Genomic DNA, 57,671 nt, shown 5'->3' with positions numbered 1-57,671 from the left:
CGGCGACTGACGCGCGATCTGATTGAGTTTGTCGACATAGTTGGCCTGGGTCACGCAAACAAAGTGCAGAGTGTTGTGCACCGTCGTCGCCGCCAGCGCCTCGCCGGTAGTGAACACCACGATCTTGAACGCGTGGCTGTGACCTTCCAGCAGACTGTCGAGGGTGGTCTGTAGCCTGGCCGCGTCGTTGTCCAGGTCCAGCACCAGAATGCCAAACTGCGGACCACCGTTGTGGGCGGCCAGATAACGCGACGTCGCGGCGACTTCGTCAGCGTCCGGGGTGCGTGCCGCCAGCCACTTGAGCAGGCGACCGGAACGCATGGCACCGAACACCTCGTCATTGCCTTGAGTCGATACCGCGTCCAGACGCTCGGCCCAGGCGAACATGTCACGTGCGTCGTGCGCTTCGCCCATGAGCTCCAACTGTTGCGCCAGGCGCTTGACCACCCGACGGTTGAACGGGCTGCTGTCGTACGCATACCCCAGCCGCTCGACTACGCTTTCGGCGGTGTCGTTGTTGCGGGGCCGCATCAGGTCTTCCTGCTGGGTCCAGATACCTTCGAGCCCCTGAAGCTGAACGCGGCCGGCCGGCATGGCGTGCAGCAGAAACTCGAACTGGCTCAACAGGTCGAAGAACGCCTGATTGTAGAAAGGCATTTCGACGTACTGCAAAAGCCCGAATCGGCGGTCCGGCCCCTTCTGCACATTGGTCCAGCGCGACTCGAAAATCGGCTCCGCCGTCAGCGCCCGACGGGTGCGCAAGCTGTCGGCCATCGCCTCGAAACTGTCCAGTGCCAACTGCCTGGCCTGTTCCGGGTCGAGACCGGTGCGGGTACTCGGCAGCGTCGCCAGTAATTGGGCAAACGCCTCACGATCGGCCACCGATTTGGCATCGCCGAGGGTCAGGGTGCTGTAGATCTCGGTGTTGTGCTCCGACTCCAGGTAATTGACCTCTCGCACCACATAAGGAATCGGCAGAATTCGCGCCTTGGCCATTGCCAGCATGTAGTACGCATGGCCGATTTCCTGCCATTCGAAGATGGTGTCCTCCGGCATGACCGCGTACCAGTCACGCAACAACGCGGTGCGGTGAACGGCATAGAACGGCGGGATGTACTGATGCATGAAATCGATGACACGATCCTGAGCGCGCTCGGACGAATAGTCTTCACAGACCTTCTTGTCCCGACGGTAGTAGCTCACGCTGTTGGCCAGGGCCAGGTACATCAGGCAATAGCCATGGCACATGCCGTAATCGGGGTTCGCTTCCAGGAACGAGACCGAAGCGTCGAGGGCATCATGCACGATGAAGTCATCGTCGGCGGCAAACACCATGTAGGGCGTGGTGACTTGCTGCACGCCGTAGTCGAGCTTGGCCCGAATGCCCCAGTAGCCGTACTGCGGCAGGTGCTGATAGTCGACCCAGGGGTACACGCCATCGATGCCATCGGTGGCCTGGGTCGAAGAGTCCAGCACCAGAATCCTGCAAGGCAAGGCGCTGTAAAACTTCACCGCCCGGCGCGCAAATGCCGGACGGTTGTGGGTAATCAGGACCACCGTCAACAACTCGTTCAGTGGTAATCCGCTTTCAGAACCGTACTTGCCTTGCATATTTTTTCCCCACAACCGGCGTATCGCCCGATGAACTCAACAATGATGTCGTTGCTTAACGAACCCGACGCAGATAGCCGTCCGGCGCCACGGTGATCAGCAGCTTGCTGTGAATCCGTGCATCGATCTCGAAGTCGCGGTTCTCTTCCAGATAGGCCCAGACCGCGGTTTTCGGATTGTCGCCCTTGCCCCAGGGACGATCCGGGAAGGCATCTTGCGGCATGTCTTCAACCACGGTGTCCATCACCACGCAGTAGCTGCCGACCGAAACCAGCGGTGCATACAGGCGCAACTCTTCAAGCACGTGTGCGTGGGTATGGTTGGAGTCCAGAACCACCAGCACTTTCTTGCCGGCAACCCGCGCACGAACTTCATCGACAATGGCCGGATCGATGCTCGAACCCTGGATCATGCTGATCCGTCGCGCCATCGGATGGGCTTCAATGGCTTCGCGATTGTGTTGACGAATGTCGATATCCACACCCAGCACTTCGCCGTGGCCGATCAGCTCCAGCATCGAGGCGTAAAACACCAGGGAGCCGCCATGGGCAATGCCCGTTTCGACGATCACATCAGGGCGCAGATCCCAGATGATTTCCTGCATGGCGACCATGTCCTGAGGGAACTGAATGATCGGCCGGCCCATCCAGCTGAAGTTGTAGGTGTACTTGTGCCTGGCCGTGACACCGACCCAATCCAGCGACTCAGCCTGAAGTTTTTTGTCTTGCTGCAAGCCTTCGATGTTCTGGCTTACTTCTTCACGAAACTGCTCATGAGGATTCATGCAAACACTCCGATACGGGGTTTTTATTAGTTGAAAACCCGGCCGTCCCGATAAGGAACAGTCTGAGTCTTGATAATTCGGGCGGGATTACCCACGACCACCGCGTAGTCAGGGACATCCCTGGTGACCACCGCCCCGGCGCCGACCGTGGCCCAGCGACCGATGCGCAAACGCGGCAGGATGGTGGCGTTGGTGCCGATGAAGGCCCCATCGCCGACCTCGACACAGCCAGCGATAGCGACACCGGGCGCCATGAACACGGAGTGACCGATTCGGCCCTCGTGCCCGATCAGACTGCCGTAACTGATGCTGCTGTTATCGCCCAGGGAGACTTCGGCCTGAATGATCACGCCTTCCTGGAGATAGTTGCCCGTCCCCAATTGCGTCATGGCCAGGTCAATACCCGGGTGCAGAAAGTTGCCCAGTGTTCCGCCGGCTTCGATGATCTGCCGGGTCGTCTCGTAACGGGTTTTGGTATCGCGGGTGATCAGATTCACGAAGCGCGTGTCCGGCCCCTTCAAGTCGGCCACCCGCTCCACCCCGCCGATCACCGCAATGCCGTAAAACAGCGTGCCGTGCTTGGCCGCATCGTTGTCCAGGAAGGCAAATTTCACCGTGGGGCTGGCACGCTGGACTGAACCAATCATGCGCACCGCTTCAGGGTTCGCCGCGCCCAACAAGTAGACGTTCACAGCAGATTCCTTTGCTTGCAGACGGTGCGAATAACATCGATCACCCGCTGCTGATCGGCATCGCTCATGTCGTGATAGCTCGGCAGGTTGATGGCCCGCTCCGATAGCGAAAACGCCATTGGTGTATCCACCGGTTTATCGGCAAACATCGGCAGCGCCGACAACGGCCAGAAAAACACCCGGGCATCGATGTCGGCAGCTTGAAAGGCTTCGATCAACATCTCCCGAGTAACACCGGTACTGGCGTCGAACACCACCGTGGGCATCCAGTAGCCGTTCCTGGAATGATCCGGTTGCGGATTCATGGACAGCACCGGGATATCCAGCAGCCCTTGGGCATAACGATCGAAGATCGCGCGCTTGCGTGCGATCAGCTCATCGACACGTTCGATCTGGGCACACCCGATCGCCGCCTGCAGGTTGCTCATCTTGTATTTGAAGCCGATGAAATCCGGCCAGAACTGGCGCGTGCTGCCATTGACCCGGCCGTGATTGGAGAGCGTAAGCACCCGCTCATACAGCGCCTTGTCCGAGGTCACGAAAATCCCGCCTTCCCCGGTGGTCATGGTCTTGGTGCCATGAAAGGAGAACGCACCGAAGGCCCCCAGCGAGCCGGCCGCTTTTCCACGCCATTGCGAGCCAATGGCTTCGGCGGCATCTTCGACGACGGCAATACCGTGTTCGCGGCCGATATCCAGCAATGCGTCCAGATCGCACAGGTTGCCGTACAGGTGCACCGCCACAATGGCTTTGGTCCGGGGTGTAATGGCTTGCCGGACCTGCTGCGGATCCAGGCACCAGCTGTCCGGCAACACGTCGACAAAGACCGGTGTGGCGCCCAGGTAATCGATGGGCGCCGCCGAGGCGATCCAGTTGGTGTTGGCCAGAATCACTTCATCGCCCGGGCCGATGCCCAGCGCCGCCATCCCCATGTGCAAGGCACCGGTGCAACTGGACGTCGCGATGGCGTACGGCACGCCCATGTGCTGCGCGAAGGATTTCTCGAAACGCGTGATGTATTCGTAGCAACGCTCGCCCCAGCCATGCTGCACGGCATCCAGCACATACTTGGCTTCCAGCTCGCCCACACTGGGCTTGGTGTAATGAATTCGGCTCATCTGAAGCTCAACTCCGGAATGGCAACGACAAAACGAGCGCCCCAGTTGCGCACAACTGCGTATTGCTGGGTGATCTCATCCAGCAGATTCCATGGCAGCACCAGGACGTAATCCGGCTTCTCGATTTCAATCCGTTCGGGAGAAACCACGGGAATGCGACTGCCCGGCAAGAACTTGCCCTGCTTGTGCGGGCTGGCATCCGCCACCCAGGCCAGCAGGTCCGGTTTGACCCCCGCATAGTTGAGCAAGGTGTTGCCTTTGGCCGCGGCGCCGTAGCCGACCACCCGCTTGCCGTCGGCCTTGGCCTGCAACAGGAAGCGCAGCAGTTCGTGCTTGATGCGCTCGGCAGCGGGGGCCAGGGTGGCGTAGTACTCCGGGGTTTTCACGCCCGCTGCCAACTCGCTCTGCAATTGCTGCTGCACCGCTGGTTGCACCTCACGGCGCTGGCCATCGGCGCGCTGCACGAAAACCCGCAGTGAGCCGCCATGGGTCGGCAGTTCACTGACATCGAAGACTTCCAGACCGTTGCGTTCGCACAAACGCTGTACGGCGCTCAGCGACAGATAGGAATAGTGTTCATGGTAAAGAGTGTCGAACTGCTGACCGGCCATCAGCGTCAGCAAGTGAGGAAATTCGAACGTCGCGACGCCGGTCGGCTTGAGCAGGGTTGCAAACCCGCCGAGAAAATCATTGATGTCCGGCACATGGGCCAACACGTTGTTGGCCGCCATCAAATCCGCTGCCCAACCCTCGCCGAGCAACTGCAACGCCGTGTCGCGGCCGAAGAACAGTTCGCGTATTTCCAGCCCCTTCTCCCGCGCAGCTTGCGCCGTGCTGCGGGTCGGCTCGACGCCCAGGCAACGGATACCGCGCTGTGCAACGTACTGCAGCAAGTAACCATCGTTGGCGGCAATTTCCACCACACGACTGTCGGCGCTCAGCCCGAAACGCTCGACCATCTCGGCCACATAGCGCTCGGCATGGGCCAGCCAGGTGCTGGAAAAGGAACTGAAGTATGCATAGTCGGCATCGAACAGACTATCGGCGCTGGTGTAGTCCTGGGTCTGAACCAGCCAGCATGCCTGGCAGACCGCCACTTTCAACGGCACCCACTGCTCGGCCTGCTCCAACTGGTCAGCCCGCAGGTACGCGTTGGACGGTGGCGAGGTGCCCAGATCGATCAACGGCAAAGCCAACGGGATGCCGCAACCTCGGCAGTTCATAGACGCACTCCAGGGAAATGGTCATCGATCCGGGGATGAGCGGCATCCCGGGCCGACAGATTTTTGACAGGGTTGGGCCAGGCAATCGCCAGGCGCGGGTCGAGCACCGACAGGCCACCCTCGTGATCCGGGGCATAATCTGCGCTGTGCAGATAAAGCAGCTCGGCGTCGTCGCTCAGGGTCTGGAAGCCATGGGCGAAGCCGGCCGGAATCAATAGGCTGCGGCCGTCGCCGGCGCACAGATGCTCGGCGTGCCACTGCAGGAAGGTGGCCGAGTCCGGTCGCAGGTCGACCGCAACGTCCCAGACTTCACCGCGCAGACAAGTAATCAGCTTGGCTTCCGGCGCCTGGGCATTCTGATAATGCAAACCACGCACGCTACCGCGCTCACGGGTGCAGGAGTGATTGATCTGACGAATATGGAACGGCTCGCCGAAGGCGCTCAGGCTGCCTTCGCAGAACAGTCGGGCGAAGTGCCCGCGCTGATCTTCATGACGCTTGTGCTGAACACTGAACAAACCGTTGAGAGGCAATGCACTGATCCGGAACTCGCTCACAGCGCCCCCCGGTAAAGGCTCAACTGATCCAGGGTGATGGCACGCATGTCATCGCCATTTTCCCAGGCCAGGTGCCAATCCAGGGTCTGCGTCAGGCACTCTTGCAACGACCAGCGCGGTTGCCACGCCAGCAATTGACGGGCGCGACTGCTGTCCAGGCGCAAGAGACCGGCCTCATGCAAATCACTCGGTTCTATGCGCAAACCCCGCGCTTGCGGCCAGCGCCTGGAGAGCAGCTCAACCACTTCGCCGACGCTGCACATGTCGCCTTCGCCAGGCCCGAAGTTCCAGGCACCGGCGAATTTCGGCCCATGCTCAAAGAGCCCCGCCGCCAGTTGCAGGTAACCTGCCAGGGGTTCCAGAGCATGCTGCCAAGGGCGAACGGCCTGTGGATAACGCAGCGTTACCGGCTCATTCGCCGACCAGGCCTTGAGCACATCGGGGATCAAACGCTCCGGGGCGAAATCGCCGCCACCGAGGACATTCCCGGCGCGCGCGGTGGCCAGGGCCAGGCCGTGTTCGGCATAACGTTCTGTGGGGAAAAACGAGGCAGCGTATGACTGCGCGAGCAACTCGCAACACGCCTTGCTGCTGCTGTAAGGATCATGGCCACCGAGGGCTTCGTCCTCACGATAGGGCCACGGCCACTCCTGATTGGCGTAGACCTTGTCGGTGGTCACCAACACGCAGGCACGTACCCCGCCGACCTGGCGAATCGCTTCCAGCAGGTTGAGCGTGCCCATGACATTGCTCGAGTAGGTCCCGAGCGGGTCGCGGTAGCCTTCACGCACCAGTGGCTGCGCCGCCAGATGCAGGACGATTTCTGGCTGAACCTCGGCGATCAGTTCCAGCAAGGCGGCCAGGTCACGCAAATCACCACGCTGATCGTTGATGCCTTCAGCGACGCGCGCCAGTTCGAACAGGCTCGGCCCGGTGGACGGATCCAGGGCAAAACCGCTGACCTCGGCACCCAGGCTTTGCAGCCATAACGTCAACCAACTGCCTTTGAAACCGGTGTGACCGGTCAACAGCACCCGCTTGCCGTGCCAGAATTGCGGACTCAGTCCCATTGCTTCCACGGGGCCTCCCCGCTTTGCCACAGATGCTCCAGATGGTTCTTGTCACGCAGGGTGTCCATTGGATGCCAGAAACCATCGTGCTGGAACGCATTCAACTGGCCCTGGGCGGCCAGGGTCGTCAACGGCTCGGACTCCCAGACCGTCTCGTCAGCGGTAATCAGCGGCAGCACTTTAGGCGACAAGACAAAGAAGCCACCGTTAATCCAGCCGCCATCACCGCGAGGTTTTTCGGTGAAACCACGAACCAGATCACCGTCACGCTCCAGCGCGCCGTAACGCCCCGGCGGCTGCACCGCCGTGACCGTGGCCAGCTTGCCGTTGCTCAAGTGGAAATCCACCAGCGCGCCGATATTCAGATCCGACACGCCATCGCCGTAGGTAAAACAGAACGCCTTCTCGTCTTCGACGTAACGACGGGCGCGACGCAAACGCCCGCCGGTCATGGTCTCTTCACCGGTGTCGATCAGGGTGACACGCCAAGGCTCGCTGTAGTTCTGGTGAACGTCCATGCGGTTGTTACACATGTCGAAAGTGACGTCAGAGGTGTGCAGGAAGTAGTTGGCGAAGAAGTCCTTGATCGCGTAGCCCTTGTACCCCAGGCAAATCACGAAATCGTGAATTCCGTGTGCGGAGTACTGCTTCATGATGTGCCAGAGAATTGGCTTGCCGCCGATCTCGATCATTGGCTTGGGCTTGAGGTGCGACTCTTCGCTGATCCGCGTACCCAGGCCACCCGCCAGAATAACTGCCTTCATCTTGTCCCCTCTTGTTCGTCACAGGGCTCAGCCAAGCTGTATCAAGCTTTTGCAGGCCTTCTGGATAAAACGCTCAACACCGCTCGATGCCTTTCAGGCAGCGCCGGAAATGCACGATTTATGGCGATATATGGGGGACTTGCAGGAAACGCGCCAGCTCGAACCGCCACCGGCGCCGGCGCAGACTGCAATCTTTTCAAGGGGCTTTGCGACGGTGTGTGAGGCGGGGGTGATCGAGCGGTCAGAATCAAAAGATCGCAGGAGCCTGCGATCTTTTGATGGCGGGCAACTTTAATCGGCCAGCCAGCCATTTTCCCAATACCGTAAATTATCTGCGCGCAGCATGTAATCGCGCAGCACCGCTTCGCGCAGCTCATCACCCATGCGGTAGCTGGCATCCGGGTCGGCCAGGTGCATGCGAATGGCCTGCAGCCATTCATCAGTACTGTTGGTGATGACTCGTGTACACGGCAGATAACCTCGATAGGCTGCGGTGTCGGTACACACCACCGGGTAGCCACAGGCGCCATACTCCAGCAAGCGCAGATTGCTCTTGCAGTCGTTGAAGATATGAAACTCCAGCGGCGCCAGGGCCAGGTCCAGATTCAGACTGGCCAGTTTCGCCGGGTAGACACTGAGGTCGATGACGCCGTGGAATTCGTGCATGTAAGGGCGCAACTCCTCCGGGCACATGCCGAAGAAAACCCAATCCACTTCGCTGGCCAATTCGCGGACGACGTCGGCAATGATTGCCAGATCTCCCGAGTGACTGGTGCCACCGCCCCAACCTACCCGTGGTTTTCTCGAGGTGCGGCGCTGACTGCGCAGATCGCCCCATAGCTCGGTCGCCAGCATGTTCGGTACGACCCGAATGTCATGGTGCATGGACGACAACGCATCGGCCAGAGGCTGGGTCGATACCACCACCCGATCACACAGACCGATGGCGCGCCGGACCAGACGCTCCATCTCGACGTTGTCCGGCATATTGCGAATGTGCGCGTTTTTTTTCGGGGCCTGGATGACATAGTCATCCAGCTCGAAAATCAGTCGGGCGTTGGTGTAGGGTTTCAAATTGGCGATCTCATTGATCGGCCCTTCGCTGTAGCGCCCCTGCAAAACGATAACATCGGGCGATTCGCGCTCGATCTCGATGATCGTAGGCAGGTCATGGTAGATACGCCCGCCCGCCCGGCCCGCCGCCTCCAGCTCAACCAGTGGCTGTATCACCCGATAATGCCCGACGGCCGAGGAGTTGACCGGCAAGCCCATCACCTTCGGTACCTGGCGAATGGAAAACGGGTTCCATCCTGTGCGCAAGCCTGGCTCCAGACTGAAACTGGAGCCCCCCAGCGTATTCAACATCAGGTTAGGGTTGTAAGCCGGATCGCGGGCAACGACGGGCAGCCAGCGCTGGTAGAACCGTTCCTGTTCCTTGCCTCGAAGCGCCTGCTGGGCAACGTCCGGCGCTACTGCAGGTTGGGTTCCGAGAGCCAACTGGGCATACGGCGTCCATACCACCAGATAGCCGCTTTGGCGGACACGCAGACACAGATCCACCTCGCTGAGGGTCGAGGCGAAGTCCTGCTCTTGAAGACCGCCCACACTGTCAAAGACCTGTTTGCGCACCATCAGGCAATCGGCACCGACCGCACTCAAGTCCTGGACCACCTGCAACCGGTGCATGTAGCCGACCGCGTCCAGCGAATCGCCGAAAAATGGCGAACCGGCCGGCCCTTGCAGCCCGAGAATGAGCCCAGCATGCAGAATACGACCGTCCGGGTTGAACAGCTTGGCCCCTACCACACCGACTTCCGGGCGCTGCCCATGGTTGAGCAGCTCATCCAGCCAGTCCGCACGGGTGACCACCACATAAGGGTCGAGCATCAACAAGTATTCGCCCTGTGCCTGCTGCGCCGCGAAGTTGCGAATCGCCGCGACATTACCCTGCTGCGGATACTCCAGCACCCGCAACCTGTCACTGCCCAACTGCGCCATACCGGCCAGCCAGTCAAGCGCCTGCGGGGTTTCACTGCCGTTGTCGATCAGTAACAGCTCGTATTCGCTGTAGGCGGTTTTCTCCAGCAGGCTCTCGACACAGCGTTGCAGCACCGCCAACTGGTCCTTGCAGACAATGATGATCGACACCAGCGGCCGTTCCGCGTGCCGGTAATCGACGCGATTGAGCAGAGTAAAACTGCCTTGGCGAATCTCATGGGCAACCCCCATACGCTGAAGATGCGCCTCCAGCACCTGCGGGTTGAGCTCGATCACCTCGGGCAACGCGAGCCACTGAGACAGGCCAAGCGTCGATTCCAGCAATACCTCGGCGATATGTTCGACGGCCTGAATGCCGTCATCCTCGACCATGCGCCAAAGCACATCGTGCGGTGCCAGCTCGCCATAGCACGAGTTGAAACCGCCCAGCGCCAGGAAGCGCTCGCGCTCAAATGCCAGAGACCGTCCTACATAGGGGTAACTGCGCATGAGGTCCAGATTGAAGTCCGGCTTGAAGACGGGGTCCGCCGATTCACCGTCACGCAAACCACCCTCATCGCCGTAGATGCACAGAGCGCTTGGCGAGGCGCAGATACGCTCGGCCAGCAGCAGCAACGCTGGCTCCAGCAGACGATCTGCGGCACGCACGACATAGAACCAGTCAACCCCGTCCAGTTGTGCCAGCAACTCATTGAGCTGCTGGCACAAATCTTCCTGCAAGGGCAAGGTGAAGACCCGCTCATCGAGCTGCGCTTCGGTACAGGCACTGGACAACACCAGTATCAGTTCCGGCGCATAGAGCTGCCCGGCAAGGCTCTGAAGGGTGATATCCAGACCGGCGCGGCTGGCTTGCTCATCGATGATGATCGGAACAATTTTCGGCTGCCGCGACCAACCGGCCAACGTTTCCGGCAATAGACGCCGCTGAGTATCACTGAGCGTGCGACAGGCCAGCCACTGCGCGTAAAGCTGGGAAAAACTTTCGCTGGCGATGCCAACCCGATATTCCTGGTTGGCCTGCCGCGCGCCCAGGGTTCGACTCAAGGGCAACTCGTCCCAGACCCTCGGCGCCTCATCGGCCCGGGCCAACGGCAGATAACGAACCCAGCCAGCCGCAGGTGCTCCCTCGCCACCACGAACCTTGAGCATTTGCACCAGCCATTGCTTTTCCGTGTCGGCCGCATCTTTCATCGGCTGCTGACGGATCAGCCGTTCCGGATACTGGCGCTCGACACTCAGGACATAGTTCAGCTGCGCCAGATTGCCCCGTCGCAGCAGGCAAATGTACAAGGCAAGATCGAGCGATGCGACAAAGCAATGGCCGGGCTGAGTCAAAGCCGGCAACAACTCCAGCACATCCTCACGGCGAAACAGTGCACTGCTGAACCCACCGAGGAAGTTGACCGGAAAGCTCTCGAAAATCGCCAGCAGGTCATCGCCCTTGAACATCCCGCATACAGGCGAGAGCGTGCTGTTCTCCAGGCGCGACGGCAAGGGGTGATCGTCAGCGTCCCAGAACACCCGCTGAGCGAGCACCAGATTGATATCCGCCTGCTCGATCAGCACTTGCGCCTGGCGCTCGATACAGGCTGGGGACAGTTGATCGTCATCACAGAGAAACTTGATGAACTCGCCTTGCGCCTGCTCCAGACACGCCTGCAGATTGCCGACAAAACCCAGCGTTTGCGGGTTTCGTACATAGCGCACGCGCCCTGCCGCCTCTGCGGTCAACGACTCGACAACCTGCTTGATTTCATCGTTGCGACTGTCATCGCACACAATGATCTCCAGGTTCGCGTAGTGCTGGATCAAGGCGCTGCGCAGGGCCCTGCCGAAAAAGCGTGGATTGAAGGCGGGAATGACAAGGCTGACTAGGGGGACTGGATTCACGGCAGGGCTCTCAAGCGGCGGGGCTCACCCGGTCGGGTGAGCCCCTGAAACCGCTGAAAAAAGGCGGTCGGTATTCGGCGGTTGTTACGATCGGGCGCTTACTCGCCAGCCCCCCCTTAGATCTTGTTGAACAGGCCCAGCTGACTGACTTTGCTGAACGCCAGTTGCGCTGCCTGCAACATGGTTTGCTGCAGGGTCAGGCGAGTCATGACCTCGGCCGTGTCGGAGTCGCGAATCGCCGACTGGCTGGCTTTGTTGGCAAGCACCAGGCTCTCATTCGTTGTCGTTTGATCATCCAGGACCTGGCCGCGTACGCCCACGGAAGTGATTTGCGAACCCACCTGCGCCTGTGCACTGTCCAGGTTACCAATGCCCGAAGCCACCGCTGCTTGCATTTTTTGCAGTGCGACCGGGTTGTTATCGGCCGGCGTATTCAACGCGGTACGCAACTGCCCCAGGGTGTCCAGAACGTTCTGGGTCTGGTGGTTATTGGTCTGGACCACGAATTGATCACCGGCCGCCGGAGTACCGCCGAGGGTGAATGTGACCCCGGCCGCCGTCGCCGTGGCGCCCGCCATGGTGCCCGAGGAAACCGGTTTGCTGCCTGCCGTGATCGGCGAAGCATAAAGATCATAAGCGGTGGCGCTGGTGAACTTGAGGATCGCCCCGCCCGCCGGGAAGGTGCTGTTATAGGCCGCCGAGTTGCTCTGGACAGCGCCAGTGATCACCGCAGTGGAAGGGTTGCCCGGGCTACGCGATGCGTTGATGGTGTCCGCCTGGGTCGACAACTGGAACGTATGGCCGGCAATCACCGCATCCGGGACATCCCCGGACTTCAGATTGATGTTCAAGCTCAGGTCGACACCACGGAAACTGACAGTCTGGTTGGCGCCGTTGCTATTGCTGATCACACCGTTCTGGCTGGCTTCGGCGGTAACATCATTGCCAAGGCTATCGGTGATCTGCAGCTGCGTACTGCTGAGAAAGTTCACGGTGTAGGGCTGACCAGCGGCAAATTTGGAATCGTAAGTCCCGGTGTTGCTGACCTGACCGTTGGACAGCGTCACCCGACCGTCATCCACCGCCGGTGCCGTCATGCTGCTCTGGGTGCGACTGGTGTTGATCGTCTGCTGGAAAGCATCCCAACCCGTGGTGTTGCTGGCGACCGACATGGAATCGCCGATGGCCAGGTTCAACTTGGACTGGTCGCCATTGTAACTGTAGGTGCCGTCGGAGTTTGCCGTGTACGGCGGCGTACTGGTTTTCGAACCGCCGAACAGATAGTTGCCGTTGGCATCCTGACTGTTCATCAGGCCCAACACCTGACTCTGGATTTGCCCCAACTCCTGGGCAGCGGCCTGGCGGTCCGCATCGGTCTGGGTACCGTTATTGGCGCCGAGCGCCAACTCCTTGGCCCGCTGCAAGGCATTGCCAATGGAACTCAGGGCTGTTTCCGACTGGCTGTACGCGCCCTTGAGGCTACTGATGTTGCCGGCGTACTGATCCAGCATCGAACTCTGCTGCCCGAGCTGCAGCAATCGAGCGGCACCTATCGGATCATCGGCGGCCGTGTTGAGCTTGGTCATGCTGCTGGCTTCGGCACTGCTCTTGATCATGTTCGCGTAGGTGCGCTGGTAGTTAGCGGCGGTCGTTTCGTAATACTGGGCGGTAGAAATGCGCATGAATTACGACTCCTTAAAGACTGTTGATCAGCGTGCTGAAGGTTTCCTGCGCAGCCTTGATGATCTGCGAAGAGGCCGTGTAGTACTGCTGGTACTTGACCAGATTGCCGGTTTCTTCGTCCAGATCGACGCCGGACAGGGAGTCGCGGGCACTCTTGGCCTGGGTCAGAATCGCCGTGGTGGCGTCATTGTCAGACTTGCCCTGGGCGGCTTGGGCGCCGACGTTGGAAACCAGTCTGCCGTAGGCATCCGAGAGGCTGATGCCTTTGCTCGCCGAACCGGTGTCGACCGTCTGTTTGCTCTGCAAGCCAACGAGCGCCGTACTGTTGCGGTTGTCCGAGGAGCTTGCGCCAGTCAACGAAATACTGAAGCTTTCACCGGTGGCGGGTGAGCCTGCGACCGTCGTTTGAACCGTGAAGGTCTTCTGCACTGCCGGCACGACCGTGTTGTCCATGATCGGATTGCCGCTACCATCGATCATGTTCACTTGCAGGTTCAGGGTATTGCTTTGACCGGGAACGATAGTGCCCGTGCCCATGCTGGCGCCCTTGGCATCGTAGAGCGTATAGCCCTGGCTACCGGCGCTCGCGGCATTGAACACCAGTTTGACCGGCGTCGAATACGTGAGCCCGGTTTGCAGATCGGTACTGGCCGCGGGATCGTAAATATCCAGGGTGCTGGTCAGTGTTGGCTGGCTGTAGGTACCCTTGTTGTTGGCGCTGGTGACTCCGGTCAGAGGTGCCGCTGCAGCGATTTTCTTCGGATCGGTGAGCACGGTCTGGATATCAGTGGCGCCACTGCGGGTCGGCGTTACCTTGAAGGTATCGCCAGCACTCATGACGCCGCCACTGAGTGTCATGTTGAAGCCGTCGATGACCGGAGGCGGTGTAGTGGTGGTGCTGAAGGTACCCATGTTGGTGCCATCGGAGCGTTTGACGCTGTAGTCCGTGGCAGTGCTGAAGGTCACCTGATAATCGTTGGCGGTCAGTTTGCTGGTGTCTTTGATGGTGACATTCAGGTTTCCGGAACCTGCGCTGTTGCCCGTCTGGGCAATGCTGCGCTGACTGATCAGCGCCGCGCTGTTGATATCGCCGAAGATCGCCGAACCAAAGTCGCCATTCTTGTCGATGCCCTGGGCCTGCTGACTGTTCATCTGATCGGCGACAACCAACGCGACCCGCCCCAACTCGTTCATCGCCGGGTCGAGCACTTCGTTGCGATAACGCAGCAAGCCACCGATCTGGCCGCCGGTCACCACCGACGTGATATCGATGGTGCTCGAACCGCGATTCAACTGGAGCGTCGAACGACTCGGATCGGTCTTGCCCGGCACGGTTTCCAGGGTGTTGGTGGTATTGCCCATCACCAGCGGCTGGCCACTGCCGATGTAGACGTCGTAATTCGTGCCGCGCTCCACCACCTGGGTACCGACCAGCGCGGACAACTGACGGACCGACTCGTTACGCTTGTCGAGCAGGTCGTTCGGCGCACTGGTGCCGCCCGACACTTGAGAGATCTGCTGGTTGTACTGAGCGATCGTGGTTGCCAGTTTGTTCACCTGGGACGACAGGTCCGACAGGTTGGTGTTGATGCCGGTGTTCTGGTCGGTCAACTGTTTGGAAATCGAGTTGAAGCGATCACTCAAGGCCTGGGCATTGGTCAGCACCGACTGACGGGACGCATCATCGGTCGGCGTGCTCGACACACTTTGCAGGGAAGTGAAAAACTTCTGCAGCGCACCGGTGACGCCGGTGTTGCTGTCGGACAGCAGCGTGTCGGTCGGCGTGACCTGCGCCAGGTAGGACGACGAATCGCTGCTGAGCGAGGTCGAAGTGCGCAACTGGGCATCCAGGTAGGCGCTATAGACCCGGCGCACATCCGCCAGGGTCGTGCCAGTGCCGATGAAAACGCTGCCGTACTGATTCGAGGCCTTGCTGCTCTGCACGGTTTGCTGGCGCGAATAACCGGCGGTATCAACGTTGGCAATGTTGTTGCCGGTCGTCGCCAGAGACGATTGGCTCGAAGCCAGACCCGACAAGCCGATATTGAGCAAACTCATGATTCAAACCTTATAAATTCGTGGAAGCGCCCGCCGCAGCGTAGTTCTGGTAGCTCTTCATCTGTTTCGCTATCTGCGAAATCTTGCTTGCGTAATCCGGATCTGTTGCATACCCGGCTTTTTGCAATTCGCGTACAAACTGTTCTGGGTTATCGGCCGACTTCAGCACATCTTGATAGCGATTGTTGCTTTGCAACATGGTCACCAAGTCATGGAAGCTGTCCTGATAAGAGTCATAGGAGCGGAACTCAGCCGTCTCCTTGACCATCTCGCCATTTCTGAATTCGCTGGTAATCGCACGGGCCTGAGCGCCCTGCCAACTGCTGCTGGCCTTGATCCCGAACAGGTTGTGGCTGCTGGTGCCGTCCTGCTGACGCATCACCGATTTACCCCAGCCGGTTTCCAGCGCAGCCTGGGCGACCAGATAGCGCGGATCGACGCCGATCCGGTCAGCCGCCTGCTGCGCCAACGGCATCATGGTCGCGACGAATTCGTCAGGGGAACTGAACGACTGCCTGGCCGGCGCCAAGGGCGGCTGAGCCACAGCACGACCGTAAATCTGCATTCGCCCACGGGGCGCAACGGCACTTTGCGCGGTCAACCGGTCACCCTTGATCACCGCATCCATGGCGGCGGTGGTGCGGCTTGGCACAGCGGTTTTACCGGTGGTATCCGTGGCATTCGCGACCGAAGGAACAATCCCCGCCAGCAAGCGATCGGTCATTTTGCTCGGCAACGACAAACGTCGCTGATTGAGCAACGCCATGTCGTTATGCGCGGCGCCATTGGCGGACTTGTGCGGGTCCACAGCGCGCGATGCCCACAGCGGACGCTGACCATTGAGACGAGTCAATGGGCCATCCACCGCGCTGGTGCCCGCAGCAATGGCGGTAGGCGTCGACACCTTGGCCTCTGGCGTGGCGCCCGGCAACGCTGACTCTGTGGCAGCAGTGGCCGGGTGGGCTTTCGACATTTGCCGCATCAGCACGTCAGCCAGACCGATACCACCACCCTGACGAGACAAGGAAACCGCCAGCTGCTGGTCGTACATTTCCTGGTATTGCTTGGCCGCTGGCGTGTTGAGCGGATTGTCCTTGCCCAGCGCCTCGGTGGCCGAGCGCATGGATTTAAGCATTTCGCCGAGGAACAGCGATTCGAACTCCTGCGCGACTTTGCGCATGTTGCCGTCACTGTTCTTGTCGCCAACCTTGAGCTGGTTAAGCCGGTTGAGGTCGGAGTAAGCCCCCGAGTCGCCAGTGGTGACCAGACCGCTCTTGCGAATATCCATGGCCGCCATCTCAGATCACGATCAGGTCGGCTTGCAAGGCGCCGGCCTGTTTCAAGGCTTCCAGGATTGCCATCAAGTCACCCGGCGCAGCGCCAACCTGATTCACCGCCCGGACGATTTCGTCGAGCGTGGTACCCGGACCAAACTTGAACATCGGCTTGGCTTCTTGCTGGGCACTGACCCGCGAGCGCGGCACGACCGCCGTCTGTCCGTTGGACAGAGGGCCCGGCTGGCTGACGATCGGGTCTTCGGTAATGGTCACGGTCAGGCTGCCATGGGTCACGGCGGCCGGTGACACCTTGACGTTCTGGCCGATCACAATGGTGCCGGTGCGCGAATTGATGATGACCTTGGCCACCGCCTGCCCCGGATCGACTTCGAGGTTTTCCAGGATCGACAGGTAGTCGACGCGCTGACTCGGATCCAGTGGCGCCGTCACCCGAATCGAACCGCCATCGATGGCTTGAGCGACCCCAGGGCCCAGCATGTCGTTGATCTTGTCGACAACGCGCTTGGCGGTGGTGAAGTCTGAACGGTTGAGGTTAAGGGTCAGGCTGTTGCCCTGATTGAAACCGCTCGGCACCGCACGCTCGACGGAGGCACCACCGGGAATCCGGCCGGCCGACGGAACGTTGACGGTGATCTTCGAACCATCGCGACCTTCAGCATCAAAACCACCGACCACCAGATTACCTTGAGCGATGGCGTAGACGTTGCCGTCGATACCCTTGAGCGGTGTCAGCAGCAAGGTACCGCCACGCAGGCTCTTGGAGTTACCGATGGAGGACACGGTGATATCCACCTGCTGTCCCGGCTTGGCAAACGCCGGCAAATCTGCACTGATCGATACCGCTGCGACGTTCTTCAACTGCACGTTGCCCGAGCCTGCCGGCACCTTGATACCGAACTGCGACAGCATGTTGTTGAAGGTCTGCAGGGTGAACGGGGTTTGCGTGGTCTGGTCACCCGTGCCGTTAAGCCCGACAACCAGGCCATAGCCGATCAACTGGTTGGAACGTACGCCCGAAATACTCGCGATGTCCTTCAGCCGCTCGGCATGAGCATCCAGGGAGATCGACAGCAAAACCATGGCCGCCATCAGGTGCTTGAAATTCAACATGGGGCGGGTCATCACCTAGAAAGGGAACAGCGGGCTGAGGAAGAAACGGTCGAACCAGCCTGGCTGACTCGTATCGGCAAACGAACCGGTACCCGAATACGTGATACGCGCATCGGCGATCCGGGTCGAAGACACGGTGTTGTCGGTGGCGATATCGTCAGCTCGTACCAGACCGGCAATCCGCACCAGCTCATCGCCGGTATTGAGGGTCATCCACTTCTCGCCGCGCACGGCGATGATGCCGTTGGGCAAGACTTCAGCGACGGTCACGGTGATCGAACCGGTCAGGCTGTTGCCCTGCCCGGCCTTGCTGTCACCCTTGGTCGCGCGGTCACCGTTGTAGCTGGCGTCCAGACTCAAATCACCACTGCCAAACGGGTTATTGGTGTTGGGCGTACTACCGAACAGCGAGGTCAGGCCGATGCTGGTCTTGCTGGTCTTGGCCAGTTGCGAGTTGGCATTTTTACTGGCCTGGGTTTTCTCGTTCAGGGTGATGGTGATGATGTCACCGACCCGGAACGCCTTGCGGTCACCGTACAGGTTCTGCTCGAAACCGGCCTGATAGATCGAGCCATTGTTTGCCGCAGCAGGCAACGGCGTACGCGGCAACACCGGCGCGTAGTAAGGGTCATTGGGCTTCGGCGTCGGGCCGACACAGCCCGCGAGCACAGCGATCCCACTCAGTGCCAGTACAGAAACAAACCGATTCATGACCTTACCTCGCGGTATTGCAGGCGACCTCAGGCCGCCTCATAGACTTGATTACAGATTCTGCGTTACGTACGTGAGCATCTGGTCGGCAGTGGAGATCACCTTGGAGTTCATCTCGTAAGCACGCTGAGTGGTGATCATGTTGACCATCTCCTCAACGGTGCTGACGTTGGAGGTTTCCAGGGTGTTCTGCAGCGTGGTCCCGAAACCGTTCAGGCCTGGTGTGCCGATTTGCGGCGCGCCGCTGGCAGCGGTTTCGTGGAACATGTTGCTACCAGCCGCTTGCAGACCGGCCGGGTTGATGAAGTCGGCGGTTTGCAAGTTGCCGATCACTTGCGACGCAGCGCTACCGGCGGTCGTAATCGAAACGGTACCGTCCTGGCCTACGGTGAAGGTTTGCGCATTGTTTGGAACGACGATCGCCGGCTCCAGAGCGAAGCCGTTGGCCGTCACGATCTGGCCATTGGAGTCCAGGTGGAAGGTACCGTCACGGGTATAGGCGGTCGTGCCATCCGGTTGCAGGATCTGGAAGAAACCGCGGCCGTTGACGGCCAGATCCAGAGGCTGCTCGGTGGTTTGCAGGCTACCGGCAGTGAAGTTCTTCTGGGTGCCGACAATGCGCACACCGGTACCCACTTGCAGGCCCGATGGCAACGAACTGTCCTGGGTCGACTGGGCACCTGGCTGACGCTTGATCTGGTACAGCAAGTCCTGGAACTCGGCACGGTCACGCTTGAAGCCCGTGGTCGAGACGTTCGCCAGGTTGTTGGAAATAGTCGTGAGGTTGGTGTCCTGGGCGGACAGACCTGTTTTGGCAACCCATAGAGCCGGAAGCATTCGATTCTCCTCGCGCGCCTGTTTTACGGCGCTACGTTCTGATAATTAGCTGATCTGCAAGACCCGAGCCATGGCCTGGTCGTCGTCTTTGGCGGTGTTCATCATCTTGATGTGCAGCTCAAACTGCTTGGACAGAGCCAGCACCGAGGTCATCTCTTCGACGGCATTGACGTTGCTCGACTCAAGGAATCCGGACACCATTTGCACACTGGCATCGGCCACCACTGGCTTGCCGTCCTTGGTATGGATCGAACCATCCAGCCCCTTGGTCATGTTTTTGAGGTCCGGCTTGACCAGCTTGATGCGGTCGACTTCAGCCATTACCCGCGGGCCTTCGCCCATCGCACGGATACTGATGGTGCCGTCCTGACCGACTTCGATTTTCTGCTCTGGCGGCACGGCAATCGGCCCACCATTGCCCAACACCGGCATACCGTTGCCGGCCCGCAGTACGCCCAGGGCGTCCACATTCATGCTTGCGGTGCGCACATAACCTTCGCTGCCATCAGGCGTCTGCACGGCGATCCAGCCATCACCGCTCACCGCCACATCGAGGTCGCGACCGGTTTCCACCATGGCCCCGGCAGTAAAATCGGTTGCCGGACGCTCGGACAAAGCAAACGCCCGCGCCGGAAAGCTGTCGCCAAACACCGGTATCGAACGCGCCTGCTCCAGGTCACGCTGAAAACCGTTGGTGGAGATGTTCGCCAGATTGTTGGCATGCGCCTTTTGCGCCAGTGCATTCTGGCTGGCGCCGGTCATTGCCACGTAAAGGTACTTGTCCACAGTCTTTCCTCTGTCTGCCGGACGTTTGCCGCCCACCGCTGTACTGCTGAGCCATAAGCAATAAGTGCACCAACTTTCTTTTGGTGGCTTGAGGGCAGGCAAACAAAGGACTTGATGGAATCAGAGGGGATTCATGAATTGTGTCAAAGACGAAAAACCGGCGCCGTTATGCCGCTTGCGGCGTATCAGCTGCCGCAGGCGGCGATCTTTTGATCTGATCGTTCCCACGTTCTGCGCGGGAACGCAGCCCGCGACGCTCCGCGTCACAGCTAAAGCGGACGCAGAGCGTCCAATGAGGCATTCCCACGCAGGAGCGTGGGAACGAACTTTTAAAGGTTATGCGCTCGACTCTTGATCGTTCTTTCCCACCCCGTACTCGCGCAATTTGTTGGCGATGGTGGTATGGGAAACCCCAAGTCGCTTGCCCAGTTGCCGACTGCTTGGGTGCTCCGAATACAGCCGCTCCAGCACTGCTTTTTCGAAGCGCCCGACAATCGCATCCAGCCCTCCTTCCAGCGAAAAATCGCCGAGTGGCTGGCGTACGCCGTAGTCCGGCAAGCGGATATGCTCAGCTTTGACCGTCCCGCCATCACACAGCGAAACCGCCTGAAACAACACGTTCTCCAATTGCCGAACGTTGCCCGGCCAGTGGTAATGACTGAGCCGATCCATCGCCGCCGGTGCCAGTTTCGGCAATGAGCAACCGATCTGCCGGCTGGCCTGATCGAGAAAGTGCTCCACCAGCGGTGGCAGACCGTCGAGACATTCCCGCAGCGGCGGAATATGCAGGGACAGCACATTGAGCCGATGGTAAAGATCCTGGCGGAACTCACCACGGGCACACAACTCGGACAGATCGACCTGAGTCGCGCAAATCACCCGCACATCCAGATAGACCTCTTCATCACTGCCGACCCGGCGGAAGCAGCCGTCCTGCAGAAAACGCAGCAGCTTGACCTGCAGGCGCGGGCTCATCTCCCCCACCCCATCAAGAAACAGCGTGCCGCCGGCCGTCAACTCCAATAGACCGAGCTTGCCTTCGGCCCGTGCACCTTCGAAAGCACCCGGGCCATAACCGAACAGCTCGGTCTCGGCCATCGACTCCGGCAACCCGGCGCAATTAAGTGCCATCAGCGGTGACTGCCCACGCGGGCTGGCCAGATGGCAAGCCCGAGCCAACAATTCCTTGCCGGTGCCAGTCTCGCCTTCAATCAGCAAGGGCGCGTCCAGCGGCGCCATGCGGCGCGCTTCGCGGACCACCGCAGCCATGACTTTAGAACTCTGAAAAATGCTGTCGAAGCCACGCAGCTCCTGTTTGCGCACATTGTAGATACGCTCACCGACCCGATCGGCCCGGTGCAGCGTGAGCACGGCGCCGGCCATGGCCTCGCTGTCATCGTGCTCGGATTGCAGCGGCGCGATATCGGCCAAAAACACATCGCCCTTGACCTTGACCCTCAGGCCATTGATCCGCGACTTGTTGGCACGAACCAGTTCAGGCAAATCGAAATCTTCGGCATAGCGCGACAGCGGAATCCCCGGCACTTCATCCACCCGCACACCGAGCAACTGCGCAGCCGCGCGGTTTGCCGCAACGATGGAACCGCCCATATCGATAGACAGCACCGGAAACTCCAGCGCCCCCAACAACGCATTGAGCTCCATATGCCGACGTTCGCTGGGCATCAACCCTACCCGCTTGACGCCGAACACCCCGGCAATCGCCTCGAATTTCGGACGCAACGCCTGGAACTGGATGTTGATCAGATTCGGACAATGCAGGTAGATCGCATTGCCGTGCTCACCGCCGACTTCCCCGCGGGCGACGTTGATCCCGTACTCCACCAGCAGATTGAGGATGTCGCGCAGAATGCCAATGCGATTCTGGCAGTGGACTTTGATACGCATATAAAGGTCCAGGATTATTATTGGGAGATCGACGCTGCACCTTGTAGGAGCAGCCGGTCGACGCTCGATTGCTCGCGATGGACGTTAACGATAACGCGTGTTTACTGAATAAACGCGCCGCCCTTGAGTCCATCGCGAGCAAGCTCGCTCCTACAGGTATTAAGACAAGGCCTGCCACTTTTTTTGCAGCCAGGCTCAGTTAGTCGTCAAGATTATGTGACAGTTACAGGCCTTTTCAAACCGACAAATCTCAATGAGTGTGGGATCGAGGTCGTTACGTAACGAAAACTTTACAAATAGCAGGGGAAATTCCCGCTTACGCTGCGACCAAGGTGCTGCAACTTGTTCTTCTCTGAGCTATCTCTATGGACATAGCTGGACATAACAAGAACGAATCCCCTCGCAGGAGAGCAGCATGAAGCAGACGCAATACGTGGCTCGCGAGCCCGATGCGCAAGGTTTTATCGACTACACCGCCGAAGAACATGCGGTGTGGAACACGCTGATCACTCGCCAACTGAAAGTGGTCCAGGGTCGTGCGTGCCAGGAATACCTGGACGGCATTGAAAAACTCGGCTTGCCTCACGATCGCATTCCGCAGCTCGGCGAAATCAATCAGGTACTGGGCGCCACCACCGGCTGGCAAGTCGCCCGGGTTCCGGCGCTGATTCCCTTCCAGACTTTTTTCGAATTGCTGGCCAACAAACAGTTTCCTGTGGCGACCTTTATTCGCACCCGCGAAGAGCTGGATTACCTGCAAGAGCCGGACATTTTCCACGAGATCTTTGGCCACTGTCCGTTGCTGACCAACCCCTGGTTCGCTGAATTTACCCACACCTACGGCAAGCTTGGCCTGCAAGCCTCCAAGGAAGAGCGGGTTTACCTGGCGCGGCTATACTGGATGACCATCGAGTTCGGCCTGGTCGACACACCGCAAGGTAAACGCATCTACGGCGGCGGCATTCTTTCCTCACCCAAAGAAACGGTTTACAGCTTGTCCGCAGAGCCTGAACATCAGGCCTTTGACCCACTGGAAGCGATGCGCACGCCATATCGCATCGACATCCTGCAACCGCTGTACTTTGTCTTGCCCGACTTGAAGCGCCTGTTCGACCTGGCTCATGAAGACATCATGGGAATGGTCCAGCGCGGCATGCAGCTGGGCTTGCACGCACCAAAATTTCCGCCTAAGCCCAAGGCGGCTTGAGAACGGCAGCACTCGCGACGCTCTCAAAAAAATAGTAGTTTCCAATAAGAACCGAATTCAGGAATACACCATGTCCACTCTGAACCAAGCCCATTGCGAAGCCTGCCGTGCCGACGCTCCTCAAGTCAGCGACGAAGAACTGCCGGTATTGATCAAGCAGATTCCTGACTGGAACATTGAAGTACGCGACAGCGTCATGCAGCTGGAAAAAGTCTTCCTGTTCAAAAATTTCAAATTTGCCCTGGCCTTCACCAACGCTGTCGGCGAAATCTCCGAGGCCGAAGGCCACCACCCAGGCCTGCTCACCGAGTGGGGCAAAGTCACCGTGACCTGGTGGAGCCACTCGATCAAGGGCCTGCACCGCAACGACTTCATCATGGCCGCGCGCACTGACGAAGTGGCCAAAGACGCCGAGGGCCGCAAATAATGCATTTCGATGCCATCGGTCGAGTGCCCGGCGACCCGATTCTCGGCCTGATGGAGGCCTACGCTTCGGATACCAACCCGCACAAATTCGACCTGGGCGTTGGCGTCTACAAAGACGCCCAGGGCCTGACGCCGATTCTTCAGTCAGTGAAGCTGGCCGAGCAACGGTTGGTCGACCGGCAAACCACCAAGACCTACATCGGTGGTCACGGCGACGCGGCGTTCGGCAAGGTCATCAATGAGTTGGTGCTGGGCGCGGACTCGGCCTTGCTCGCCCACCAGCGTGCTGGCGCGACCCAAACACCTGGCGGCACCGGCGCATTGCGTCTGAGCGCCGATTTCATCGCCCGCTGCCTGCCGGGCCGTGGCATCTGGCTGAGCAACCCGACCTGGCCGATCCACGAAACCATCTACGCGGCGGCTGGCCTCAAGGTCAGTCACTATCCGTATGTCGGCAGCGACAACCGCCTCGACGTCGAAGCCATGTTGGCGACTCTGAAACTGGCGCCCAAGGGCGACGTTGTGCTGCTGCATGCCTGCTGCCATAACCCCACCGGTTTCGATCTGTCCCACGATGACTGGCGTCGGGTGCTGGAGGTTGTGCGCAGTCGCGAACTGTTACCACTGATCGACTTCGCCTACCAGGGCTTCGGCGACGGTCTGGAGCAGGACGCCTGGGCGGTACGCCTGTTCGCAGAAGCACTGCCTGAGTTACTGATCACCAGCTCCTGTTCGAAAAACTTCGGTCTGTACCGTGAACGCACCGGCGCACTGATCGTCTGCGCGGCCAATGCCGACAAGTTGCTGGATATCCGTAGCCAACTGGCCTTTATCGCCCGCAACCTGTGGTCGACACCGCCGGATCATGGCGCCGCGGTTGTCGCGACCATCCTTGGCGATCCAGAGCTGAAAAGCCTCTGGGCCGATGAGGTCGAGGCCATGCGCCTGCGTATTGCACAACTGCGTTCAGGCCTGGTGGAAGCCCTTGGCCCTCATGGTCTTGGCGAGCGCTTCGCACACATTGGCGTACAGCGCGGGATGTTTTCCTACACCGGCCTGACTCCGACACAGGTGCAGCGCCTGCGGGAAAACCACAGCGTGTACATGGTCAGTTCCGGGCGCGCCAACGTCGCCGGTATCGATGCGACGCGCCTGGATTTGCTGGCTGAAGCGATTGCTGAGGTTTGCGCGTAATAATTTTGGCAAAGCACGGGCTCGCGGCTACGAAAATCTAATGTGGGAAGCGTCGCCCGGCCCTTCCCACACTAGAGCTGTGGTGTTTTGCAGATTGCATCTCCTTCCCTGCTGGCTCACCCCTTCACCTGTCTAGACAACCCCATCCGTCGTAACAACTGGATATAAAAGCCTTTTTGTCTTTTCCAGTGCTGTATGCTGCGCAGGCTTTTTAAAAGCGTGGATCTACCAGCGATTTAAAAACAGACCTTGCGAGGAGCGACTACGATGCACGAGATCCCTAATCTCCCCTTCCCAAGCCTGCACGAAACTGAGCAGACAACCCCGCGGCAAGCCGGCGCCCATCAGCCCGAGCCAAAAGAAGCAGCTGAACGCCGCAAGGCCGACAGCAAAGACTGAACGCGATACCCAGACCGTGTGGAAAGCGCTGATTCATGCGCTTTCCACACAGCCTGAACGCCAGAGACCCGAACCATGACCGACAATTTCAGCGAAACCCAAGCCGGCGTCCTGATCGACACCGCTGAAAAAATGATCGAGGTCTGGAATCGCCTCACTCCAGAAAAACAAACCACCCTGCTGCAACGCTTCGGCACCCAGGAAAATGCGCTCGCCGCTCTGGTCGCCACGCAAATGCTGGCACCCGCCAAATCCTGATTCTTCTCATCCCGATCAAACCGCTGCCGAAACCTCATCGTCGGCGAGATAGTTTTTCGTTTTAGCCCCCCTGCATCGGCGCAACCATCGGTATCATAAGCAGCCTATCTATCCTGCTGCGCCAGTGGACCTTTACCCATGCCAGATACCCAACGCCCCATGGCAGTCACGCTGCAAGTCGTCTCCATCGTACTTTTCACCTTCATTGGCTATCTGAATATCGGTATTCCCCTGGCCGTGCTGCCAGGTTACGTGCACAGCGATCTGGGCTTCGGCGCGGTGATCGCGGGCCTGGTGATCAGCGTGCAATACCTCGCCACCCTGCTCAGCCGTCCTTATGCCGGCCGAATCATCGACAACCTCGGTAGCAAACGTGCAGTGATGTACGGCCTGGCCGGTTGCGGTTTGAGTGGTGTGTTCATGCTGCTCTCGGCCTGGCTGCAGAGCATGCCGGCCCTGAGCCTGATCAGCCTGTTGATCGGCCGACTGGTGCTGGGCAGCGCCGAAAGCCTGGTGGGTTCCGGCTCGATTGGCTGGGGTATTGGCCGGGTCGGCGCGCAGAACACCGCCAAGGTTATTTCCTGGAACGGCATCGCCAGTTACGGCGCGCTGGCCATTGGTGCTCCGCTGGGGGTATTGCTGGTCAATCAACTGGGACTATGGAGCATGGGCGTCAGCATTTTGTTGCTGGCTGCACTGGGCCTGCTGTTGGCCTGGCCAAAAATCGCCGCGCCGATCGTGGCCGGAGAGCGCTTGCCGTTCCTGCATGTATTGGGGCGAGTGCTGCCCCACGGTTGCGGCCTGGCCCTTGGCTCAATCGGTTTCGGCACCATCGCCACGTTCATTACGCTGTACTACGCCACTCAGCACTGGTCCAACGCCGTACTCTGCCTGAGCCTGTTCGGTACCTGCTTCATCGGTGCGCGACTGCTGTTCGGCAACCTGATCAACCGCCTCGGCGGCTTTCGTGTGGCAATTGCCTGCCTGTCGGTAGAAATCCTCGGGCTCTTGCTCCTGTGGCTGGCCCCGGACGCCCACTGGGCGCTGGCTGGCGCAGCGCTGAGCGGCTTCGGGTTTTCGCTGGTATTCCCGGCCCTGGGTGTGGAAGCGGTGAATCTGGTACCGGCCTCCAGCCGTGGTGCGGCGGTCGGGGCCTATTCGCTGTTTATCGACCTGTCGCTGGGCATCACTGGCCCCTTGGCCGGGGCGATTGCGGCAGGCTTTGGTTTTGCCTCGATCTTCCTGTTCGCCGCATTGGCCGCCATGGCCGGTTTGATACTGAGCATCTACCTGTACCGGCGAGCGCCGAAATACCGTGAAGAGCGCGCGGCCACTACTGCCTGAACTAGAAATCGACCTTGCCGCGTCCGGCCTTGATCGAACCACGCTTGGTCTTGGATTCCAGCCGACGCTTCTTCGAACCCAGGGTCGGCTTGGTTGCACGCCTCTTCTTTTCGACTTTGGTGGCGCTGAGGATCAGCTCGGTCAGGCGCTCCAGCGCATCAGCGCGATTCTGTTCCTGGGTCCGATATTGCTGCGCCTTGATGATGATCACCCCTTCGCTGGTGATCCGGCTGTCGCGCAGCGCCAACAGCCGCTCCTTGTAGAACGGTGGCAAGGACGAAGCCGGTATATCAAAGCGCAAATGCACCGCGCTGGAGACTTTGTTGACGTTCTGCCCACCCGCGCCTTGGGCGCGAATTGCGGTCAACTCGATCTCGGCATCTGGCAGATGCACATTGTTGGAAATCACCAGCATGGAAAACGATCCGGTTTCAGGGCCTTCAGGATACGCGGGTCTACACGTTTCAATAAACAAAAAGCCCAGAAACAACAAACCCGGCACAGGCCGGGTTTGTTGTTAGCAGGTTGCGCTTACTTCATCGCAGAACCGGCCACGCTCAACGCATGTTGAGCACTGCGCTTGTTCTTGATGCCGTAGCAAATCCACATGAATGCCACCCACACCGGAATCGCATAGACCGATATCTGGATGCCCGGAATCATCAGCATGACGCAAAGAATAAACACCACGAACGCCAGGCAAATATAGTTGCCGTACGGGTACCAGAGCGCCTTGTACAGCGGGGTCTGCCTGGTACGGTTCATGTGCTGACGGAACTTGAAGTGCGAGAAGCTGATCATCGCCCAGTTGATTACCAGCGTCGCAACCACCAGCGACATCAGCAATTCCAGTGCATGTTGCGGGATCAGGTAGTTCAGCACCACAGCGACGAAGGTCACCGCCGCCGACGCCAGAATCGAACGCACCGGTACGCCGCGCTTGTCGATCTTCGCCAGCGCCTTCGGTGCATCACCCTGCTCGGCCATACCCAGCAGCATACGGCTGTTGCAGTAAGTACCGCTGTTGTACACCGACAACGCGGCGGTCAAGACCACGAAGTTCAGGATATGCGCCGCGGTGTTGCTGCCGAGCATCGAGAACACTTGAACGAACGGGCTGCCGCTGTAGGCATCGCCGGAAGCGTTCAAACTCACCAGCAGGCTGTCCCACGGGGTCAGCGACAGCAGCACCACCAGTGCGCCGATGTAGAAAATCAGGATCCGGTAGATCACCTGGTTGATGGCTTTAGGGATCACGGTCTTCGGCTGGTCAGCCTCGGCTGCAGTGAAACCGAGCATTTCCAGGCCCCCGAAGGAGAACATGATGATCGCCATGGCCATCACCAAACCACTGACGCCATTGGGGAAGAAACCGCCGTGTTCCCACAGGTTGCTGACCGAAGCCTGTGGACCGCCGTTGCCGCTCACCAGCAGGTAGCTACCCAGGGCGATCATGCCGACGATGGCCACGACCTTGATGATCGCGAACCAGAACTCGGCCTCGCCAAAGACTTTGACGTTGGCCAGGTTGATCGCGTTGATCATCACGAAAAACAGGGCTGCCGAAGCCCAGGTCGGGACATCCGGCCACCAGTAGTGCACGTATTTGCCGACCGCAGTCAGCTCCGACATGCCCACCAGGATGTAGAGGATCCAGCAGTTCCAGCCCGACAGGAAGCCGGCAAATCCGCCCCAGTATTTGTGGGCAAAGTGGCTGAACGAACCGGCCACCGGCTCTTCTACGATCATTTCGCCCAGTTGGCGCATGATCATGAAGGCAATGAAGCCGCAGATCGCGTAGCCGAGGATCATCGACGGACCGGCCGACTTCAGAACGCCGGCGGAGCCCAGGAACAACCCGGTACCGATCGCGCCACCGAGGGCGATAAGTTGAATATGGCGATTTTTCAGGCCGCGCTGAAGCGTACCTGAATGCGAGTTTTGTCCACTCATTAAAAGGGTCTCACGCAAGGTTTGATGATGTTCGTTTTACGTTGCTGCTTGGATACGGGTTTAAGCAGCACAGATCAAACCCCAGCGCAGGCACCAGAAGTTCAGCGTTTTTTCACGGGTCATGCGTCACCTGTTTGTTTTTATCTGTGACGAGATCGAACCCACCACGCTTGTGACGCGGCGGAGTGAACAAGGCGGATAGCCTTGAGTTTATTGGCCTTGGGCAATCGAGCGGGTTGCCGGGAGCAAAAGCTCGCAGCGAGTCATGACAGCCGACAGGCGCAAAATGCGCGGATACGCAGTTGAGTCACAGTTAAAACGCCGCGCATTGTACACCCGTAACCTCCTGCTGCCAGACACCGCTTGGTCAGCGCGGATCACGCAGCGTCAGGCTGGGGCTTGCTCGATGGTCTTCAATAGCAGCAAAGGAATGGACATACCCACATGGGTGGTCGCTAAGGGCGAAGTCGATTTCGCCTCGCAGAAAATGAGTCACAGCGTTCATTGCGCCTCCTTGTTGTTATGGCCTGCACGACAGGCATGGACGCATGACACCCTCCCCAGCGTTGCGAAACAACCGGGCCAGAGCCTTGGAATAGCTCGCTTCAACACTTTTCCGGCAGGTTTTCCTTACGGTTGGGATGAATCGTCGATTCCATGGGTGGAAAGCTGGAATTTCGTAAATATTTGTTTACGAGGCGGCACGCAAAATTTCCAATACAGATCTGCCAGGGATTGGCCATTTGCTGAATCACAACGCCCATAAGATGGTGTTTGATGGGTGGTTTGTGTTTTAAGTGCAACACATGATCGTTCCCACGCTCCCGCGTGGGAATGCATCCCGTGACGCTCTGCGTCACTGCCGAAGGCGATTGCTGCGCGTCCAAGGCGGCATTCCCACGCAGAGCGTGGGAACGATCAATACGAAGCGCAAAAAAAAACGCCAACCCTGGGGTTGGCGTTCTTGTTTGCAGCTTACCGCTTACTCAGGCTTGCGACGGCCAAAGCCTGGACGCTGACCGGAGCCGGCCGGTGCGCCGCGGCGTTTGCCGGATGGCGCATCCCTGTCGACCAGGCCGATACCCGGACGCTTGGACTTTGGCCCAGGCTTGGCTGGACGCTTGGTGTCGGCCGGACGGTCTGCCACTGGCGTACCACGATCGCTGCGACCGCCTGCTGGAGCACCGCGACCGGTAGCCGGACGCGGAGTGCGTGGGCCGCGCTCGCCATCCTGACGTGGAGCAGGTTTGCGCGCCGGGCGCTCGCCTTCGATCTGCGGCTCACGGACTGGACGCGGGCCAGCGGCAGGTGCACCAGCGGCTGGACGCAGGGTCCGCACGCGCTCGGCCTTGCCAACCGGGCGGGACGATTTGCGTTGCATACGCTCAAGCTTGTCTTTGCTCTTGGCATTCATCTGCGGCATGGCGACCGGCGTCAAGCCGACTTCAGCGCTGAGAATATCGACTTCGTACTGGCTCATTTCGCGCCAGCGGCCCATCGGCAGGTCGGAGTTGAGGAACACCGGACCAAAACGTACACGCTTCAGACGGCTGACCACCAGCCCTTGGGATTCCCACAAACGACGCACTTCACGGTTACGGCCTTCCATCACTACGCAGTGGTACCAATGGTTGAAGCCCTCGCCGCCCGGTGCTTGCTTGATATCGGTGAACTTCGCCGGGCCGTCTTCGAGGACCACGCCGGCCTTGAGCCGCTCGATCATCTCGTCATCGACTTCGCCACGCACACGCACCGCGTACTCGCGGTCCATTTCGTAGGAAGGATGCATCAGACGGTTGGCCAACTCACCGTCGGTGGTGAACATCAGCAGACCGGTGGTGTTGATGTCCAGACGGCCAATGTTGATCCAGCGACCTTCTTTCGGACGCGGCATTTTATCGAACACGGTCGGACGGCCTTCAGGGTCGTCACGGGTGCAGATTTCGCCGTCGGGCTTGTTGTACATGATCACGCGGCGCACCGACTCGGCGGCCTCTTCACGCTTGATCACCTTGCCATCGATAGTGATGGCGTCATGCAGGTCGACGCGCAGGCCAAGGGTGGCATCTTTGCCATTGACCTTGATCCGGCCATGGCTGATCCAGGCCTCTACGTCACGGCGCGAGCCAACGCCGATACGGGCGAGGACTTTCTGCAGTTTTTCGCCTGCTGGGCCGATTTCCTGGCTGTCTTTCTGGTCGTTGTCACTCATCTGGGCACCTCCCGGTGTGGTCTGTTCAGGCCTGGCCTGAAGCGTTGAAAGCTGGTCTTTGGGCGCAAGGATCGCCAAAGGGTCGCGAATCATACGCTCATGGCGCTGTTCGCGCATCAGAGACTAGCCGATAAACGGTCGGTTAGTTGTTTTTCCGCCGACCGGTGAGGGGAAAGGTGATCAGATCGTTCCCACGCTCTGCGTGGGAATGCCGCCATGGACGCTCTGCGTCCGCCTTCGGCTGCGACGCAGAGCGTCACGGGATGCGTTACCACGCAGAGCGTGGGAACGATCAATCACTCATCCTCAAGCAAGCGTCTTTCGTTCTCGATCGCTTCAGCGAGCGCCTGGGCCTCGGCTTCTTCGTCGCTCAAGACTGGTGTTGCTTGCTCCAGCGCGGCGACAGCGGCCAGCAGTTTGGCGCGGGCCTCTGCGACGCCGATAAGGTCGTCTTCCTGCTCTTCCTCAGTTTCGGCTTCAGCCTCAACGTGAAGCTCAACCTCAATTTCGGGTTGTGCTTCGGCTTGGACTTCGGTCTCGCTCTCGACGCTGGTCTCGTTCACTGCCCCATCCCGAAGCAAATCGTCGAAGTCGGTCTTGATCCCTTCCTCCATCGAGTCCAGTTCCAGCAACAGGGTATGGAAGCTGGTTTCGTCTTTCGGTTCTTCCGGCTCGGCGCTGGCATCGGCCAGCTCTTGCAGGCTCTGCGGCACTGGTGCATCGTCGAAATCGAGAATCGGATCGGGCTCCAGCTCACGCAGTTCGGCCAGCGGCGGCAGGTCGTCGAGATTTTTCAGGTTGAAGTGGTCGAGAAAGGCTTTGGTGGTGGCGAACATCGCCGGTTTACCTGGCACTTCGCGGTAACCAACGATGCGGATCCACTCACGTTCGAGCAGGGTTTTGACGATATGACTGTTGACTGCCACACCGCGCACATCCTCGATCTCGCCCCGAGTTATCGGCTGGCGATAGGCGATCAAGGCCATGGTTTCCAGCATGGCCCGGGAATAACGCTGCGGCCGCTCTTCCCACAGTCGCCCAACCCAAGGCGAGAACTTCTCGCGAATCTGCAGGCGATAACCGGATGCGACTTCCTTGAGCTCAAAGGCCCGGCCGTCACAGGATTTGCGCAAGATCTCCAGGGCTTTCTTGAAAACCGGCGGTTCCGGCCGCTCACCCTCTTCGAAGAGCTCGAACAGACGTTCCATGGTTTGCGGCTTTCCCGAGGCCAACAGAAAGGCTTCAAGCAATGGCGCCAGCTCGCGGGGTTCACTCAGATTCATTGATTTCGGCTCGTTATTCGGCTCGCGCCCGCACATGGATAGCCGTAAAAGGCTCATTCTGCACCAGCTCGACCAAAGATTCCTTGACCAGCTCGAGGATTGCCATAAAGGTCACCACCACACCCAGGCGGCCTTCTTCAGCGGTGAACAGCTCGACAAAGGGCACGAAGCCGCCGCCCTTGAGGCGTTCGAGCACATCACTCATGCGCTCACGGGTGGACAACGCCTCGCGGCTGACCTGATGGCTTTCGAACATATCGCCACGGCGCAGGACTTCGGCCATGGACATCAGCAACTCTTCCAGGCTCACGTCCGGCAACAATTTGCGCGCCCGGGCTTCCGGGGCATCGAGCCTGGGCACCACCACATCGCGCCCTACCCGGCTCAACCCGTCGATGCCTTCTGCCGCGGCTTTGAAGCGTTCGTATTCCTGCAAGCGGCGGATCAGCTCGGCGCGCGGATCGTCTTCTTCCACCTCGATCTCGCTAGACCGAGGCAGCAGCATCCGCGATTTGATCTCGGCGAGCATTGCCGCCATGACCAGGTACTCGGCGGCGAGCTCCAGGCGCACCGACTGCATCAACTCGACATAGCCCATGTACTGGCGGGTGATTTCCGCCACCGGGATGTCAAGAATGTTGATGTTCTGTTTGCGGATCAGGTACAGCAGCAGGTCCAGCGGGCCTTCGAAGGCTTCGAGGAAAACCTCGAGCGCATCCGGCGGGATGTACAGGTCCAGCGGCATTTCCATGACCGCCTGGCCATAGACCATGGCGAACGGCAGTTCTTGCTGCGCTCCCGCCTGGCTGTCCACTGATTCGACTGCAGACATCTAGGCTTCGACCGTGAACGGCGCCGGGTCGCCGCAACCGACACGGATCACTTCAGGCTCGCCATCAGCCAGATTGATCACCGTGGACGCCTTGATGCCGCCGAAACCGCCATCGATGATCAGATCGACTTGATGCTCAAGCATTTGGCGCATCTCGTAAGGATCGCTCATTGGCTCAGTCTCACCGGGCATGATCAGCGTCACGCTCATCAGCGGCTCCCCCAGCTCTTCAAGCAACGCCAGGGCAATCGGATGGCTCGGCACCCGCAGACCGATGGTCCGCTTCTTGGGGTGCAGCAACAGGCGCGGGACTTCGCGGGTAGCGTTGAGAATGAACGTGTACGGGCCCGGCGTATGGGCCTTGAGCAAGCGAAAGGTACCGGTATCGATTTTGGCGAACAGCCCCAGTTGCGACAGGTCGCTGCAGATCAGCGCGAAGTTGTGCTTGTCGTCCAGTTGTCGCAAACGACGGACACGCTCGATGGCGTTCTTGTCGCCGATCTGGCAACCAATGGCGTAGGAGGAGTCAGTTGGATAGATCACCACCCCACCGGACCTGATGATCTCAACAGCCTGTTTGATCAGGCGCGCTTGCGGGTTTTCCGGATGAATCTGGAAAAATTGACTCACATTCTCTACCTGTTCAGACGGCGGCAATAATTGGGTCATGTTTGAACCGACACCAAAGCGGCGGCAGATCCTCCGGGAGCGGACGGTATTCGCCAATCTCGGACCAGCCTCCAGGTCCATGGAAATCACTGCCGGCGCTGACCAGCAGCCCAAATTCACGAGCCAGAATAGCCAGGCTGCCCACCTGCTCGGCGGGCTGATGGCCATTGACTACCTCAATCGCGTGGCCACCCGCTTGAATATAGTCGGCAATCAGGCGACGACGTTTGCTGCGAGTGAAATCGTAGTGCCAAGGATGTGCCAGGCTGACCCAGGCGCCCGCCGCACGCAGCGTCTCGACGGTTTCCTCCAGGGTCGGCCAATGCTGCTTGACGTCCCCCAGCTTGCCGGCGCCCAACCATTTGCGAAATGCCTCGGCGCGGTCCTTCACGAAACCGGCACGTACCAGGTAATCAGCGAAGTGCGGTCGAGCGGGTGCATTGCCGCTGTCCCCCAACTCCTGCTGAACCGCCCGGGCACCTTCCAGCGCTCCCGGCATGCCTTTGAGCGCAAGTTTGCGGCTGATTTCTTCGGACCTTAGCCAGCGACCGTGGTGCAACTTGTCGATGGCCTCGACCAAAGCCGGGGCATTAATGTCGAAACCATAGCCCAATACATGAATGGTCGCACCGCCCCAGGTACAGGACAGTTCGACACCGTTGATCAGTTGCATACCCAGCGCAACCGCTGCACTGCGGGCCTCTTCCAGGCCTTCGAGGGTGTCATGGTCGGTCAAGGCCAGGACTCGCACGCCTCTCTCGAACGCACGCGCAACCAGTGCCGCAGGCGCCAGGGCGCCATCGGAGGCCGTGCTATGGCAGTGCAAATCAACATTCACAGGACTCTGTAACCTCAAATCAGCTGGCGCTTTCGCGGCCTAAGATGTTTGTTATTATGCCGCCACATCCTGCTTCTGGCTGCCACTGTGAAACAATTCATCGACTTCATCCCGCTGTTCCTGTTTTTCATCGTCTACAAAATCGATCCTCAGGTCGTCGACATCGCCGGCCATGAGCTGACTGTAGGCGGTATTTACAGCGCCACCGCGATGCTGATCATCAGTTCACTGGTGGTTTACGGCACGCTGTTCGTTTCCCAGCGCAAGCTGGAAAAAAGCCAATGGCTGACGTTGATCGCCTGCCTGGTCTTCGGCAGCCTGACCCTCGCCTTCCACAGCGAAACCTTCCTCAAGTGGAAAGCCCCGGTGGTCAACTGGCTATTCGCAGTGGCTTTTGCCGGTAGCCATTTCATTGGTGACCGACTGCTGATCAAACGCATCATGGGCCACGCGCTGTCTTTGCCGGACCCGGTCTGGACCCGCCTGAACATTGCCTGGATCGCGTTTTTCCTGTTCTGTGGCGGTGCCAACCTGTTCGTGGCCTTTACCTTCCAGAGCTACTGGGTCGACTTCAAAGTCTTCGGCAGCCTGGGCATGACCCTGCTGTTCCTGGTCGGCCAGGGTATCTACCTGTCCCGCCACCTGCATGACGCCGACACCACCACTCCGAAAACCGAGGACTGACATGCTTTACGCAATTATTGCTACAGACGTCGCCAATTCACTGGAAAATCGCCTGGCTGCACGCCCCGCGCATCTGGAGCGGCTGCAACAGCTGCAGGCCGAAGGTCGCGTGGTGCTGGCAGGTCCGCACCCGGCCGTCGACAGTAATGATCCGGGCGCTGCAGGTTTTACCGGCAGCCTGATCGTTGCCCAGTTCGACTCGCTGACGGCCGCCCAGGCCTGGGCCGATGCCGATCCGTACATCGCGGCAGGCGTCTACGCCAGTGTTCTGGTCAAGCCATTCAAACAAGTCCTGCCGTAAAGTGTCCCTTGCGCGGTGAATCCTGTCGGTTCATCGCGCGCTCAATCGCTCATTATTCTCGTTTAACGGCCGACAACTTGCCTAACACTCGATTGGAATCAGGAGTTCCGATGCGCCAAGGTCCGTTGTGTCTGCTGTTGGTCATGTTATCGATCGGGGTCCCGGCCCATGCCGAAGAACGCTCTGATTCGGGCAATTCAACGCCTCTGTCCCTGAGCGCCGGCAGTCAGATCACCGAGTTGCAGCAGCGTTTGAAAGAAAGCGAACGCCAGCGCGATGAGCTGAACAAACAATTGCAAAGTGCCGATGCCGAACGCGAGAGCGCCCAGCTGACCCGTCTGCACCAAGAGAACCAGCGCCTCAAGCTGCAACTCAAGGAAACCCAGGCCAGCTCGGTACCGCACCTGCTGACCGATCAGCAGCGGTGGTTCGTCACCGGTGCCGGAGTAGCGCTATTGGCCCTGCTCTGCGGTATCTTCGCCAGTGGCGGACGTAGACAACGTCGGCAATGGCTAAATTGAGTGAGTCATGAGCGACCTGTTACTGATAGATGATGACCAGGAGCTGTGTGAGCTCCTGACCAGTTGGCTGAGCCAGGAAGGCTTTCAGGTGCATGCCTGCCACGATGGCCTGAGCGCTCGCCGCGCCTTGGCCCAAGCCGCGCCAGCCGCCGTGGTGCTGGACGTGATGCTGCCTGACGGCAGCGGTCTGGAGCTGCTCAAGCAACTGCGCAACGATCATCCGGATTTGCCGGTGCTGATGCTCTCGGCCCGCGGCGAGCCGCTGGACCGCATCCTCGGCCTGGAATTGGGCGCTGACGATTACCTGGCCAAACCCTGCGATCCACGGGAGTTGACCGCCCGTTTGCGCGCCGTGCTGCGCCGCAGCCATCCGACGGCGGTGTCCAGCCAGCTTGAGCTGGGTGACCTGTGTTTCAGCCCGGTCCGTGGCGTAGTCAGTATCGATGAGCAGGAATTCACCCTGACCATCTCCGAGAGTCGCTTGCTTGAAGCGCTGCTCAAGCAACCGGGCGAGCCGCTGGACAAACAGGAACTGGCGCAGATCGCTCTGGGACGCAAACTGACGCTATATGACCGCAGCCTGGACATGCACGTCAGCAACCTGCGCAAAAAAATCGGACCACACCCTGATGGTCGTCCACGCATCGTTGCCCTGCGCAGCCGCGGCTACTATTACAGCCTGTAAGCCCGACACCATTTCCTGTAGCAGCTGCCGAGCCCGCGAGGCTGCGTTCGGCTGCGCAGCAGTCGTAAAATCAAACAGCTCGGTCTTTCAGGTTGCCCGAGTTGTCCGGATCACGACTGCTTCGCTGCCGAACGCAGCCTTCGGCAGCTGCTACATAGGTCATGCTTCGTCAGGAAGAAATCGGCAAAGTACTGGATTTGTCAGGTCCGTCCAAAAACATCTTTACCCAAGCTTTACGCTCCGCTGACCGCCGCTGACCTTGATCTCCGTAATCTGCACACATCCGGACTCACCGGAATCGAAACAGGAGATACACGATGCGCAAGACCCTTATCGCTCTGATGTTCGCGGCTGCCCTGCCGACCGTTGCCATGGCCATGCCAGAAGGCTCGGGCCCGGTGGGTCCAATGGACGGCCCGCGCTACAGCGAGCACATGCACGGCAAAGGTCCGTACAGTCAACTGGACCTGAGTCGCGAACAGCGTCATCAGATTGGCAAAATCATGGGCGAACAGATGCGTGAGCGTCAGCACCTGATCGAAACCTACCTGGAAAAACTCTCGCCAGCCGATCAGAAAGCCTTGAAAGACGAAATGGCTGCCAGACACAAGAAGGCCGAAGCCGAGGTTCGCGGCCTGCTGAAACCTGATCAGCAGAAGCAATTCGACGAGATTCAGAAAAAGCAGGCCGAGCGTCGCGCTGAATGGGCCGAATTCCAGGCCTGGAAAGCGCAACAAGCGAAAAAAGCGCAATAATGCGTTAGCGCTCATTTCCAGCCCAACGGTTCACGCCGTTGGGCTTTCTTTGTTGAGGACTTCCCGTGCGTTCATTGTTCTGGCGCATCCTAGCCAGCTTTTGGCTGGCTATCGCCCTGGTTGCAGGGCTTTCGATCCTGCTCGGGCACATGTTGAATCAGGACGCCTGGATCCTCAGCCGCCACCCCGGCCTCAATACCCTGGCCGAAGACTGGACACAAACCTTTGAGACCCAAGGCGAAGAGGCTGCGCAGGATATTCTTGAGCAACGCAAGCGCCAGTATCACATCGATGTCCAGGTGCTCAATGAAAGTGGCGATCCGGTGGTGCATGGCACCTTCCCACGTCGCGCGGCCGCCTTCGAAGCACGGCAAAACAATGATGACCGACGCCTGCCGTGGCGCCGGCTGACCGTCGAATACACCAGCCCGAAAACCGGTGATACCTACCTGCTGATCTACCGTATTCCGCACCCCGAGCTGAATGCCTGGCACCGTGAGAGCCTGCTTTGGCCGCTCAGCGCCTTGGGTATTGCATTGGTGGTGCTGACCTTATTCAGTCTGCTGGTCACTCTCTCCATCACCCGCCCCCTTAGCCGTTTGCGCGGCGCGGTGCACGACCTTGGCCAGACCACCTATCAACAAAACAGCCTGGCGAAACTGGCCAATCGTCGCGATGAGTTCGGCGTGCTGGCCAACGACTTCAACCGCATGGGCGCACGCCTGCAAAGCCTGATCGGCAGCCAGCGACAATTGCTTCGCGATGTCTCCCACGAACTCCGTTCTCCACTGGCCCGACTGCGTATCGCCCTGGCATTGGCAGAGCGCGCCACTCCTGAAGAACGAGAAAAACTCTGGCCACGGCTGACCCGCGAGTGTGATCGCCTGGAAGCCTTGATCAGTGAAATTCTGGTGCTGGCACGGGTGGATGCCGACAACGCCAGCGCTGAAGAGATTGATCTCAATGGGCTGCTGAACAACCTGCAAAAAGACGCCTTGCTCAACTCAGCCGAGCAAAACGTGAAGATTGAGATGGAATCACAGCTGAATCTCAAGGGTTGGCCAACGATGATCGAACGCGCCGTGGATAACCTGCTGCGTAACGCCCAGCGCTTCAATCCGGCAGGGCAGCCGATTGAAATGCTGGCGTTACGGCGGGGGGAAAGGATTGTCATCAGCGTGCGCGACCATGGGCCGGGCGTTGACGCTGAACATCTGAGCCAATTGGGTGAACCGTTCTACCGAGCGCCCGGCCAGACTGCTCCGGGGCATGGCCTCGGGCTGGCCATCGCCCGCCGGGCGGCGGAACGACATGGCGGTAATTTGATCCTGGCCAATCACCCGGAAGGCGGATTCATTGCCAGCCTGGATTTGCCGTTGGTGCCCGGGACGGTCGCGTAGATGATAGATGATCGTTCCCACGCTCCGCCTGCCCGTGACGCTCTGCGTCACAGAATGGACGCAGAGCGTCCAATGAGGCATTCCCACGCGCGAGCGTGGGAACGATCATCAGGTCCTGGCCGACCAGGCGCTGACAAACTCGGTGATGTCTACCTTCGGTGCCGTACGCGGCTCATTCTGCGGTGTACCGAGGTACAGGAAGGCAATCACCTCTTCGCCCTCGGCCAACCCCAGGCCTTTGGCAACATGCGGCGAATAGGACAATTCACCGGTACGCCACACCGCGCCGATGCCTTGGGCATAGGCGGCCAGCAAAATACCGTGGGCGGCACAGCCGGCGGCCAGCAATTGCTCGGACTTCGGGACCTTGAAGTGATCCTGCAATCGCGCAATGACCACCACCACCAACGGCGCGCGCATCGGCATGGCACGGGCCTTGTCCAACGCAGCCTGGGTCACGTCACCACCTTGCAACTGCGCCGCTTCGACCAGCAACTCGCCCAATTGCTCGCGTGCCGCGCCTTCGACCGTCAGAAAGCGCCATGGCCGCAGTTGGCCGTGATCCGGGGCCCGCGACGCAGCGCCAAACAGAACTTCGCGTTGCGCCGCAGTGGGCGCCGGGTCGAGCAAACGCGGCACGGAAACACGGTTGAGCAAAACGTCGAGAGCCTGCATCGGCTACCTCCTGAGAAAAATGTCCGGCCATTCTAGCGGTAACTGCCCAAGGTCTGCTGACGTTTGGTGACGGTCGCAACGGCGGTCCTGGGGATGCCCGTTTACATGCCCTGCCCCGCAGGTAGAATGGCGCCCTTCCCTTATCAGCCCGAGCGGACCTCATGGCGTTGCCGACCTTACGGATTATCGGTTTCATTATCGGCATCTTCCTGATTACCCTGGCCATCAGCATGGTCGTACCGATGGCGACCCTGCTGATTTTCGAACGCACCAGCGATCTTCCATCGTTCCTCTGGGCCAGCATGATCACCTTTATCGCAGGCCTTGCGCTGGTAATTCCCGGACGTCCAGAGCACATTCACCTGCGCCCGCGGGACATGTACCTGCTCACCGTAACCAGCTGGGTGGTGGTCTGCGTCTTCGCCGCGCTACCGTTCCTGCTGACCCAACACATCAGTTACACCGACTCGTTTTTCGAGAGTATGTCCGGCATCACTGCCACCGGCTCCACCGTGCTCAGCGGCCTGGACACCATGTCTCCCGGCATTCTGATCTGGCGCTCGCTGCTTCACTGGCTCGGCGGGATCGGCTTTATCGGTATGGCGGTGGCGATTCTGCCGTTGCTGCGCATCGGTGGCATGCGGTTGTTCCAGACCGAGTCCTCGGACCGCTCGCAAAAGGTCATGCCGCGCTCGCACATGGTGGCCCGACTGATCGTCGGCGCCTACGTCGGCATCACCATCCTTGGCAGCCTGGCGTTCTGGTTGGCCGGGATGAGCCCGTTCGACGCCATCAACCATGCCATGTCAGCGATTTCCACCGGCGGTTTTTCGACCTCCGACCAATCCCTGGCCAAGTGGACTCAACCGGCGGTGCATTGGGTCGCGGTGGTGATCATGATCCTCGGCAGCCTGCCTTTTACCCTCTACGTTGCGACCTTGCGCGGCAATCGCCGGGCGTTGATCAAGGACCAGCAGGTTCAAGGCTTGCTCGGGATGTTACTCGTGACCTGGCTGGTGCTGGGCACCTGGTACTGGTGGACCACCAACCTGCACTGGCTGGACGCCTTGCGGCATGTGGCGCTGAACGTCACCTCGGTGGTCACCACCACCGGGTTTGCCCTGGGCGACTACAGCCTGTGGGGCAACTTCTCACTGATGCTGTTTTTCTATCTGGGGTTTGTCGGCGGTTGCTCCGGCTCGACCGCCGGCGGGATCAAGATCTTCCGTTTTCAGGTCGCCTACATCCTGCTCAAGGCCAACCTTAATCAGTTGATTCACCCGCGGGCAGTGATCAAACAGAAGTACAACGGTCATCGTCTCGACGAAGAAATCGTCCGCTCGATTCTGACGTTCTCGTTCTTCTTCGCCATCACCATCTGCGTGATCGCCCTGGCGCTGTCGCTGCTGGGCGTGGACTGGATGACCGCCCTGACCGGCGCGGCCAGCACCGTCTCCGGCGTTGGCCCGGGGCTGGGTGAGACCATCGGCCCGGCCGGCAATTTCGCCACGCTGCCGGATGCCGCCAAATGGATTCTTTCGCTCGGCATGCTGCTTGGTCGACTGGAAATCATCACCGTGTTCGTGCTGTGTATTCCGGCGTTTTGGCGTCATTGAGCAACGCCGGTGCCTCCAGCAGCCGCACCCGGTATTCACCGGGCGTGACATCGAACCAGCGACGAAAGGCCCGGAAGAAGTTACTCGGGTCGGCGAAACCCAGCAGATAGGCGATTTCCAGCAGGGTCATGGCTGGCTGCGCGAGATACTGCTCAGCCAGCTCGCGACGGGTGTCGTCAAGCAGTGTCTGGAAACTGGTGCCCTCTTCTTGTAAACGCCGTTGCAGAGTGCGCTGAGACAAGTGCAGGGTCTGCGCGACCGCTTCACGCTTGGGCTCGCCCTGGGGCAACAGGCGGCACAACACCTGCCGCGCCTTGTGCGTGACCCGACTTTCAGAGAACCGCGCCAGATACTCACCGGCAAACCGGTCATGCAGCAGCGCCATCGCCTCATTGGCCGTCGGTAGCGGTGCTTCCATGTCCGCCCGCTCGAAAATCAGCGCATCGTACGGCGCGTTAAACACCAACGGCGCGTGGAAGGCTTGTTTGTAGGGTTCGATATTGGCTGGCTGATCGCCTTCGACCAACACCTGGCGCGGCTGCAAGGTGCGCCCGGTCAGCCAGCCACATAACGCTAGCGCACAGGCCAGCGAGGCCTCGGCACTCTGCCGGGTCGGCGGCAGATGATCGCCATGCACGGTCAGAATCAGCGCATAGCCTTCGGGCAGAAGACGAAAGCTCAAGTCAGCGCTTTCGGCGATTATCCGTTGATAACGCACCAACCGCTGAAAGCCTTCGGCCAGGGTCCGACTGGACATCAAGGCGTAACCGGCCACGTGAAAGGATGCCGGGCGTACCACCTTGCCCATGTTCAAGCCGATCGCCGGATTGCCGGACAGCTCCACGGCTCGCTGCCAAAGCCGCGTCATGGAGTCCTGAGGGAATCGCGCATCCGGGTCGTCCAGAGCCGCGTAGTCGAGCCCCAGTTGCTTGAACAATACACGGCAATCCAGACCGTCCATCTCCAGCGCTTCGACAATCCCCATCGCCCAGCTTGCAGAAGTCGTTCTTTCGCTCATGGCGTTTACTTGCATGATGAGCCGCATCCCACGGCTGATTTCAGAAGGATACTAAAGTGGCGCCTATTGTCACTGGCTGTTACCACTGATCACTCTAGACTCAAATAAACTCCCCGTAGGACATCTGGCCATCAGCACAATAACCACAGAGATCGCAGTCGTGGGAAACATCAAACGCTTCAACAGCTTTGCCCAGTTCTACCCCTACTATTTAAGTGAGCACCGAAACAGCACTTGCCGCCGGCTGCACTTCATCGGCACCAGCCTGGTCATTCTCATTCTGGCCTTTGCCATTGGCAAAAGTGCCTGGCTGCTGTTGTGGGTGCTTCCCCTGGCCGGTTACAGCTTCGCCTGGGTCGGCCACTTCTTCTTTGAAAAAAACCGCCCTGCGACTTTCCAGCATCCGCTCTACAGCCTGCTCGGCGACTTTGTCATGTACCGCGACATGATCCTTGGCAAAGTGCCATTTTAGGCTCACCGGGTCATTAAGCCGTCCCGTGCAGCCAGTGCAGGATTGGATCCAATGCATACACTGAAAAGACATCCTTTCGAAAACATTAAGAGAATCGTCAATGAATGCCAACGCCCGCTTCACCCATATGCGAGATGGCACGCAGGATGACTGGGCGATCATCGCCGCAGACTTCAGTACCTATGCCAGGCAGCTGCCGACGCGAATCGTTGCGCATCTCAAGTTGCTTGAAGGCGACTTTGGCGGCTTCCCGGTAGATCGTCTGACCCACTCACTGCAAACCGCCAGCCGTGCCTGGCGTGATGGTCGTGACGAAGAATATGTGGTCTGTGCCCTGCTCCACGATATTGGCGACACCCTGGGGTCCTACAATCACCCGGACATCGCTGCGGCGATCCTCAAGCCCTTTGTCAGCGCCGAAAACCTGTGGATGGTGGAGAAACACGGTATTTTCCAGGGTTATTACTTCTTCCATTACCTGGGCATGGATCGACATTTGCGCGAGCAATTCAGCGAACATCCACAGTACCGGCAAACCATCGAGTTCTGCGCCAAGTACGACGCTGCAGCCTTCGACCCGACTTACGACACCCTGCCCCTGAGCTTCTTCGAACCGATGCTGGAGCGCCTGTTCGCACAGCCGAAGAGCTCGATCTACACGGCGGCGATGGAACAGTATTCACCGGCATGAAGAGATGCAGTTGCAGATATCGGGACCGCTTCGCGGTCCATCGCGAGCAAGCCCGCTCCCACACTAAACCTGCGTCGTTCCAGAATGGTGTGATCAGAGCAAATCTAATGTGGGAGCGGGCTTGCTCGCGATGACGGCCGGCCAGACACCACATCCCTTGTGCCTACCCCGGTTCTGCAACCTTCACCAACTCGGCCTTAAGCTGCGCCTCACGCGCCTGGGCATCGGCCAACCGATACAGCTCGATCGAGCCATCCCAGTGCTCGATCAACGCGGTGCATGACTCCACCCAATCTCCGCAATTGAGGTATTCCACCTCGCCGACCTTGCGGATTTCAGCGTGGTGAATATGCCCGCAAACCACGCCGTGCAGGCCCCGCTTGGTGCATTCATGGGCGATGGCTTCTTCAAAGTCACTGATAAAACTGACCGCGGTTTTGACCTTGTGCTTGAGGTACGCCGACAACGACCAATAGCCGTAGCCATACCGTGCACGCCAGTGATTAAGCCAGCGGTTGAGGGTCAGGGTGAACTCATAGGCCGAGTCGCCGAGAAACGCCAACCAGCGGTGATAACGGGTAATCACGTCGAACTGATCGCCGTGGATCACCAACAATTGCCGGCCATCTGCGGTGACATGCACGGCCTCGTCCACCAACTGGATATTGCCCAGGATCAGTTTCGAATAACGCCGCAGGAACTCATCATGGTTACCGGTGACGTAGATCACTTCGGTACCGCGTTTACTCATGGTCAGCAACCGGCGAATGACATTGGTGTGTGCCTGGGGCCAGTACATGCCGCTGCGCAGCTTCCAGCCATCGATAATGTCGCCGACCAGGTAGACCCGGTCCGCATGGTAGCTCTTGAGAAACTGCGACAAATGTTCCGCCTGACAATCCCGGGTACCGAGATGTACATCGGAAATCCACAATGTGCGCACGCGTTGCTTACGACTGGGTTTGGCGAGCTCAGCGCTGGTCATGGACAACCTCTCCGGTATTTTTTGCGAGCTTGCGCCAGAGCGATTAATAGCCCATGACACTAATACGGCAGTCCGATGACAACGAAAGCCCGGCCAGTGCCGGTGTAAACTGCCGGTCTGCCAAGGAGACTGCGATGAGACCGATCCTCACGCTACGCCAATACACCCACGACTTGATTGTCCATAGCCATGAACACGCCCAACTGGTGTTCGGCCTGTCGGGCCAGCTCGACTTCGAGGTCGATGGCCGCGGCAGCCAGGTGGTTCAGCAGAGCTTCGTGGTGGTCCCCTCGGACGCCCATCACACCTGTGGCAGTGCGAATGGCAGCCGCTGTCTGGTGCTGGACGTGCCAAGCGATCACTGGGTGACGCAATCTCTGGGCGAGCACGCCGATGCCAGCCGCCGCTTGCTCGACACCCCCGCTCGGCTGCCATTGAATGCCGGGCAAAGCCAATTGGTCAGCTGGCTGGCTGGCAGCCCGGTGAATGACCCGTTGATTGCTCAGCAAGGTGCCGTTCTGTTACTGGCCAGCCTCAATAACGCCGCGCCGAACAGCGTCGGCGGTCGACGCTTGCCTTATGCCGCGTTGAACGCACATATCGATCAATACGCCGCGTACCCGTTGCAAGTCGCGGACCTGGCCCGCGTTGCCGGCCTCTCCAGCGCACGCCTGCACGCACGATTTATCGCCGAATGCGGCCAGACGCCCATGGACTACATCCGTAGTCGCCGCCTGCACATCGCCGTGCGGCTATTGCGCGAGTCCGGCTTGCCGATCGGCGAAGTCGCCAACAAAGTCGGCTACAGCTCCCAGAGCGCGTTCGCTGCGGCGGTGATGCGTGAGTTCGGTGCCTCGCCCGGCAAATTGCGCCGCGAGGCTGTCGAACGCTAGGCCTGCGATAAAAGGCGCGAGGATCGCGACAGACAAACGTGAGAGTAGCGAGGTTCAATGTAGGGACAGCATCGCGCTATTGTCCCCGCTCAACACGTTTATCAAGGATTGCAATGACTCCGCGTACCGCCCTTGGCGCCCTGCATATCGGCGCACTGATGTTCGGCCTGACCGGCGTGTTCGGCAAACTCGCCGCCGCCTCGCCCGCGATTATCGTCTTTGGCCGTGCCGCATTTGCAGTGATCGCGCTGGCTTTTTTTGCCCGTTTTGCCAGCAACACTCGCTGGCAGAAACTTGAAGCTGCCGACTGGCGTCGTCTTCTGCTCAGCGGCCTGTTGCTGGCGGGGCACTGGGTGAGCTTCTTTATCGCGGTGAAAGTGGCCGGTGTGGCAATTGCGACCTTGGGTTTTGCCAGTTTCCCGGCGTTTACCGTGATCCTTGAAGGGCTGATTTTCCGCGAGCGGATTCGCGCCAATGAAATCCTGCTGGTGGTGCTGGTGAGTGTCGGCCTGGTCCTGGTGACCCCGGACTTCGACCTCGCCAGTGAGGCTACCAGCGGGCTGCTCTGGGCGATGGGTTCGGGGTTGTTGTTCGCCCTGCTATCGCTGACTAACCGCGCCAGTTCGGGGCGAATCCCGGCGGTGCAGGCCGCACTGTGCCAGAACGTGGTGGTCGCCCTGTGCCTGCTGCCGGTGGCTGCGCCAGGGCTGACCGGGGTTCGCGCCATTGACTGGCTGTGGATCGGTCTGCTCGGGGTGTTCTGCACCGGCGTCGCCCACAGCCTGTTCGTCGCCAGCCTCGCGGTGATCAAAGCGCGCACGGCTGCCGTGGTGTTTGCTCTGGAACCGGTCTACGGTATCACTGTTGCCTGGCTGTTGTTTGGTGAAAACCCGACCCTGCGCATGCTCATAGGCGGCGCCTTGATCATTGTCGCCATCGTGGTTTCCAGCAGCGTCTCAAGCGGCTCAAACAAAAAAACAGTGGTGGCCGAAGCAGCGTCTCACTGAGCTCGCTCGTTATGCCCGAGATCGCGCTCCGGATCGATCTGATCGCGAACCCGCTGCTTGAGTACTTTGGCCTCGGGAAAACCACCGTCGGCCTTGCGCTCCCAGATTTGAACGCCGTTGCAGGTGATGTGGAAAATTCCGCCCGTGCCAGGTGCAAGGGAGACTTTACCCAGATCGTCGCTAAAGGTGCTGAGCAGTTCCTGGGCCAGCCAGGCGGCGCGCAACAGCCATTGGCATTGCGTGCAGTAGGTGATGATGATTTCCGGTTTACTGGCAGTCATGGTGAGGCGAACTCCTGAACTCGATGGCGTCGTTATAATAACCACCTTTAACGCTCGCCCCGAGATGTGCAAGTTATTGGCAACAGTTCGATATCTTGCAGGGGGCTTGGGGCGAAGTCGGGCGACGTATCGGCGGCTGGTTTGTCGAGAGACGGCGGCGCGGCTTCAAACGGGCTGATCAAATCCCGGTCCGCGTCCATCGACAGGTCGTCCAGGTTCAGCCGGAACTCATCCAGTGCCGGGCTGCCCGATGCTTTGGCTTCGGACTCAGCACTGGCAGCAACGTAAAGACTGCCCCCCTCCAGGACAACGGACGCTTCAGCGGATTCCAGGTGTGGTGCCACGGCTTTCTGCACCGTAGCCACGGAATTCGTTTTATGGTCCGCTTTTTCCGGCACGTGAGGGGCCATTTGGCTAGCGAGAGGCTCACGGGCCACGGGCTGTATGGGTAACGGCTCAGGGGTTGCTTGAGCTTGATGCCGCTGACGGCGAACCCGCAATGCCAGCATTAACAGAGCTGACAGCACCACCAACCCCGTCATCACCCACACGTTCGGTCCGCCGGGCTCTTCGGTCTGCGGAGCAACCAGTGGCAGGCTTGCTGCCGGCGGCACGGCAGGACTGGCAGAGCGCCTTTTGACCTCGGCCAACTGCCCGGAAGTGAATGCAGGCGACTCCTGAGACGGTGCCACGGCGGTTGATTGAGTGTCGTCTGCGGGTTCGGGCGACTTCGGCTGCACCGCTGGCGGTGGCCCAAGCGCAGCCACTTGCCGGGAGAGCGAAGCAGGTGACGGAGATGTCGCGGGTGCCCCTTGCCCAAACGCACTCCAGGGTACGATCCCCGGTGAGCCCGGTGGGTCGATCAGCAGGGTGTATTCACGCAGCAAACGCCCATTGGGCTGATTCATTTGTACCAAAAAGTTCAGGAAAGGCTCGTTGACCGGTTTGTTCGAAACCACCCGAATCGCGCTGCGGTTGCCGTGCAGGACCAGGCTGAAACGCAAGTCATTGAGGAAGAACTCCCGCTCGATCCCGGCGCGGCTGAACTCTTCGGCCGTCGCCAGGCTCACGGACAATTGGCCTTCAGCCAGATCACCCGGCTCCACCAGCGCAATCTCGGCATTGAGCGGTTGGTTCAACGCCGAATGCAGCGTGATATCACCCAACCCCAGCGCCGGGGCCAATGCCGGGTAACACAAGGCACCGCACGCTGCTAAGAGCGAGCGGATGTTGAACAAGCGGGGCTTTTTTTCAGAGGCGTTCAATCTGACTGAACAGCGCAACGCGGACTGCAAACTCTCGAGCATGAGCATCCTTTGGATAACCGAAACCAACCTGCGGGCGTTCATGCGTCCTGCACAAACACGGCTATCTCTTATAGTCCGCCAAGCACTGAATCTCAAAAGTCTGCGGGGTTGTAATACCTCAAGATTTTTCCAGATTGGCCAGAATGCGCCCGTGAACCCGCATGCACACGCGCAATTCTTCTTCGTCGACACCGACGAAAAGCTCGTGGCGCAACGCGGTGGCGATGGTTTCAATTTGCTCGATCAATGGCCGGGCCGAAGCACAAAGGACAATCTTTTTCGCCCGGCGGTCTTCAGCAACCGATTGTCGCTGCACCAGCCCCTGAGTTTCCAGACTGTCGAGCAACCGCGCCAGGGTTGGACCCTCGACGCCCACGCTTTGGGCCAACTCACGTTGAGTCGGCGCCTCGTCAAAACGGGCGAGATGCAGCAGCACCAGCCAACGGGCCTGGGACAAGCCAAGCCCGGCCAGACGGCGATCCAGTTCGGCACGCCAGCCTCGAGACATCTGCGCCAACTGCATGCCAAAACGGTGTTGATCGGTTAACGGCATAAAAAACTCATGATTAGACTGAAATAGGGTGAAACTAATTATTAGTCAGCTAAGCATGCCCCCTGCCCCGAGGCAAGACTTGCTATGTACTGAATCGTTACATCTATAAACCAGACCACTCAAATCTCGAATTCCGACTGCAAGGCCGCACGCACGCAGTACAGAACGCCTTCGGGAACGCGCCCGGCAAACAGCTCGATCACCTCTGCGGCAGGCGGTAGCTCGCCCTCGCCGTCAAGGAACGCGTCCTGTATTTCACCCAGCAAGTCCTCCGGCAGATCCAGCGCCTGCTCAAGCGATAGCTGCTGCTTGCCAATGGCCTCGGCGAGCAAGGTGTAGACGTTCTTTTCCGAGCACTGCAATTGACCGGCGATCTGCATCGGCGTCATGCCGGCGCGGGCCAGGGTGATCAGCTCGTGACGGATATCGGCGACCACTTTCGGCGCCTCGGCCTGACCGCCCAACACTTCAAGGAACGCCTCGCCGTAACGTTCCAGTTTGCGCGCACCGACGCCGCTGACCCTGGCCATTTCCGACAAGGAGCCTGGCTGGCTGCGGAGCATTTCCAGCAACGTTGAATCGGGAAAAATGACGTACGGTGGCACGCCATGTTCTTCGGCCAGTTTGCGCCGCAGGGCCCGCAACGCTTCCCACTGCTCGCGCTCTTCGCCACGCACCAGTTGGCTGGCCTGGCTGGTACTGCTTTTCGCGGTCGTCTGCGGTTTGAGATCGCGGCGCAACTCCAGTGTGACTTCGCCCTTGAGCAACGGCCGGCAACTGTCGCTCAGGCGAAGGCCGCCGTAGCCTTCCAGATCGATGTCCGCCAGACCTCGAGCCACCAGCTGTCGGAACAGAGAGCGCCATTCGCCCTCGGTCCGCGCCTTGCCTACACCAAACACCGAAAGATGTTGATGACCGAAGCTGCGTACCTTGTCGTTGTCTTTGCCCAGCAGCACGTCCACCAGATGCCCGACACCATAACGCTGGCCGGTGCGGTAGATCGCCGAGAGCGCCTGACGCGCCGGCTCGGTGGCGTCCCAGGTCTGGACACCGTCAACGCAGTTATCGCAGTGACCGCACGGTTGCGGCATGTCTTCGTCGAAATACGCCAGCAGGGTCTGGCGCCGGCAACGGGTTTCTTCACAGAGTGCCAGCATGGCGTCGAGCTTGTGCTGTTCCAGACGCTTGTGGCGCTCATCGCCTTCGGAGTTTTGCAGCATCTGCTTGAGCATCAGCACGTCTTGCAGGCCGTAGGCCATCCAGGCGTCTGCGGGTAAACCGTCGCGACCGGCGCGACCGGTTTCCTGGTAATAGGCCTCCAGGGACTTGGGCAAGTCGAGGTGCGCAACAAAACGCACGTTCGGCTTGTCGATGCCCATACCGAAGGCGATGGTGGCAACCATGATCAGGCCTTCCTCATTGAGGAAGCGCTTCTGGTTGAAGGCACGCGTCTCGTTGGGTAACCCGGCGTGATACCCCAGGGCCGGAAAGCCTTGCTCGCACAGGAACGCAGCGACTTCGTCGACTTTTTTGCGCGACAGGCAGTAGACAATGCCCGCATCGCTACGGCGCTCGGACAGGAACGCCAACAACTGCTTGCGCGGCTGCTCCTTGGGCACGATGCGGTAGAAAATGTTCGGTCGGTCGAAACTCGATAAAAAACGTTCGGCGTCCTGCAGATACAGGCGATTGACGATTTCTTCGCGAGTACGCTTGTCGGCGGTAGCGGTCAGGGCGATGCGCGGCACATTGGGGAACAATTCCGCCAACTGCCCCAGTTGCAGGTATTCCGGACGGAAGTCATGGCCCCATTGAGAGACGCAGTGCGCTTCGTCGATGGCGAACAGGGCGATGTCCAGGTTCTGCAGGAACGCCAGCATCCGCGGCTGTACCAGGCGCTCGGGCGCGAGATAGAGCATCTTCACTTCGCCACGTTTGATTCGCGCCGCCAGATCGCGCTGCTGCTCGGCGCTCAGGGTCGAGTTCAAGGCGGCTGCGGCAACGCCCAGCTCTTCCAGGGTCGCGACCTGATCGTCCATCAGTGCGATCAACGGCGACACCACCACCGCCAGACCTTCACGCAGCAGCGCCGGGACCTGAAAACACAACGACTTGCCACCGCCGGTAGGCATCAGCACCAGAGCATCGCCGCCACTGGCCACGCGCTCAATGATCGCACCCTGACGGCCACGAAAACTGTCGTAGCCGAAGATGTCCTTGAGGACGCGCTGAGCCTGTTCGAGCATGAAAAACTCCAAATATCGCCGAATATCCCTGCGCGCAGGCTGGATGAAAACGTCACGGTCTTCACGGACAAATCCGTAAGCGGACTTTTCCTGATCCGTCGCAACACCTGCAGGGCATTACAAAACGCGGCAGTATACCCGAGCGGTCCAGGGCAAAGGGCGCCAGTGACGAATAGCCGCCCGATCAGGCTCGCCCCCTTCCTCGTAGCAGCTGGCGAAGCCTGCGTTCGGCGGCGAAGCCGTCGCAAAATCGGGCTGTGGGGTGCTTCAGGCGGACCAAGTCGCCAGGGTTTACGACCACTGCACGGTCGAACGCAGGCTTCGCCAGCTGCTACGGACCGCGTTAAGGCGTGTTTTGAATGCAGGCAATCGGCCCTGCGACTGGCCTGAGCGCTCAAGAAGGCCTAGAATTCAGCATCGTATATTTCCCCCAAGGTAGCCCTTCAATGTCCTTCGCTGAGCAACTAACCCGCCTGCAAGCCTTCCTCGACGCCGATGAGCTGCATGACGAGGCGCTGGACTATGTGGCCGCCCACGGTTACATGACTGCGCTATCGATCTGCTCCGAGATCGTTCCCGACCGTGAGTGGATCGACGCTCTGTTCGCCGAAGAGCCGCATTACCGCGACGCCGCCCAGCGTGAAGAGATCGAAGCTACCCTGCTGCTGCTCAAGGCTCACATCGCCCGTCAGCTGGCCTCCGATGAAGAATTCGAGCTGCCGTGTGACCTTGATCTCGGCGACGATCCGGACGACTCTGACCTGCGCGGTTGGTGCATCGGCTTCATGGAAGGCGTGTTCCTGCGCGAAGCGGCCTGGTTCGAAACCGCCGAGGACGAAGTCAGTGAAATGCTCCTGCCGATCATGGTCGGCTCCGGCCTGTTCGACGAACAGCCTGAGTTCTCCGATATCGCCAGCGATGCCAACCTGATGGACGACATGATCGTACAGATCCCTGAAGCCCTGACCGCGTTGTACCTGCTGTGCAACGCACCAGACGAAAAACCGGCCATTCTCAAGCCTCGTCACCACTGAGTTCCTGCCTATGGCGGCCAACTCCATAGGCAATCGCCCCCTGATACTGCGTTACGTTCTGCTGGCCATCGGCTGGCTGAGCGTCGCTTTGGGGGTGATCGGGATTTTCCTGCCCGTGTTGCCCACCACCCCCTTTCTGCTGCTGGCGGCCGCCTGTTTCGCCCGCAGTTCGCCGCGCTTCTATCAATGGCTGGTTGAGCATCCACGGCTTGGCCCATGGATCCGCGACTACCTCGACGGCAACGGCATCCCGCTCAAGGGCAAGGTTTACGCCATCGGCCTGATGTGGGCGAGCATTGGCCTGTCCTGCGTGCTCGTCCCCCTGCCTTGGGCCCGTGGCTTCATGCTGACCAGCGCGGTTTTGGTGACGGTTTATATCCTTCGGCAGAAAACCCTGAACAGATCTTGATACTCGAGCGTTTCCGGCTGCGCTCTTTTTTCGCCACATACCATTCTCACATCGACCGACAATCTGCCTGATCTTTCATAAAACACCGCCTAGACTTCAGAAATCTGCACTTGAGCAGCCAGACATGTCCCGTCGTCCGCGTAGTCCAGGATGGTCAACGCTCCGACTTCGGCTCGGCGGATGGCCGGTTGTGTCGGTTTTTTTGCTGACCGGCCGAGGCAATGTCCGGGCAAACCGGGATTTTGCGCTGTTCCTGCAAACCGCTGAGCAACACTATGGCCCCTCGGCCCCTCCAGCCTCACAACGCGAAGACCCGCTTTCGGTGTACACCTTCAATGCCGAAGGTTTTGTCGTGGGTGAAGGCTAACGCCGCCAACAAGGAGCGCTTCATGTCGCTACTCAAACAGTTGTTTCTCGCCATCTGCCTGTTCCTGCTGGTGGCGTTGAGCGGCAGTTTTTTTGTCAGCCTGGAGACCTCGCGTGAGCAAATGCTCAGCCAGTTACGCTCCCACGCCCAGGATGCCGCCACGGCGCTGGGGCTATCGTTGACCACGCAACTCGACGATCCGGCAATGATTGAACTGATGGTCAGTTCGATCTTCGATAGCGGTTACTTCTCCAGCATCCGGGTGGTGACCATCGAGAATGAAAAAGTGCTGGTGGAGCGCAGTACACCGACCGTTGCCCAGGACATACCCGACTGGTTCGTGCATCTGGCGGACTTGCATCCTCAAGGAGGCGACGCGCTGATCATGCGCGGCTGGGAGCAGGCCGCACGGGTCGAAGTACAGAGCAATCCACAGTTCGCCCTGGCCAGGCTCTGGGACAGTACCCTCGGCAGCCTGGTCTGGTTGCTGCTGTGCGGGTTGCTCAGCACAGTGTTCGGCGGCTGGCTGCTGCGCCGGCAATTGCGTCCGCTCGACAGCATGGTCAAGCAGGCCGAAGCCATCAGTAAACGCGAGTTCCTCAGTTTGCCGAAACTCCCCCGCACGTCGGAGCTCAAGCGCGTGGTGCTGGCCATGAATCAGATGGTTGAAAAACTCAAAGGCCTGTTTGCCGAAGAAGCCGCACGCAGTGAAGAATTATGGGCCGAGTCCTTTCAGGACAGCCTCACCGGGCTGGCCAACCGGCGCCTGCTGGATGAACAACTCGCCGAACAGCTACTGGTCACCGAACAGAGCAGCGATGGTCACCTGTTGATGTTGCGAGTCAACGATTTGACCGGCCTGAACCAACGTCTGGGTGGCCAACGCACCGACGCCTTGATCAGACTGATCGGTGACTTGCTCAAACGCATGATCCAGCAAGCAGATCGCCGCCACTGGCTGGCGGCGCGCAACCGTGGCGGCGAATTCAGCCTGTTAGCCCCCGGTCTGGACAGCAAAGACGCCGCACGCCTGGCCGCCGAGATCAGTGCGACCCTGGAAAACCTGCGCCTCACCGGCTCCAGCGACTGCATGCCAGTTGCACACCTTGGTATCGTCGCTTATCAACCGGGCGACTCCGTAAGCACGGTGTTGCTGCATCTCGATCAGGCGCTGGCCCAAGCCCGACAACATCCGGAACGGCCCTGGGTGCATCTGGCAAGTTTCGATGGCGCGCCCGGGCAGACTCAGCACGATTGGCGTAACTGGATCGACGATGCCCTCAGCTACGACAAAATGCAGCTGTACTTCCAACCGGTGGTGCAGTGTGCCGATACCAGCCAGGTGCTTCATCACAAGGTACTAGCCCGCTTGCTCGACCCGCAGGGCGAAGCAATTGCCGCCGGGCATTTCCTGCCATGGATCGAGCGTTTGGGCTGGTCGGCGCGTTTCGACCTGGCAATGCTCGAACACACCCTGGACTACCTCGCCGAACACCCTTGGCCGCTGGCGTTAAGTCTTTCCGGGAGCACCCTGCTTGATGCACCACACCTGCAACAAATCCTGGCCCTGCTCGAAGGCCTGCCCGATCTCGCGCCGCTGCTGACTCTGGAAATCGACGAGCGCCAACTGCCACCACCGGACAAACTGCAGCAACTGTGCGAAAGCATTCAGGACACCGGCTACCGGATCGGCCTGCAGCACTTTGGCGGCAACTTCAGCCAGATCGGCAACCTCAGTTACCTCGGTCTGGCCTACCTGAAAATCGACGGCAGCTACATCCGCGCCATCGACCAGCAGAGCGACAAACGCCTGTTCATCGAAGCCGTTTTCCGCGCGACCAACAGCATCGACCTGCCGCTGATTGCCGAGATGGTCGAGACCCAAGGCGAGCTTGAAGTCATCAGAGAGTTGGGGGTGTTTGGGGTGATGGGAAGATTGATCGGACCGCCAGAGCCGATGTAGGTGATGTTTTGGGCGTGCTGTGTGCTATGCGCCGGCTGCGCAGTTTAGGTCAGGCCCTGTCATATCAAGTCTTGCCGTCGTGGCGTTGTTCGAAAGTGTCGCGTGCTAACCGTTCGACGCGAGCGTTGCGGGTGCCGATGGGTAGGCGGGCTTCTTCAAAATCCAACAGACGCGCCAGCGCCGGGCGGCGCATCTGGTGTTCGACCGCTGCGTGAATCGGCAGGCCCAGCCCCGCTTCACAGTTTGCCGCCGCTCAGCTCCAGCCCAGCGTGTCAGGCCGTCAGCGTATGGTCGGCATCCCCGAACCAGATACGCACGAGATCGGCGCCGGTCGTGCCAGCATTGGCGAGGACCGCCACATCGGTGAAATGCGCACCATTGGCTGCGCCATCGGTATCCACCTTCACGGTGATGTCGCTGCCGGATTTCACCAGTTGGACGAAGTCGGACGCCTGGCTGCTGCCGCTAACGAAGTTGGCTTTGAGCAGCGCGGAGAGGTCGAGCGCGTCACCTTCGGCGAAGTTATAGTCAAGGATGGTGTCGCCGCCGTCATTCGGGCTGAGGTAGGCGAACACATCGGCTCCCGCGCCACCGCTGAGTGTGTCCGCCCCGCCACGACCCGCGAGGATGTCGTTGCCGTCGCCGCCATTGAGCACGTCCGCGAGCATGCTGCCCACCTGTGTGCCGCTGGATGCGCCGTGGTAATCGATCAGGGTACCGGCCTCGCCGCCGGCGGTGACCTGGAAGTCGGCCACCGAGTAATGCCCCAGCAGGTTCACCTCTGCCCGGTGTACGCCGTCGTCCACCGTCAGCAGGCCGCCGGAGCCAAGGGCGTTGGCGCTGTAGCTGAGCTGGGTGTTGGCGCCGAAGGCGAGATCGCCGAACATCAGCGAGTCATTGCTTTCGAGTCCGAGAATGCCAACCAGCGAGTCGGCATCCGCGGCGTGCTCCACGATCAGCGTGCCCGCACCTTCGCCGTGGAAGGCGACGGACGCGTGGGCAGTGCCGGCGAAGGTCAGGCTGGCATCGCCGTCGATGGTGGCGCTGCCGTTGCCGGTCACGTCGGCCAGCAGGCGCAGGTCGCCGCCATTGGCCCACAAGTGGCCGGAGTTGTCGATTGCGCTGGCCACCGTCATGCCACCCGCGCCCGTGGATTCCAGCACGCCGCTGTTGACTATGGTGTGGGTGCCGGTGTCGAGCACCAGGCTGTTCAGCCCGTCGGCCTGGATCAGACCCGCATTGACCAGCACCATCTGCCCGGCGCCCAACTGGCCGGCGCCGGAAATGTGGTTGTCGGAATTGGTCAGCACGGTGTCGGCGCTGCCACCGAAAATCACGTTGTGCGCGCTGTCGGATAGCAGCACTTGGCCGCCACCGGTCAAGGTCGCGCCACGGAAGAGGATTTCCAGGTTGGTTTCGCTGCCGGTGGAGCCGAGCTCGATGGTGCCGCTGTTATGGATGCTGCCACCGAACGGCATGATCGCCCCGTTGGCGATGCTGATGGTGCCGGTATTGGTGGTGAGCGGGTCCACATCGAACTGGAAATTCGCTTCACTCAAGCCCGCCGCATCGATACCTTTCAGGGTGATCGTCTGGCCGGAGCCTATGCTGACCAGCGCATTGCCGTGTGCGTCGTTAGCGATACTCAAGTCAGCAAAGCCGGTGACGCCCGCGAAGCCGATCAAGTCGATCTTGTCTGCCGCCGCATCGAAGCTGTGGATGACGTTGTTGTCGATCGGATGGGCGAAGATGAAGGTGTCGGCACCGGACGAGCCGGTCAGGTTGTCGTCGGTAGACAAGGCGAAGATCGGCGAGCCAGGGGCGTAGGCTTCGACGTTGTCGGAAACGATATAACTGCTTGTGCTGCCGTCCGCATTGGTCCATCCGTAGGTTACTGTGAGCTCCATCGCACCGGCATAGGTGGATGGCGTCATGACCGTCAGTGCCGAAGGGTCGCTGGTCTGTATCGTCCAACTGCCGTCACCGTTGTTGGTTCCGGCACTCAGCACCCAGTTTATCGGAACCCCGCTCACCGTGTAGGTAATGACGTCGGAGGTGTCGGGCGTGGAATCGGTCAGTGCCAGATTGATAGCCTCGCCGGCTACGCCAGCCGGAGCTGTCACATGGGTTGTGACGGTGTGCAAGAGGCTATTTGCCGCTCCATCGTTGATCACCACGTTCACGATTCGGTCGGTAGTGCTGTGGCTTCCGTTCTTGGTGTCGGTGTACTGAACGCCTTTGAGGATAGTCTGGTAGGTGGCCTGGCTAGCCGAGCCAGTGATCGTCAGTGTATAGATCCCATTGTTTGCACCACTGGCAACACCGGTCACCGTCAAACCCGTAGCAGCGGTCGATGCCGGCGCGTTCAGGGAGAGTATTTCCCTGACGTTCGCATTGGTGCTGTCCACAGCGTTCGTCAACGTGATAGTCATTGACGACAGGTTCGGCGAGTCGACATCGGTGACCGTCGCCGACGGCGTAATCAACAACTGCGAGATGCCTGTTGGATAGTTCGCCGTTGCGTCATTGCCCGCGCCGCCACCATTCAAGTCCACTATCGGCGCGTCATTGACTGCCGCCACCGTGACGGTCGTCGTTGTGATGTTGCTCGCATGGTTAGCCGCAGAGCCGTCATCCACTTGGAAGCTAATCGTGCGCAGTGCCGTCGACGGGTTGTCGCTGCTGTCGGAGTAGGTCACCGAGCGTAGCGCGGCTTGATAGTTCGCCACCGACGACGTCCCGCTTAGTGTCAGCACGCCGGTGCTTGCGCTGTAGCTGCCGCTGATGCCGTTCTGGTTGGTGAACCCGAGTACGTCCTCGCCCGAGGCAAAGTTGCTGGTGATCGATACCGTAGCGCCCGTTAGGTTGCTACTGTCGACATCGGTGACCGTCAGCACCGAGTTGATCGCCGTCGCTGCCTGGTTCTCTGTGTACGACAGAGAACCACCTGCCGTCATTACCGGCGCATCGTTGGTGCCGGTGATGGTCACGTCCACCGTGGAACTCGAGAGTGCCCCATACTGGTCCTGCATCTGGTAGTTGAGGGTCACGTGCTCGACCACGCCTTGTGCCAGATGGTCGAAGTCGCTCCCCGG

54 protein-coding genes (1 of these 54 running past the window's edge) are annotated in these 57,671 nt (G+C 59.8%); 21 read left to right on the top strand and 33 right to left on the bottom strand.

All coding sequences use genetic code 11. The features are described from left to right. The 17 genes from AC07O1_RS15230 to AC07O1_RS15150 all read right to left on the bottom strand — a co-directional run. Positions 1–1,611 carry the 5' portion of a TIGR00180 family glycosyltransferase gene (locus tag AC07O1_RS15230; RefSeq protein WP_495089224.1) on the bottom strand. It extends 1,320 nt beyond the left edge of the window, so only the first 1,611 of its 2,931 coding nucleotides appear in the window; the start codon lies at positions 1,609–1,611; its stop codon lies off the left edge, out of view. 55 nt (positions 1,612–1,666) lie between these two features. Further along, the gene (locus AC07O1_RS15225; RefSeq protein WP_495089223.1) at positions 1,667–2,395 is read right to left on the bottom strand and encodes a cephalosporin hydroxylase family protein; all 729 of its coding nucleotides are present in this window, start codon (positions 2,393–2,395) and stop codon (positions 1,667–1,669) included. Between the two features lie 26 nt (positions 2,396–2,421). After that, the gene (locus AC07O1_RS15220; RefSeq protein WP_495012221.1) at positions 2,422–3,087 is read right to left on the bottom strand and encodes an acetyltransferase; all 666 of its coding nucleotides are present in this window, start codon (positions 3,085–3,087) and stop codon (positions 2,422–2,424) included. After that, positions 3,084–4,205 (bottom strand): DegT/DnrJ/EryC1/StrS family aminotransferase, encoded by a 1,122-nt coding sequence (locus AC07O1_RS15215; protein ID WP_494994241.1) that lies wholly within the window; start codon positions 4,203–4,205, stop codon positions 3,084–3,086. Before AC07O1_RS15215 ends, AC07O1_RS15220 begins: the two co-directional genes overlap by 4 nt. After that, on the bottom strand, positions 4,202–5,428 hold the full coding sequence (locus AC07O1_RS15210) for a methyltransferase domain-containing protein (RefSeq protein WP_495089222.1): 1,227 nt from the start codon (positions 5,426–5,428) through the stop codon (positions 4,202–4,204). The genes AC07O1_RS15215 and AC07O1_RS15210 overlap by 4 nt, the downstream gene beginning before the upstream one ends. Further along, positions 5,425–5,985, bottom strand: coding sequence for a dTDP-4-dehydrorhamnose 3,5-epimerase family protein (locus tag AC07O1_RS15205; protein WP_494994243.1), 561 nt, complete (start codon positions 5,983–5,985; stop codon positions 5,425–5,427). Before AC07O1_RS15205 ends, AC07O1_RS15210 begins: the two co-directional genes overlap by 4 nt. Further along, the gene (gene rfbG, locus AC07O1_RS15200; RefSeq protein ID WP_494994244.1) at positions 5,982–7,064 is read right to left on the bottom strand and encodes a CDP-glucose 4,6-dehydratase; all 1,083 of its coding nucleotides are present in this window, start codon (positions 7,062–7,064) and stop codon (positions 5,982–5,984) included. Before rfbG ends, AC07O1_RS15205 begins: the two co-directional genes overlap by 4 nt. Continuing rightward, positions 7,046–7,819, bottom strand: a complete 774-nt coding sequence (gene rfbF, locus AC07O1_RS15195; RefSeq protein WP_495089221.1) for a glucose-1-phosphate cytidylyltransferase — start codon at positions 7,817–7,819, stop codon at positions 7,046–7,048. The genes rfbG and rfbF overlap by 19 nt, the downstream gene beginning before the upstream one ends. A gap of 291 nt (positions 7,820–8,110) precedes the next feature. Then, positions 8,111–11,707, bottom strand: a complete 3,597-nt coding sequence (locus AC07O1_RS15190) for a glycosyltransferase (protein WP_495089220.1) — start codon at positions 11,705–11,707, stop codon at positions 8,111–8,113. A gap of 116 nt (positions 11,708–11,823) precedes the next feature. Next, the gene (locus tag AC07O1_RS15185; protein WP_495089219.1) at positions 11,824–13,389 is read right to left on the bottom strand and encodes a flagellar hook-associated protein 3; all 1,566 of its coding nucleotides are present in this window, start codon (positions 13,387–13,389) and stop codon (positions 11,824–11,826) included. 13 nt (positions 13,390–13,402) lie between these two features. Then, positions 13,403–15,448, bottom strand: coding sequence for a flagellar hook-associated protein FlgK (gene flgK, locus AC07O1_RS15180; RefSeq protein ID WP_495089218.1), 2,046 nt, complete (start codon positions 15,446–15,448; stop codon positions 13,403–13,405). 10 nt (positions 15,449–15,458) lie between these two features. Beyond that, the gene (gene flgJ / locus AC07O1_RS15175; RefSeq protein WP_495089217.1) at positions 15,459–16,736 is read right to left on the bottom strand and encodes a flagellar assembly peptidoglycan hydrolase FlgJ; all 1,278 of its coding nucleotides are present in this window, start codon (positions 16,734–16,736) and stop codon (positions 15,459–15,461) included. 10 nt (positions 16,737–16,746) lie between these two features. Further along, entirely contained in the window at positions 16,747–17,856 is a 1,110-nt protein-coding gene (locus AC07O1_RS15170) for a flagellar basal body P-ring protein FlgI (RefSeq protein ID WP_494994250.1), read from the bottom strand. A 15-nt stretch (positions 17,857–17,871) separates the two neighbouring features. Continuing rightward, positions 17,872–18,567 (bottom strand): flagellar basal body L-ring protein FlgH, encoded by a 696-nt coding sequence (gene flgH, locus AC07O1_RS15165; protein WP_494994251.1) that lies wholly within the window; start codon positions 18,565–18,567, stop codon positions 17,872–17,874. Positions 18,568–18,618: 51 nt separating this feature from the next. Further along, positions 18,619–19,404, bottom strand: coding sequence for a flagellar basal-body rod protein FlgG (flgG, locus tag AC07O1_RS15160; protein WP_495089216.1), 786 nt, complete (start codon positions 19,402–19,404; stop codon positions 18,619–18,621). Positions 19,405–19,449: 45 nt separating this feature from the next. After that, on the bottom strand, positions 19,450–20,190 hold the full coding sequence (locus AC07O1_RS15155) for a flagellar basal body rod protein FlgF (RefSeq protein WP_495089215.1): 741 nt from the start codon (positions 20,188–20,190) through the stop codon (positions 19,450–19,452). A gap of 336 nt (positions 20,191–20,526) precedes the next feature. After that, positions 20,527–22,098, bottom strand: coding sequence for a sigma-54-dependent transcriptional regulator (locus AC07O1_RS15150; RefSeq protein WP_495089214.1), 1,572 nt, complete (start codon positions 22,096–22,098; stop codon positions 20,527–20,529). A 415-nt stretch (positions 22,099–22,513) separates the two neighbouring features. Between AC07O1_RS15150 and phhA the strand changes: the two genes are divergently transcribed. The 6 genes from phhA (at position 22,514) to AC07O1_RS15120 (ending at position 26,926) form a co-directional block, all read left to right on the top strand. Further along, positions 22,514–23,305: a phenylalanine 4-monooxygenase gene (gene phhA / locus AC07O1_RS15145; RefSeq protein WP_495089213.1), complete on the top strand. Its 792-nt coding sequence runs from the start codon at positions 22,514–22,516 to the stop codon at positions 23,303–23,305. 70 nt (positions 23,306–23,375) lie between these two features. Next, entirely contained in the window at positions 23,376–23,732 is a 357-nt protein-coding gene (locus tag AC07O1_RS15140; protein ID WP_419119313.1) for a 4a-hydroxytetrahydrobiopterin dehydratase, read from the top strand. Then, a complete protein-coding gene (locus AC07O1_RS15135; RefSeq protein WP_495089212.1) occupies positions 23,732–24,925 on the top strand; it encodes an amino acid aminotransferase in 1,194 nt (397 codons plus the stop codon). Before AC07O1_RS15140 ends, AC07O1_RS15135 begins: the two co-directional genes overlap by 1 nt. Positions 24,926–25,192: 267 nt before the next feature. Next, complete coding sequence (locus AC07O1_RS15130; protein ID WP_494994257.1) at positions 25,193–25,324, top strand: hypothetical protein; 132 nt, start codon at positions 25,193–25,195, stop codon at positions 25,322–25,324. A 75-nt stretch (positions 25,325–25,399) separates the two neighbouring features. Beyond that, entirely contained in the window at positions 25,400–25,582 is a 183-nt protein-coding gene (locus AC07O1_RS15125) for a hypothetical protein (protein WP_495089211.1), read from the top strand. Positions 25,583–25,720: 138 nt separating this feature from the next. Then, positions 25,721–26,926: an MFS transporter gene (locus tag AC07O1_RS15120; protein WP_495012231.1), complete on the top strand. Its 1,206-nt coding sequence runs from the start codon at positions 25,721–25,723 to the stop codon at positions 26,924–26,926. 1 nt (position 26,927) lies between these two features. On the opposite strand, the gene arfB is transcribed toward AC07O1_RS15120, so the two are convergent. The 7 genes from arfB to AC07O1_RS15085 all read right to left on the bottom strand — a co-directional run bounded on the left by arfB (position 26,928) and on the right by AC07O1_RS15085 (position 34,713). Further along, the gene (arfB, locus tag AC07O1_RS15115) at positions 26,928–27,341 is read right to left on the bottom strand and encodes an alternative ribosome rescue aminoacyl-tRNA hydrolase ArfB (protein ID WP_495012232.1); all 414 of its coding nucleotides are present in this window, start codon (positions 27,339–27,341) and stop codon (positions 26,928–26,930) included. A gap of 116 nt (positions 27,342–27,457) precedes the next feature. Continuing rightward, a complete protein-coding gene (locus tag AC07O1_RS15110; RefSeq protein ID WP_495089210.1) occupies positions 27,458–28,879 on the bottom strand; it encodes an amino acid permease in 1,422 nt (473 codons plus the stop codon). Positions 28,880–29,861: 982 nt separating this feature from the next. Further along, positions 29,862–31,091, bottom strand: coding sequence for a 23S rRNA pseudouridine(2605) synthase RluB (gene rluB, locus AC07O1_RS15105; RefSeq protein ID WP_494994262.1), 1,230 nt, complete (start codon positions 31,089–31,091; stop codon positions 29,862–29,864). A 296-nt stretch (positions 31,092–31,387) separates the two neighbouring features. Further along, positions 31,388–32,374 carry an SMC-Scp complex subunit ScpB gene (scpB, locus tag AC07O1_RS15100; RefSeq protein ID WP_495089209.1) on the bottom strand — a complete coding sequence of 329 codons (987 nt, stop codon included), beginning with the start codon at positions 32,372–32,374 and terminating at the stop codon, positions 31,388–31,390. Between the two features lie 13 nt (positions 32,375–32,387). After that, complete coding sequence (locus tag AC07O1_RS15095; protein WP_495012237.1) at positions 32,388–33,206, bottom strand: segregation and condensation protein A; 819 nt, start codon at positions 33,204–33,206, stop codon at positions 32,388–32,390. Then, positions 33,207–33,836 (bottom strand): L-threonylcarbamoyladenylate synthase, encoded by a 630-nt coding sequence (locus tag AC07O1_RS15090; protein WP_494994265.1) that lies wholly within the window; start codon positions 33,834–33,836, stop codon positions 33,207–33,209. A gap of 13 nt (positions 33,837–33,849) precedes the next feature. Further along, complete coding sequence (locus tag AC07O1_RS15085) at positions 33,850–34,713, bottom strand: PHP domain-containing protein (protein WP_495089208.1); 864 nt, start codon at positions 34,711–34,713, stop codon at positions 33,850–33,852. A gap of 87 nt (positions 34,714–34,800) precedes the next feature. Between AC07O1_RS15085 and AC07O1_RS15080 the strand changes: the two genes are divergently transcribed. The 6 genes from AC07O1_RS15080 (at position 34,801) to AC07O1_RS15055 (ending at position 39,059) form a co-directional block, all read left to right on the top strand. Then, the gene (locus tag AC07O1_RS15080; RefSeq protein ID WP_495089207.1) at positions 34,801–35,397 is read left to right on the top strand and encodes a septation protein A; all 597 of its coding nucleotides are present in this window, start codon (positions 34,801–34,803) and stop codon (positions 35,395–35,397) included. Between the two features lies 1 nt (position 35,398). Continuing rightward, complete coding sequence (locus tag AC07O1_RS15075) at positions 35,399–35,698, top strand: YciI family protein (RefSeq protein WP_495012238.1); 300 nt, start codon at positions 35,399–35,401, stop codon at positions 35,696–35,698. Positions 35,699–35,808: 110 nt separating this feature from the next. Then, positions 35,809–36,219 carry an SH3 domain-containing protein gene (locus AC07O1_RS15070; protein WP_494994269.1) on the top strand — a complete coding sequence of 137 codons (411 nt, stop codon included), beginning with the start codon at positions 35,809–35,811 and terminating at the stop codon, positions 36,217–36,219. Positions 36,220–36,226: 7 nt separating this feature from the next. Further along, positions 36,227–36,904, top strand: coding sequence for a response regulator transcription factor (locus AC07O1_RS15065; RefSeq protein ID WP_494994270.1), 678 nt, complete (start codon positions 36,227–36,229; stop codon positions 36,902–36,904). 317 nt (positions 36,905–37,221) lie between these two features. Further along, positions 37,222–37,659: an LTXXQ domain protein gene (locus AC07O1_RS15060; protein ID WP_495089206.1), complete on the top strand. Its 438-nt coding sequence runs from the start codon at positions 37,222–37,224 to the stop codon at positions 37,657–37,659. A 65-nt stretch (positions 37,660–37,724) separates the two neighbouring features. Then, positions 37,725–39,059, top strand: coding sequence for a sensor histidine kinase (locus tag AC07O1_RS15055; protein ID WP_495089205.1), 1,335 nt, complete (start codon positions 37,725–37,727; stop codon positions 39,057–39,059). A gap of 108 nt (positions 39,060–39,167) precedes the next feature. Here AC07O1_RS15055 and AC07O1_RS15050 read toward each other — a convergent pair whose 3' ends face one another. After that, entirely contained in the window at positions 39,168–39,734 is a 567-nt protein-coding gene (locus tag AC07O1_RS15050; RefSeq protein WP_495089204.1) for a nitroreductase family protein, read from the bottom strand. A 161-nt stretch (positions 39,735–39,895) separates the two neighbouring features. Here AC07O1_RS15050 and AC07O1_RS15045 point away from each other — a divergent pair, with 161 nt between their 5' ends. Next, a complete protein-coding gene (locus AC07O1_RS15045; protein WP_495089203.1) occupies positions 39,896–41,350 on the top strand; it encodes a TrkH family potassium uptake protein in 1,455 nt (484 codons plus the stop codon). Here AC07O1_RS15045 and AC07O1_RS15040 read toward each other — a convergent pair. Beyond that, positions 41,307–42,368 (bottom strand): AraC family transcriptional regulator, encoded by a 1,062-nt coding sequence (locus AC07O1_RS15040; RefSeq protein WP_494994275.1) that lies wholly within the window; start codon positions 42,366–42,368, stop codon positions 41,307–41,309. The genes AC07O1_RS15045 and AC07O1_RS15040 overlap by 44 nt on opposite strands. Before the next feature lie 160 nt (positions 42,369–42,528). Here AC07O1_RS15040 and AC07O1_RS15035 point away from each other — a divergent pair, with 160 nt between their 5' ends. Together AC07O1_RS15035 and AC07O1_RS15030 are read left to right on the top strand one after the other, a co-directional pair. Beyond that, positions 42,529–42,840 carry an Mpo1-like protein gene (locus tag AC07O1_RS15035; RefSeq protein ID WP_494994276.1) on the top strand — a complete coding sequence of 104 codons (312 nt, stop codon included), beginning with the start codon at positions 42,529–42,531 and terminating at the stop codon, positions 42,838–42,840. Positions 42,841–42,940: 100 nt separating this feature from the next. Continuing rightward, positions 42,941–43,531 carry an HD domain-containing protein gene (locus AC07O1_RS15030; protein WP_495089202.1) on the top strand — a complete coding sequence of 197 codons (591 nt, stop codon included), beginning with the start codon at positions 42,941–42,943 and terminating at the stop codon, positions 43,529–43,531. Between the two features lie 163 nt (positions 43,532–43,694). Here the strand turns inward: AC07O1_RS15030 and AC07O1_RS15025 are convergent, their stop codons facing one another. Then, entirely contained in the window at positions 43,695–44,516 is an 822-nt protein-coding gene (locus AC07O1_RS15025; RefSeq protein WP_495089201.1) for a UDP-2,3-diacylglucosamine diphosphatase, read from the bottom strand. Positions 44,517–44,650: 134 nt separating this feature from the next. On the opposite strand from AC07O1_RS15025, the gene AC07O1_RS15020 reads away from it, so the two are divergent. After that, positions 44,651–45,409: a helix-turn-helix transcriptional regulator gene (locus AC07O1_RS15020; RefSeq protein ID WP_495089200.1), complete on the top strand. Its 759-nt coding sequence runs from the start codon at positions 44,651–44,653 to the stop codon at positions 45,407–45,409. A gap of 113 nt (positions 45,410–45,522) precedes the next feature. Then, a complete protein-coding gene (locus AC07O1_RS15015; protein WP_495089199.1) occupies positions 45,523–46,416 on the top strand; it encodes a DMT family transporter in 894 nt (297 codons plus the stop codon). On the opposite strand, the gene AC07O1_RS15010 is transcribed toward AC07O1_RS15015, so the two are convergent. The 4 genes from AC07O1_RS15010 to recQ all read right to left on the bottom strand — a co-directional run bounded on the left by AC07O1_RS15010 (position 46,410) and on the right by recQ (position 50,803). Beyond that, positions 46,410–46,697 (bottom strand): Rdx family protein, encoded by a 288-nt coding sequence (locus AC07O1_RS15010; protein WP_495089198.1) that lies wholly within the window; start codon positions 46,695–46,697, stop codon positions 46,410–46,412. The genes AC07O1_RS15015 and AC07O1_RS15010 overlap by 7 nt on opposite strands. Positions 46,698–46,744: 47 nt before the next feature. After that, positions 46,745–47,935, bottom strand: coding sequence for a type IV pilus assembly protein FimV (locus AC07O1_RS15005; protein WP_495089197.1), 1,191 nt, complete (start codon positions 47,933–47,935; stop codon positions 46,745–46,747). Between the two features lie 187 nt (positions 47,936–48,122). After that, positions 48,123–48,557, bottom strand: coding sequence for a MarR family transcriptional regulator (locus AC07O1_RS15000; RefSeq protein ID WP_494994283.1), 435 nt, complete (start codon positions 48,555–48,557; stop codon positions 48,123–48,125). Positions 48,558–48,676: 119 nt separating this feature from the next. Continuing rightward, positions 48,677–50,803 carry a DNA helicase RecQ gene (gene recQ, locus AC07O1_RS14995; protein WP_494994284.1) on the bottom strand — a complete coding sequence of 709 codons (2,127 nt, stop codon included), beginning with the start codon at positions 50,801–50,803 and terminating at the stop codon, positions 48,677–48,679. A 446-nt stretch (positions 50,804–51,249) separates the two neighbouring features. Here recQ and AC07O1_RS14990 point away from each other — a divergent pair, with 446 nt between their 5' ends. The 4 genes from AC07O1_RS14990 to lapD all read left to right on the top strand — a co-directional run bounded on the left by AC07O1_RS14990 (position 51,250) and on the right by lapD (position 54,576). Then, complete coding sequence (locus AC07O1_RS14990; protein ID WP_494994285.1) at positions 51,250–51,837, top strand: UPF0149 family protein; 588 nt, start codon at positions 51,250–51,252, stop codon at positions 51,835–51,837. A 10-nt stretch (positions 51,838–51,847) separates the two neighbouring features. Then, positions 51,848–52,246 carry a YbaN family protein gene (locus AC07O1_RS14985; RefSeq protein WP_494994286.1) on the top strand — a complete coding sequence of 133 codons (399 nt, stop codon included), beginning with the start codon at positions 51,848–51,850 and terminating at the stop codon, positions 52,244–52,246. Positions 52,247–52,436: 190 nt separating this feature from the next. After that, on the top strand, positions 52,437–52,613 hold the full coding sequence (locus AC07O1_RS14980; protein WP_495089196.1) for a hypothetical protein: 177 nt from the start codon (positions 52,437–52,439) through the stop codon (positions 52,611–52,613). A gap of 22 nt (positions 52,614–52,635) precedes the next feature. After that, complete coding sequence (gene lapD, locus AC07O1_RS14975; protein ID WP_495089195.1) at positions 52,636–54,576, top strand: cyclic di-GMP receptor LapD; 1,941 nt, start codon at positions 52,636–52,638, stop codon at positions 54,574–54,576. Positions 54,577–54,640: 64 nt separating this feature from the next. Here the strand turns inward: lapD and AC07O1_RS14970 are convergent, their stop codons facing one another. Then, positions 54,641–54,769 carry a hypothetical protein gene (locus tag AC07O1_RS14970; protein ID WP_495089194.1) on the bottom strand — a complete coding sequence of 43 codons (129 nt, stop codon included), beginning with the start codon at positions 54,767–54,769 and terminating at the stop codon, positions 54,641–54,643. Positions 54,770–54,848: 79 nt separating this feature from the next. Next, the coding region (locus AC07O1_RS14965) for a beta strand repeat-containing protein (RefSeq protein WP_495089193.1) at positions 54,849–57,671 on the bottom strand (2,823 nt) is incomplete at its 5' end.

Source organism: Pseudomonas sp. GW821-FHT07G10, from assembly GCF_059418545.1.
The sequence above is the reverse complement of the archived record's forward strand: the minus strand, read 5'-3'. Positions and strand labels throughout refer to the sequence as shown.

Bases quoted from the DNA above. Each gene is read 5' to 3' on its own strand.
- AC07O1_RS15225 (WP_495089223.1), bottom strand. From the start codon at position 2,395: ATGAATCCTCATGAGCAGTTTCGTGAAGAAGTAAGCCAGAACATCGAA.
- AC07O1_RS15215 (WP_494994241.1), bottom strand. From the start codon at position 4,205: ATGAGCCGAATTCATTACACCAAGCCCAGTGTGGGCGAGCTGGAAGCC.
- AC07O1_RS15210 (WP_495089222.1), bottom strand. From the start codon at position 5,428: ATGAACTGCCGAGGTTGCGGCATCCCGTTGGCTTTGCCGTTGATCGAT.
- rfbF (WP_495089221.1), bottom strand. From the start codon at position 7,819: ATGAAGGCAGTTATTCTGGCGGGTGGCCTGGGTACGCGGATCAGCGAA.
- AC07O1_RS15185 (WP_495089219.1), bottom strand. From the start codon at position 13,389: ATGCGCATTTCTACCGCCCAGTATTACGAAACGACCGCCGCTAACTAC.
- flgK (WP_495089218.1), bottom strand. From the start codon at position 15,448: ATGAGTTTGCTCAATATCGGCTTGTCGGGTCTGGCTTCGAGCCAATCG.
- flgJ (WP_495089217.1), bottom strand. From the start codon at position 16,736: ATGGATATTCGCAAGAGCGGTCTGGTCACCACTGGCGACTCGGGGGCT.
- AC07O1_RS15170 (WP_494994250.1), bottom strand. From the start codon at position 17,856: ATGTTGAATTTCAAGCACCTGATGGCGGCCATGGTTTTGCTGTCGATC.
- flgH (WP_494994251.1), bottom strand. From the start codon at position 18,567: ATGAATCGGTTTGTTTCTGTACTGGCACTGAGTGGGATCGCTGTGCTC.
- flgG (WP_495089216.1), bottom strand. From the start codon at position 19,404: ATGCTTCCGGCTCTATGGGTTGCCAAAACAGGTCTGTCCGCCCAGGAC.
- AC07O1_RS15150 (WP_495089214.1), bottom strand. From the start codon at position 22,098: ATGCGTATCAAAGTCCACTGCCAGAATCGCATTGGCATTCTGCGCGAC.
- phhA (WP_495089213.1), top strand. From the start codon at position 22,514: ATGAAGCAGACGCAATACGTGGCTCGCGAGCCCGATGCGCAAGGTTTT.
- AC07O1_RS15140 (WP_419119313.1), top strand. From the start codon at position 23,376: ATGTCCACTCTGAACCAAGCCCATTGCGAAGCCTGCCGTGCCGACGCT.
- AC07O1_RS15135 (WP_495089212.1), top strand. From the start codon at position 23,732: ATGCATTTCGATGCCATCGGTCGAGTGCCCGGCGACCCGATTCTCGGC.
- AC07O1_RS15130 (WP_494994257.1), top strand. From the start codon at position 25,193: ATGCACGAGATCCCTAATCTCCCCTTCCCAAGCCTGCACGAAACTGAG.
- AC07O1_RS15125 (WP_495089211.1), top strand. From the start codon at position 25,400: ATGACCGACAATTTCAGCGAAACCCAAGCCGGCGTCCTGATCGACACC.
- AC07O1_RS15120 (WP_495012231.1), top strand. From the start codon at position 25,721: ATGCCAGATACCCAACGCCCCATGGCAGTCACGCTGCAAGTCGTCTCC.
- arfB (WP_495012232.1), bottom strand. From the start codon at position 27,341: ATGCTGGTGATTTCCAACAATGTGCATCTGCCAGATGCCGAGATCGAG.
- AC07O1_RS15110 (WP_495089210.1), bottom strand. From the start codon at position 28,879: ATGAGTGGACAAAACTCGCATTCAGGTACGCTTCAGCGCGGCCTGAAA.
- rluB (WP_494994262.1), bottom strand. From the start codon at position 31,091: ATGAGTGACAACGACCAGAAAGACAGCCAGGAAATCGGCCCAGCAGGC.
- scpB (WP_495089209.1), bottom strand. From the start codon at position 32,374: ATGAATCTGAGTGAACCCCGCGAGCTGGCGCCATTGCTTGAAGCCTTT.
- AC07O1_RS15095 (WP_495012237.1), bottom strand. From the start codon at position 33,206: ATGTCTGCAGTCGAATCAGTGGACAGCCAGGCGGGAGCGCAGCAAGAA.
- AC07O1_RS15075 (WP_495012238.1), top strand. From the start codon at position 35,399: ATGCTTTACGCAATTATTGCTACAGACGTCGCCAATTCACTGGAAAAT.
- AC07O1_RS15070 (WP_494994269.1), top strand. From the start codon at position 35,809: ATGCGCCAAGGTCCGTTGTGTCTGCTGTTGGTCATGTTATCGATCGGG.
- AC07O1_RS15065 (WP_494994270.1), top strand. From the start codon at position 36,227: ATGAGCGACCTGTTACTGATAGATGATGACCAGGAGCTGTGTGAGCTC.
- AC07O1_RS15060 (WP_495089206.1), top strand. From the start codon at position 37,222: ATGCGCAAGACCCTTATCGCTCTGATGTTCGCGGCTGCCCTGCCGACC.
- AC07O1_RS15050 (WP_495089204.1), bottom strand. From the start codon at position 39,734: ATGCAGGCTCTCGACGTTTTGCTCAACCGTGTTTCCGTGCCGCGTTTG.
- AC07O1_RS15045 (WP_495089203.1), top strand. From the start codon at position 39,896: ATGGCGTTGCCGACCTTACGGATTATCGGTTTCATTATCGGCATCTTC.
- AC07O1_RS15040 (WP_494994275.1), bottom strand. From the start codon at position 42,368: ATGAGCGAAAGAACGACTTCTGCAAGCTGGGCGATGGGGATTGTCGAA.
- AC07O1_RS15030 (WP_495089202.1), top strand. From the start codon at position 42,941: ATGAATGCCAACGCCCGCTTCACCCATATGCGAGATGGCACGCAGGAT.
- AC07O1_RS15025 (WP_495089201.1), bottom strand. From the start codon at position 44,516: ATGACCAGCGCTGAGCTCGCCAAACCCAGTCGTAAGCAACGCGTGCGC.
- AC07O1_RS15020 (WP_495089200.1), top strand. From the start codon at position 44,651: ATGAGACCGATCCTCACGCTACGCCAATACACCCACGACTTGATTGTC.
- AC07O1_RS15015 (WP_495089199.1), top strand. From the start codon at position 45,523: ATGACTCCGCGTACCGCCCTTGGCGCCCTGCATATCGGCGCACTGATG.
- AC07O1_RS15010 (WP_495089198.1), bottom strand. From the start codon at position 46,697: ATGACTGCCAGTAAACCGGAAATCATCATCACCTACTGCACGCAATGC.
- AC07O1_RS15000 (WP_494994283.1), bottom strand. From the start codon at position 48,557: ATGCCGTTAACCGATCAACACCGTTTTGGCATGCAGTTGGCGCAGATG.
- recQ (WP_494994284.1), bottom strand. From the start codon at position 50,803: ATGCTCGAACAGGCTCAGCGCGTCCTCAAGGACATCTTCGGCTACGAC.
- AC07O1_RS14990 (WP_494994285.1), top strand. From the start codon at position 51,250: ATGTCCTTCGCTGAGCAACTAACCCGCCTGCAAGCCTTCCTCGACGCC.
- AC07O1_RS14985 (WP_494994286.1), top strand. From the start codon at position 51,848: ATGGCGGCCAACTCCATAGGCAATCGCCCCCTGATACTGCGTTACGTT.
- lapD (WP_495089195.1), top strand. From the start codon at position 52,636: ATGTCGCTACTCAAACAGTTGTTTCTCGCCATCTGCCTGTTCCTGCTG.
- AC07O1_RS14970 (WP_495089194.1), bottom strand. From the start codon at position 54,769: ATGCGCCGCCCGGCGCTGGCGCGTCTGTTGGATTTTGAAGAAGCCCGC.